At 68.8% G+C, this 57,335-nt stretch carries 54 protein-coding genes and 2 pseudogenes (1 of these 56 running past the window's edge); 16 read left to right on the top strand and 40 right to left on the bottom strand.

All coding sequences use genetic code 11. The features are described 5' to 3' along the window. Positions 1-1,071, top strand: the 3' portion of a protein-coding gene (locus JWP83_RS23390) for a cytochrome P450 (RefSeq protein ID WP_297735513.1). It extends 318 nt beyond the left edge of the window; the window shows 1,071 of its 1,389 coding nt (coding positions 319-1,389); its start codon lies off the left edge, out of view; its stop codon occupies positions 1,069-1,071. A gap of 2 nt (positions 1,072-1,073) precedes the next feature. Then, positions 1,074-2,576 (top strand): NAD(P)/FAD-dependent oxidoreductase, encoded by a 1,503-nt coding sequence (locus JWP83_RS23385; RefSeq protein ID WP_297735542.1) that lies wholly within the window; start codon positions 1,074-1,076, stop codon positions 2,574-2,576. Between the two features lies 1 nt (position 2,577). Here JWP83_RS23385 and JWP83_RS23380 read toward each other — a convergent pair whose 3' ends face one another. After that, complete coding sequence (locus tag JWP83_RS23380) at positions 2,578-4,197, bottom strand: GMC oxidoreductase (RefSeq protein ID WP_297735510.1); 1,620 nt, start codon at positions 4,195-4,197, stop codon at positions 2,578-2,580. Positions 4,198-4,490: 293 nt separating this feature from the next. Between JWP83_RS23380 and JWP83_RS23375 the strand changes: the two genes are divergently transcribed. Next, positions 4,491-5,684 (top strand): alkane 1-monooxygenase, encoded by a 1,194-nt coding sequence (locus JWP83_RS23375; RefSeq protein WP_297735508.1) that lies wholly within the window; start codon positions 4,491-4,493, stop codon positions 5,682-5,684. Positions 5,685-5,714: 30 nt separating this feature from the next. Further along, positions 5,715-6,290 carry a pyridoxamine 5'-phosphate oxidase family protein gene (locus JWP83_RS23370; RefSeq protein WP_297735505.1) on the top strand — a complete coding sequence of 192 codons (576 nt, stop codon included), beginning with the start codon at positions 5,715-5,717 and terminating at the stop codon, positions 6,288-6,290. A 6-nt stretch (positions 6,291-6,296) separates the two neighbouring features. On the opposite strand, the gene metK is transcribed toward JWP83_RS23370, so the two are convergent. The 5 genes from metK to mihF form a co-directional block, all read right to left on the bottom strand. After that, positions 6,297-7,508: a methionine adenosyltransferase gene (gene metK / locus JWP83_RS23365; protein WP_297735502.1), complete on the bottom strand. Its 1,212-nt coding sequence runs from the start codon at positions 7,506-7,508 to the stop codon at positions 6,297-6,299. 90 nt (positions 7,509-7,598) lie between these two features. Then, the gene (gene coaBC, locus JWP83_RS23360) at positions 7,599-8,846 is read right to left on the bottom strand and encodes a bifunctional phosphopantothenoylcysteine decarboxylase/phosphopantothenate--cysteine ligase CoaBC (RefSeq protein WP_297735499.1); all 1,248 of its coding nucleotides are present in this window, start codon (positions 8,844-8,846) and stop codon (positions 7,599-7,601) included. Between the two features lie 20 nt (positions 8,847-8,866). Beyond that, positions 8,867-9,190, bottom strand: a complete 324-nt coding sequence (gene rpoZ, locus JWP83_RS23355) for a DNA-directed RNA polymerase subunit omega (RefSeq protein ID WP_297735496.1) — start codon at positions 9,188-9,190, stop codon at positions 8,867-8,869. A gap of 81 nt (positions 9,191-9,271) precedes the next feature. Further along, on the bottom strand, positions 9,272-9,832 hold the full coding sequence (gene gmk, locus JWP83_RS23350; protein WP_297735493.1) for a guanylate kinase: 561 nt from the start codon (positions 9,830-9,832) through the stop codon (positions 9,272-9,274). A gap of 122 nt (positions 9,833-9,954) precedes the next feature. Continuing rightward, entirely contained in the window at positions 9,955-10,269 is a 315-nt protein-coding gene (gene mihF, locus JWP83_RS23345; protein ID WP_036355303.1) for an integration host factor, actinobacterial type, read from the bottom strand. Positions 10,270-10,725: 456 nt separating this feature from the next. Here mihF and JWP83_RS23340 point away from each other — a divergent pair, with 456 nt between their 5' ends. Next, a complete protein-coding gene (locus JWP83_RS23340; protein WP_297735483.1) occupies positions 10,726-11,148 on the top strand; it encodes a TOBE domain-containing protein in 423 nt (140 codons plus the stop codon). Positions 11,149-11,250: 102 nt separating this feature from the next. Here the strand turns inward: JWP83_RS23340 and pyrF are convergent, their stop codons facing one another. The 7 genes from pyrF to pyrR form a co-directional block, all read right to left on the bottom strand. Then, positions 11,251-12,078: an orotidine-5'-phosphate decarboxylase gene (gene pyrF / locus JWP83_RS23335; protein ID WP_297735480.1), complete on the bottom strand. Its 828-nt coding sequence runs from the start codon at positions 12,076-12,078 to the stop codon at positions 11,251-11,253. Then, the gene (carB, locus tag JWP83_RS23330) at positions 12,075-15,446 is read right to left on the bottom strand and encodes a carbamoyl-phosphate synthase large subunit (RefSeq protein WP_297735539.1); all 3,372 of its coding nucleotides are present in this window, start codon (positions 15,444-15,446) and stop codon (positions 12,075-12,077) included. The genes pyrF and carB overlap by 4 nt, the downstream gene beginning before the upstream one ends. A 118-nt stretch (positions 15,447-15,564) precedes the next feature. Next, the gene (carA, locus tag JWP83_RS23325) at positions 15,565-16,683 is read right to left on the bottom strand and encodes a glutamine-hydrolyzing carbamoyl-phosphate synthase small subunit (RefSeq protein ID WP_297735476.1); all 1,119 of its coding nucleotides are present in this window, start codon (positions 16,681-16,683) and stop codon (positions 15,565-15,567) included. Beyond that, positions 16,680-17,189 (bottom strand): transporter, encoded by a 510-nt coding sequence (locus JWP83_RS23320; RefSeq protein WP_297735473.1) that lies wholly within the window; start codon positions 17,187-17,189, stop codon positions 16,680-16,682. Before JWP83_RS23320 ends, carA begins: the two co-directional genes overlap by 4 nt. Then, the gene (locus JWP83_RS23315; protein ID WP_297735470.1) at positions 17,186-18,490 is read right to left on the bottom strand and encodes a dihydroorotase; all 1,305 of its coding nucleotides are present in this window, start codon (positions 18,488-18,490) and stop codon (positions 17,186-17,188) included. Before JWP83_RS23315 ends, JWP83_RS23320 begins: the two co-directional genes overlap by 4 nt. Next, positions 18,487-19,431: an aspartate carbamoyltransferase catalytic subunit gene (locus JWP83_RS23310; protein WP_297735467.1), complete on the bottom strand. Its 945-nt coding sequence runs from the start codon at positions 19,429-19,431 to the stop codon at positions 18,487-18,489. Before JWP83_RS23310 ends, JWP83_RS23315 begins: the two co-directional genes overlap by 4 nt. Continuing rightward, entirely contained in the window at positions 19,428-20,000 is a 573-nt protein-coding gene (gene pyrR, locus JWP83_RS23305; RefSeq protein WP_297735464.1) for a bifunctional pyr operon transcriptional regulator/uracil phosphoribosyltransferase PyrR, read from the bottom strand. The genes JWP83_RS23310 and pyrR overlap by 4 nt, the downstream gene beginning before the upstream one ends. Positions 20,001-20,135: 135 nt before the next feature. Here pyrR and JWP83_RS23300 point away from each other — a divergent pair. The 4 genes and pseudogenes from JWP83_RS23300 to JWP83_RS23285 all read left to right on the top strand — a co-directional run bounded on the left by JWP83_RS23300 (position 20,136) and on the right by JWP83_RS23285 (position 23,796). Next, positions 20,136-21,390, top strand: a pseudogene (locus JWP83_RS23300) (DUF222 domain-containing protein). Between the two features lie 10 nt (positions 21,391-21,400). Further along, complete coding sequence (locus JWP83_RS23295) at positions 21,401-22,033, top strand: class I SAM-dependent methyltransferase (protein ID WP_297735461.1); 633 nt, start codon at positions 21,401-21,403, stop codon at positions 22,031-22,033. Between the two features lie 13 nt (positions 22,034-22,046). After that, the gene (locus JWP83_RS23290) at positions 22,047-23,252 is read left to right on the top strand and encodes a serine hydrolase (RefSeq protein ID WP_297735458.1); all 1,206 of its coding nucleotides are present in this window, start codon (positions 22,047-22,049) and stop codon (positions 23,250-23,252) included. A gap of 4 nt (positions 23,253-23,256) precedes the next feature. Next, positions 23,257-23,796 carry a GNAT family N-acetyltransferase gene (locus JWP83_RS23285; RefSeq protein ID WP_297735456.1) on the top strand — a complete coding sequence of 180 codons (540 nt, stop codon included), beginning with the start codon at positions 23,257-23,259 and terminating at the stop codon, positions 23,794-23,796. Between the two features lie 126 nt (positions 23,797-23,922). Here the strand turns inward: JWP83_RS23285 and JWP83_RS23280 are convergent, their stop codons facing one another. From JWP83_RS23280 to JWP83_RS23250, 7 genes and pseudogenes are all read right to left on the bottom strand, one after another. Beyond that, on the bottom strand, positions 23,923-26,604 hold the full coding sequence (locus JWP83_RS23280; protein ID WP_297735452.1) for a fumarate reductase/succinate dehydrogenase flavoprotein subunit: 2,682 nt from the start codon (positions 26,602-26,604) through the stop codon (positions 23,923-23,925). Beyond that, a complete protein-coding gene (locus JWP83_RS23275; RefSeq protein WP_297735536.1) occupies positions 26,604-27,332 on the bottom strand; it encodes an ABC transporter ATP-binding protein in 729 nt (242 codons plus the stop codon). Before JWP83_RS23275 ends, JWP83_RS23280 begins: the two co-directional genes overlap by 1 nt. 8 nt (positions 27,333-27,340) lie before the next feature. Beyond that, entirely contained in the window at positions 27,341-28,204 is an 864-nt protein-coding gene (locus tag JWP83_RS23270) for an ABC transporter permease (protein ID WP_297735449.1), read from the bottom strand. Beyond that, positions 28,201-29,607, bottom strand: a complete 1,407-nt coding sequence (locus tag JWP83_RS23265; RefSeq protein WP_297735447.1) for an ABC transporter substrate-binding protein — start codon at positions 29,605-29,607, stop codon at positions 28,201-28,203. The genes JWP83_RS23270 and JWP83_RS23265 overlap by 4 nt, the downstream gene beginning before the upstream one ends. 16 nt (positions 29,608-29,623) lie before the next feature. Continuing rightward, complete coding sequence (locus tag JWP83_RS23260; RefSeq protein WP_066972033.1) at positions 29,624-29,851, bottom strand: ferredoxin family protein; 228 nt, start codon at positions 29,849-29,851, stop codon at positions 29,624-29,626. Next, a complete protein-coding gene (locus JWP83_RS23255) occupies positions 29,848-30,612 on the bottom strand; it encodes a GntR family transcriptional regulator (protein WP_297735440.1) in 765 nt (254 codons plus the stop codon). Before JWP83_RS23255 ends, JWP83_RS23260 begins: the two co-directional genes overlap by 4 nt. Before the next feature lie 226 nt (positions 30,613-30,838). After that, positions 30,839-32,033, bottom strand: a pseudogene (locus JWP83_RS23250) (MFS transporter); the annotation flags it as partial. 324 nt (positions 32,034-32,357) lie between these two features. On the opposite strand from JWP83_RS23250, the gene JWP83_RS23245 reads away from it, so the two are divergent. The 3 genes from JWP83_RS23245 (at position 32,358) to JWP83_RS23235 (ending at position 35,196) form a co-directional block, all read left to right on the top strand. Next, positions 32,358-33,200 carry a hypothetical protein gene (locus tag JWP83_RS23245; RefSeq protein WP_297735436.1) on the top strand — a complete coding sequence of 281 codons (843 nt, stop codon included), beginning with the start codon at positions 32,358-32,360 and terminating at the stop codon, positions 33,198-33,200. Continuing rightward, positions 33,175-33,843, top strand: coding sequence for a response regulator transcription factor (locus tag JWP83_RS23240; protein WP_297735433.1), 669 nt, complete (start codon positions 33,175-33,177; stop codon positions 33,841-33,843). The genes JWP83_RS23245 and JWP83_RS23240 overlap by 26 nt, the downstream gene beginning before the upstream one ends. A gap of 99 nt (positions 33,844-33,942) precedes the next feature. Continuing rightward, a complete protein-coding gene (locus JWP83_RS23235) occupies positions 33,943-35,196 on the top strand; it encodes a hypothetical protein (protein ID WP_297735431.1) in 1,254 nt (417 codons plus the stop codon). Between the two features lie 21 nt (positions 35,197-35,217). Here the strand turns inward: JWP83_RS23235 and JWP83_RS23230 are convergent, their stop codons facing one another. Continuing rightward, entirely contained in the window at positions 35,218-36,588 is a 1,371-nt protein-coding gene (locus JWP83_RS23230; RefSeq protein WP_297735533.1) for an ATP-binding protein, read from the bottom strand. Between the two features lie 109 nt (positions 36,589-36,697). Between JWP83_RS23230 and JWP83_RS23225 the strand changes: the two genes are divergently transcribed. Further along, complete coding sequence (locus JWP83_RS23225; RefSeq protein ID WP_297735428.1) at positions 36,698-36,991, top strand: hypothetical protein; 294 nt, start codon at positions 36,698-36,700, stop codon at positions 36,989-36,991. A gap of 84 nt (positions 36,992-37,075) precedes the next feature. Here JWP83_RS23225 and JWP83_RS23220 read toward each other — a convergent pair whose 3' ends face one another. The 7 genes from JWP83_RS23220 to JWP83_RS23190 form a co-directional block, all read right to left on the bottom strand. Beyond that, positions 37,076-39,928 (bottom strand): aminotransferase class I/II-fold pyridoxal phosphate-dependent enzyme, encoded by a 2,853-nt coding sequence (locus tag JWP83_RS23220; RefSeq protein ID WP_297735426.1) that lies wholly within the window; start codon positions 39,926-39,928, stop codon positions 37,076-37,078. 18 nt (positions 39,929-39,946) lie between these two features. Further along, positions 39,947-40,387, bottom strand: coding sequence for a DUF6636 domain-containing protein (locus JWP83_RS23215; RefSeq protein WP_297735423.1), 441 nt, complete (start codon positions 40,385-40,387; stop codon positions 39,947-39,949). A gap of 75 nt (positions 40,388-40,462) precedes the next feature. Beyond that, complete coding sequence (locus tag JWP83_RS23210; RefSeq protein WP_297735420.1) at positions 40,463-40,864, bottom strand: antitermination protein NusB; 402 nt, start codon at positions 40,862-40,864, stop codon at positions 40,463-40,465. Further along, positions 40,861-41,352, bottom strand: a complete 492-nt coding sequence (gene nusB / locus JWP83_RS23205) for a transcription antitermination factor NusB (RefSeq protein WP_297735417.1) — start codon at positions 41,350-41,352, stop codon at positions 40,861-40,863. The genes JWP83_RS23210 and nusB overlap by 4 nt, the downstream gene beginning before the upstream one ends. A 9-nt stretch (positions 41,353-41,361) precedes the next feature. Continuing rightward, positions 41,362-41,925, bottom strand: coding sequence for an elongation factor P (efp, locus tag JWP83_RS23200; protein ID WP_297735414.1), 564 nt, complete (start codon positions 41,923-41,925; stop codon positions 41,362-41,364). A 150-nt stretch (positions 41,926-42,075) separates the two neighbouring features. Then, the gene (locus JWP83_RS23195) at positions 42,076-42,600 is read right to left on the bottom strand and encodes a PE family protein (RefSeq protein ID WP_297735411.1); all 525 of its coding nucleotides are present in this window, start codon (positions 42,598-42,600) and stop codon (positions 42,076-42,078) included. Between the two features lie 153 nt (positions 42,601-42,753). Then, positions 42,754-43,881 carry a Xaa-Pro peptidase family protein gene (locus JWP83_RS23190; RefSeq protein ID WP_297735408.1) on the bottom strand — a complete coding sequence of 376 codons (1,128 nt, stop codon included), beginning with the start codon at positions 43,879-43,881 and terminating at the stop codon, positions 42,754-42,756. A gap of 33 nt (positions 43,882-43,914) precedes the next feature. Between JWP83_RS23190 and JWP83_RS23185 the strand changes: the two genes are divergently transcribed. Then, on the top strand, positions 43,915-44,658 hold the full coding sequence (locus tag JWP83_RS23185; protein WP_297735405.1) for a B-4DMT family transporter: 744 nt from the start codon (positions 43,915-43,917) through the stop codon (positions 44,656-44,658). A gap of 3 nt (positions 44,659-44,661) precedes the next feature. Here the strand turns inward: JWP83_RS23185 and aroQ are convergent, their stop codons facing one another. The 10 genes from aroQ to JWP83_RS23135 form a co-directional block, all read right to left on the bottom strand. Then, entirely contained in the window at positions 44,662-45,102 is a 441-nt protein-coding gene (gene aroQ, locus JWP83_RS23180; protein ID WP_297735402.1) for a type II 3-dehydroquinate dehydratase, read from the bottom strand. Then, positions 45,099-46,196, bottom strand: a complete 1,098-nt coding sequence (aroB, locus tag JWP83_RS23175) for a 3-dehydroquinate synthase (protein ID WP_297735399.1) — start codon at positions 46,194-46,196, stop codon at positions 45,099-45,101. Before aroB ends, aroQ begins: the two co-directional genes overlap by 4 nt. Continuing rightward, the gene (locus JWP83_RS23170; protein WP_297735396.1) at positions 46,193-46,723 is read right to left on the bottom strand and encodes a shikimate kinase; all 531 of its coding nucleotides are present in this window, start codon (positions 46,721-46,723) and stop codon (positions 46,193-46,195) included. Before JWP83_RS23170 ends, aroB begins: the two co-directional genes overlap by 4 nt. Positions 46,724-46,728: 5 nt before the next feature. Beyond that, positions 46,729-47,934, bottom strand: coding sequence for a chorismate synthase (gene aroC / locus JWP83_RS23165; protein ID WP_297735530.1), 1,206 nt, complete (start codon positions 47,932-47,934; stop codon positions 46,729-46,731). Between the two features lie 119 nt (positions 47,935-48,053). Then, positions 48,054-48,461, bottom strand: a complete 408-nt coding sequence (locus JWP83_RS23160) for an A24 family peptidase (RefSeq protein ID WP_297735393.1) — start codon at positions 48,459-48,461, stop codon at positions 48,054-48,056. 10 nt (positions 48,462-48,471) lie between these two features. Continuing rightward, on the bottom strand, positions 48,472-49,293 hold the full coding sequence (locus JWP83_RS23155; protein ID WP_297735390.1) for a shikimate dehydrogenase: 822 nt from the start codon (positions 49,291-49,293) through the stop codon (positions 48,472-48,474). Next, complete coding sequence (mltG, locus tag JWP83_RS23150; protein WP_297735387.1) at positions 49,271-50,524, bottom strand: endolytic transglycosylase MltG; 1,254 nt, start codon at positions 50,522-50,524, stop codon at positions 49,271-49,273. Before mltG ends, JWP83_RS23155 begins: the two co-directional genes overlap by 23 nt. Next, positions 50,517-51,035: a Holliday junction resolvase RuvX gene (gene ruvX, locus JWP83_RS23145; RefSeq protein ID WP_297735384.1), complete on the bottom strand. Its 519-nt coding sequence runs from the start codon at positions 51,033-51,035 to the stop codon at positions 50,517-50,519. The genes mltG and ruvX overlap by 8 nt, the downstream gene beginning before the upstream one ends. Further along, complete coding sequence (gene alaS, locus JWP83_RS23140; RefSeq protein ID WP_297735381.1) at positions 51,036-53,744, bottom strand: alanine--tRNA ligase; 2,709 nt, start codon at positions 53,742-53,744, stop codon at positions 51,036-51,038. Positions 53,745-53,830: 86 nt separating this feature from the next. Then, positions 53,831-54,220, bottom strand: a complete 390-nt coding sequence (locus JWP83_RS23135; RefSeq protein ID WP_297735528.1) for a secondary thiamine-phosphate synthase enzyme YjbQ — start codon at positions 54,218-54,220, stop codon at positions 53,831-53,833. Positions 54,221-54,390: 170 nt separating this feature from the next. On the opposite strand from JWP83_RS23135, the gene JWP83_RS23130 reads away from it, so the two are divergent. Together JWP83_RS23130 and JWP83_RS23125 are read left to right on the top strand one after the other, a co-directional pair. Next, positions 54,391-55,011: an antibiotic biosynthesis monooxygenase gene (locus JWP83_RS23130; protein WP_297735377.1), complete on the top strand. Its 621-nt coding sequence runs from the start codon at positions 54,391-54,393 to the stop codon at positions 55,009-55,011. A gap of 97 nt (positions 55,012-55,108) precedes the next feature. Then, complete coding sequence (locus JWP83_RS23125; protein WP_297735373.1) at positions 55,109-55,732, top strand: hypothetical protein; 624 nt, start codon at positions 55,109-55,111, stop codon at positions 55,730-55,732. 16 nt (positions 55,733-55,748) lie between these two features. On the opposite strand, the gene JWP83_RS23120 is transcribed toward JWP83_RS23125, so the two are convergent. Together JWP83_RS23120 and JWP83_RS23115 are read right to left on the bottom strand one after the other, a co-directional pair. After that, positions 55,749-56,084 carry a hypothetical protein gene (locus tag JWP83_RS23120; RefSeq protein ID WP_297735370.1) on the bottom strand — a complete coding sequence of 112 codons (336 nt, stop codon included), beginning with the start codon at positions 56,082-56,084 and terminating at the stop codon, positions 55,749-55,751. Then, the coding region (locus tag JWP83_RS23115; protein ID WP_297735367.1) for a replication-associated recombination protein A at positions 56,081-57,335 on the bottom strand (1,255 nt) is incomplete at its 5' end. The genes JWP83_RS23120 and JWP83_RS23115, both read right to left, overlap by 4 nt.

The following is a 57,335-nucleotide window of genomic DNA, read 5'->3' as shown; positions in this document are numbered from 1 at the left end:
ACGCTGAACCCGACCTTCGCCAGGCGCCACCTGAACGGGAGCGTCGACCTGATGATCGACCCGATCACGGCCGTCACCGACGCGCTGCCAACAGGTGCGCGATTCGACATCCACCAGACGATGGTCGAGGCGACGCTGCGCGTGGTCGCCAATTCGCTGTTCAGCCAGGACTTCGGGCCGTTGGTCGAAAGCATGAACGACCTGGCGACACGCGGGCTGCGGCATGCCGAGCGGCTGCAGCGACTCGGTCTGTGGGGCCTCATGCCGCCTCCGGTCTACGACGCGCTGCACTGGCTGGCGTTCTCCGGCGTCCGACTGCCGCCGCCCTTGCGCGACATGCAGGACATCACGCTGACCCTCGACCGTGCGGTCAACGCGGTGATCGATCACCGGATGCTGCAGCCGACCGACTCCGCCGACCTGCTCAACGTGTTGCTTCGCGCCGACGGCGGACGATGGCCCCGCCAGCGGGTACGCGACGAGGCCCTGACGTTCATGCTCGCCGGTCACGAAACCACCGCGAATGCCATGTCCTGGTTCTGGTACCTGATGGCACAGCACACCGACGCCCGCGACCGGATGCTCGCCGAGATCGACGACGTGCTGGACGGGCGCCGCCCCACCGCCGACGATCTGGGCAGGCTGGGCTGGACCACCGCCTGCCTGCAGGAGTCGCAGCGTTACTTCTCTGCGGTGTGGACCATCGCGCGGCGGGCCATCGACGACGACGTCATCGGCGGACACCACATCCGCCGCGGCACCACGGTCCTCATCCCGATCCACCACATTCACCACGACCCGCGCTGGTGGCCCGACCCGGAAGCCTTCGACCCCAACCGGTTCCGCCCACCGGACAAAGGCCGGCCGCGCTCGGCATACCTGCCATTCGGCGGCGGTCGCCGCATCTGCATCGGGCAGAGCTTTGCCTTAATGGAGATGGTGCTGATGGCGGCAATCATGAGTCAGCGCTTCACCTTTGACCTCGCGCCCGGCGACGCGATAGAACTCGAGGCAACGCTGACCCTGCGGCCCAAGCGCGGGGTGCACGTGATCGGAAGCAGGCGCGCATGAGCATCACCCCCGAGTACGAGACCCTGATCGTCGGCGCCGGATTCTCCGGCATCGGCGCCGCGATCAATCTGGACAGGGCGGGCCTGTCCAACTACCTCGTGATCGAGGCCGGCGACGGGGTTGGGGGCACCTGGCACTGGAACACCTATCCCGGTATCGCCGTGGACATTCCGTCGTTTTCCTATCAGTACTCGTTCGAGCAGAGCCCGCGCTGGTCGCGCACCTACGCGCCGGGCCGCGAGCTCAAGGCGTATGCCGAACACTGCGTCGACAAATACGGCATCCGGTCGCGGATCCGGTTCAACACCAAGGTGCTGGCCGCCGAGTTCGACGACGAAAACCACCTGTGGCGGGTGCAGACCGATCCCGGTGGGGTGGGGGCACCTCCCGCTTGCGGGGGACTGACGGCCCGGTTCCTGGTCAGCGCCAGCGGCGTGCTGACCGTGCCGAAGCTGCCCGACATCGACGGCGTGGACTCCTTCGCCGGCACCACCATGCACACCGCGCGCTGGGATCACCGGCAGGACCTCACCGGCAAGCGCGTCGCAATCATCGGCACCGGCGCCTCGGCGGTGCAGGTCATCCCCGAGATCGCGCCGATCGTCTCCCACCTCACCGTGTTTCAGCGCACCCCGATCTGGTGCTTCCCCAAGCTCGACGTCCCGCTGCCGGCGCCTGCCCGCTGGGCGATGCGGATCCCCGGCGGCAAGCTCGTCCAGCGCCTGATCAGCCAGGCCTTCGTCGAGCTGACCTTCCCGGTCGCGGCGCAGTACTTCACGGTGTTCCCGCTCGCCAAGAGGATGGAGTCGGCCGGACTCGCCTATCTGCGGCAACAGGTCGAGGACCCGAGAGTGCGCGAGCAACTCACGCCGCGGTATGCGGTCGGTTGCAAACGACCCGGCTTCCACAACGGCTACCTGGCCACGTACAACCGCGACAACGTGCGGCTGGTCACCGAGCCGATCGACAAGATCACGCCCTCGGCGGTCGCAACCACCGACGGCGAGAGCCACGAGATTGATGTGCTGCTGCTGGCAACGGGATTCAAGGTGATGGACACCGACAGCTTGCCGACCTTTGCGATCACCGGCAGCGGCGGCACGATGCTCAGCAAGTTCTGGGACGAGCACCGGCTACAGGCCTACGAGGGCGTCAGCGTTCCCGGCTTCCCGAACATGTTCAGCGTGATGGGCCCCTACGGCTACGTCGGCTCTTCGTATTTCGCGCTCATCGAGACCCAAACCCACCACATCGTTCGCTGCCTGAAACGGGCCCGGCGCGACGGCGCAACCCGCGTGGAGGTGACCGAGGAGGCCAACACGAGGTACTTCGCCGAGATGATGCGCAAGCGGCACCGGCAGGTCTTCTGGCAGGACAGTTGCCGGCTGGCCAACAGCTACTATTTTGACAAGAACGGCGACGTGCCGCTTCGCCCGACCACCACGCTGGAGGCCTACTGGCGCAGTCGGCGGTTCCATCTCGACGACTACCGATTCAGCGGGTAAGTCACCTGCGTCCCTGCAGGATTCCTTCGATGTTGCGTTCCGCGAGCGCGGTGATGGACATGAAGGGGTTGCAGCCCAGGTAACCGGGGAGCAGTGACGCGTCGTTGACGTAAAGCTTGTCGTACCCTTTCACCCTGCCGTAGCCGTCGGTGGCCCTGCCCCTCACGACGCCGCCCATCGGATGAACGGTGTGGGGCGCGAAGGCATTTCCTTCGAAGAGGTCGTCGCGATAGTCGACGCCGTTGGCGTGGGTCACCTTGTCCAACACCAGCTTCGCCTTCTCGCGCAAGTGGTCGGTATGACCGCCCGGCCAGTCGATGATGATCGAGTCCTTGGCGCGGTTGTAGGTGATGTCGGCACGGTCCCCGGTGCGCACCATCACGTAGTAGCCCAACGCGAACGTCTCCACCGGAAGGGGAAGCGAGAACATGCTGGCGTATACGGGGTTGTCCGGATCGTCCCGGCCGTCGAGGTTGATCATTCCCATCAGGGATTGCTGCGTGCCCGCGGGATCGCCGGCCCCCAGCATGTGAGCGACCATGATGTCTCCGTTGTTTCCGTATCCGCGGCCGATCTCGTCGCTCAGGTTCGGCAACGTCCCCGTATCGCGGGCGCGCAGCAGGAGTTCGTTGGTACCGAGCACCCCGGCGGTCAGATGCAGCTCGTCACAGCCGACTTCGGCGCGGGTGACCTCCCTGCCGAACCGGTCGATCTCGCGGATCGAGACCACGAATTCGCCGGAACGCTCGCGCCGGATACCGGTAACCTCGGTCAGCGGCTTGAGGGTGACCTTGCCCGTGGCCAGCGCGGCCGCGATGTATGTCTGGTCAATGCTGCCGACCCTGCCGTAGTTGTTCCCGTACTGCTGCTCGAAATTCAGCGCCGAACGTGGAACCTGTTCGGCCTCTTCCTGTTTCATGTAGTCGAACGAATAGGCGCTGCCGTTGTAGTCGACGCGGTAGCCGGCCGCGTCCGCGTACTGCCGGCCCACCCTGGCGTATTGGAACCAGGGGGTGCGCTCGAACCAGTCCATGTCGCGGTAGCTGATCCGCAGCATGGTCTTGGCACGTTCGATGTACGTGCCCAGGAATGCCGCGGGGTCGATGTCCGGGAAGGCGGCGCGAACCTGAGCCGGGGTGGGAATCGCCGCGATCGCGGCGTTGACCATCGATCCTCCCCCGACGGCCGTTCCACGAAACACCGCATGCGCGCCATGGACGACCTTCTCGCAGATCCCGGCCTGGACCGGCTGCGGCGACGGCGCATGCTTGGCCGCCTCTGCCATCGACACGCCTCGATACGACGGCACCAGGCTCGGCGGGACGGACGTGAACCAGCCGGCGCGGTTGTCGGCGGGCAGCATGCGGGAGAAGCGTTTGCCGTCGCTGTCGGGGGCATCCCACCGCCTGCCCTTCTCCAGAATCAGGGTCTGAATGCCTGCTTGGCCCAGCCGCAGCGCCGTCACCCCGCCGCCATACCCGCTACCGATCACGATGGCCCGGTAGTGCGGTCGTAGGTCAGCTTGATCGCGGCGACTGTCCAGTTCGATGATGCCGGCACCTAGGGCGCCTGCGGCAACCCCGGCGACGCCACCCAGAAAACTCCTCCGCGAGAAGGCCATAAACGCCTCACTTGGTGACTTGGGTTCAGTCGCACGGCGACGGACACGCCGCCCGTTTGATGACCTTCCACGGCATCTTATGTTGCACCGCTACTCGAACTGGGCGCACTCACTACTCGATATATGGTCAAATCTCTCGATCTCCGCTTGAGGGCCCATACCCTTTCCCACACATGACATGCAGTAGGGAGGGGAGCTGCCATGGAAAATTCTGACTCATCTAACTTAGGCATAACCATACTAGAAGTATGTGATACCTGCTAATTTTATCTATGCGGGACGCGCAGCTGAAAATGAGACTTTCAGAATGGCTGTGGGTTCCTTTGCCATCGTTGCCGCCCGCGCGCGTCACGACCTGTCCGGCGCAGGCCCCGGCGGTCGGCTGGAAGGAACCCAGGAGGTATCTCTGGCTACTGGCAGCAGGCGTCCCGGCTTTCGTCTTCGCGGCGTGGCTCGGCGTACAGGCCACCGGGTTCGGCGCGCTCTGGTGGGCCGGTCCGCTCCTGGCGTTCGGCGTCATCCCCGTTGTCGACCACATGCTCGGTCCCGACGCTGAGAATCCGTCCGACAGCGTGCTGGCGTGGCTGGAGAGCGACCCGTTCTACCGCAGGGCCACCTACCTGTACCTGCCCAATCAGTACCTCTCGCTGCTGTTCGCCTGCTGGCTGTGGAGTGGCGGTGGCTGGCTCACAATGACTCGCGCCGACAAAGTCGGGCTGATGGCGACGGTCGGCCTCATCGGCGGCCTCGCCATCAACGCCGCGCACGAATTGGGACACTCCCGAGAACGCACCGAGCGATGCCTGAGCAAGGTGGCGCTGGCCCAAACCTGCTACGGGCATTTCTTCGTCGAGCACAACCGGGGACACCACGTGCGGGTGGCCACCGCAGAGGACCCGGCGACCGCGCGGCTGGGCGAGAGCCTCTACGCCTTCATTCCGCGTTCGGTGATCGGCGGCGTGCGCTCGGCCTGGAATCTGGAAGCCAGCCGGTTGGCGAAGACGGGCAAATCTCGCTGGTCGCTAGATAACGACGTGCTCAACGCGTGGCTGCTGAGCGTCGCGTTGTTCACCGTGCTTTCGGTATGGTTTGGCGCGGTCGTACTGCCGTGGCTGGCCGGGCAGGCGATCATCGGCTTCTGCCTGCTCGAAACGGTCAATTACATGGAGCATTACGGGCTCCGGCGGCAGCGGCTGCCCAGCGGCCGCTACGAACGGGTGCGGCCGGCGCACAGCTGGAACAGCAGCACGCTACTCACCAATATCCTTCTTTTTCACCTGCAACGGCATTCCGACCACCACGCCAACCCGCTTCGGCCCTACCAGGTGCTGCGCCACGTCGACGGGGCTCCCCAACTCCCGTGCGGCTACAGCGCCATGCTGCTGCTGGCGTTGGTCCCGCCGTTGTGGCGCCGGACCATGGACCCGCGGGTAGCCGACTTCTATAGGCACGACAACCGGTTGGCCGCACTCAAGCCGCAACGGTAACCGTCCCTCGGCGAGGCTACGCTTTCAGACGTGGCAAAAGAGTTTTCGAGTATCGACCAGTCGCTCCGAGACTTCATCGGAGATCAGGCCATGTTCTTCGTTGCCACCGCCCCCTCCGGAGGGGGCCGAATCAACCTCTCCCCCAAGGGTTATCGTGACACCTTCGCGGTGCTGGACGATCACACCGTCGCCTATCTCGACCTGTTCGGCAGCGGTGTCGAAACGATCGCCCACCTGCGTGACAACGGCCGGATCACCATCATGTTCTGCTCGTTCACGCGCAACTCGCGGATTTTGCGGCTGTTTGGCACCGGGCGGGTCGTTTGCCCGGACGACGCCGAATTCACCGGGCTGCTAACGCATTTCGGGGCTCAGCGTGCGGGCATCCGTGCCGTCATCGTGATCGGCCTCGAGCGGATCGCCGACGCGTGCGGGTTCGCGGTGCCGTACTACGAGCTGGTCGGCGAACGGCCGGTGCTCGAAGCGCATCACGACAAGGCGTCCGAAGACCGATTCACTCGCCTCGTCGCTCGCAACCGGCACAGCATCGACGGCCTGCCCGCGCTCAACGACGATCACCCGCTGCCATCGAGCATCCAAAGCTGACGGGCGTTAGATCGCGCGCTTGAGCTCGTCGACCATGTTGAGCTGCTCCCACGGCAGCTCGATGTCGGTGCGGCCGAAGTGGCCGTAGGCGGCGGTCTGCGCGTAGATCGGGCGCAGCAGGTCCAGGTCGCGGATGATCGCACCGGGCCGCAGGTCGAAAACCTCGGGCACGATCTTCTCGATCTTGACCGGGTCGACGGTCGCGGTGCCGAACGTCTCGATGAACAGCCCGACCGGGGCGGCCTTGCCGATGGCGTAAGCCACCTGCACCTCGACCCGCTCCGCCAGCCCGGCGGCGACGATGTTCTTTGCCACCCAGCGCATCGCGTAGGCCGCCGACCGGTCCACCTTGGACGGATCCTTGCCGGAGAAGGCGCCGCCGCCGTGCCGGGCCCAGCCGCCGTAGGTGTCGACGATGATCTTGCGGCCGGTCAGGCCCGCGTCGCCCATGGGGCCGCCGAGCACGAACTTGCCGGTCGGGTTGACCAGCACCCGGGTCGACGACGAGTCCAGAGTTTCGTGGGCCAGCTCGTCGAGCACGGTCTTCAGCACGTGCGTGCGGATGTCGGGGTCCAGCGTGTTCTCCAGGTCGATCCCGTCGGCGTGCTGGGTGGAGATGACCACGGTGTCCAGCCGGACCGGGACGTCGTCCTCGTAGGCGATGGTGACCTGGGTCTTGCCGTCGGGACGCAGGTAGGGCAGCACGCCCTTCTTGCGAACCTCGGTCAGCCGCCGCGACAGGCGGTGCGCCAGCGCGATGGGAAGCGGCATCAGTTCCGGGGTGTCGTTGATCGCGTAACCGAACATCAGGCCCTGGTCACCCGCGCCCTGCGCGTCCAGCGGGTCCGCCGCGCCCTCCACGCGCGCCTCGTGGGCGGTGTCGACGCCCATGGCGATGTCAGGCGACTGCGCGCCGATGCCGATGTTCACGCCGCACGACGCCCCGTCGAAGCCCTTGTCCGACGAGTCGTAGCCGATGTCGAGGATGCGGGCGCGGACCGTGTTGGTGATGTCGGCGAACGCCTCCTTGGCCAACGTCGTCACCTCGCCCACCACATGCACCTGCCCGGTGGTCACGAGCGTCTCGACCGCCACACGTGAGCGGGGGTCCTCCGCGAGGAGCGCGTCGAGGACCGAGTCGCTGATCGCGTCACAGATCTTGTCGGGGTGCCCCTCGGTCACCGACTCACTGGTAAACAGACGACCCTTTTCGCTCACAGTCCCGATCCTTCCAATAGTTAGTTAGTCGAATTATATCTTCTGGCATCATCCGGCGCCCGCGCGGGCGCCGTAGCGAAACAAACCCTTCTACCCGCTGTGGCCGTGCAGGAACGCGACTATCGCATCCACGATACGACTGGCCATAAGCGTCTTGGAGCCGTGCGGAAGCGCCGACTCGGTGCCGTCGGAAGCCAGCAGCCAGCCGTCGTTGCTGTCCACCTCGAATGCCCTGTTGTCGCCGACGGCGTTGACGACCAAGAGGTCACAGCCCTTGCGCCGCAGCTTTTCTCGCGCGTGGAACAACACATCGCCGTTGGCGTCGCCGGTCTCGGCGGCAAAACCCACGATGGCCCGCATGTTGGGCAGCTGCCCGTGCGCGCGGGCCCGCACCGCGCCGGCCAGCACGTCGTCGTTGCGGACCAGCCCGATCGTCGGCTCTTCCTGGATGTCGGGGCCCTTTTTGATCTTCGCGGTGGCAACCTGCGCGGGCCGAAAGTCGGCGACGGCCGCCGCCATGACCAGCACGTCCGACTCGGGAGCGTGCTTGGATACCGCCTCGCCGAGTTGCTGCGCCGAGCTGACCTGCACCACGTTGACGCCGGCGGGGTCGATCAGCCCGGCGGTGTGCCCGGCGATCAGGGTGACCTCGGCGCCGCGCTGGGCGGCGACCCGCGCCACCGCATAGCCCTGCTTGCCGGAGCTGCGGTTGCCGATGAAGCGCACCGGGTCGATCGGTTCGCGGGTGCCGCCGGCGGTGACCAGCACCCGGCGGCCGGCAAGGTCGTAGGGCAGCGCGTCGTGGCGCTCCAGTAGCAGCTGGGCCAGGGTGGTGATCTCTTCGGCCTCGGGCAGCCTTCCGGCACCGCTGTCGGTGCCCGTGAGCCGTCCGTAGGCGGGTTCGAGCACCACGGCCCCGCGGCGCCGCAGCGTGGCCACGTTGTCGACGGTGGCCGGGTGCAACCACATCTCGGTGTGCATCGCCGGGGCGAACAGCACGGGACATCGGGCGGTCAGCAGCGTTGCGGTCAGCAGGTCGTCGGCCCGGCCGGAGACTGCCCTGGCCAGCAGGTCGGCGGTGGCCGGCGCCACGAGGACCAGGTCGGCCTGCTTGCCGAGCTGGACGTGCGGCACCTCGGGCACGTCGTCGAAGACGCCGGTGCGCACCGGCTGGCCCGACAGCGCCTCGAAGGTTGCGGCCCCCACGAACCGCAGCGCGGATTCGGTGGGGATGACGCGGACCTGGTGGCCGGCTTCGGCGAGCTGACGGACGACGGTGCATGCCTTGTAGGCGGCGATGCCCCCCGAGACGCCGACGACGATCCGCTTGCTGTCCACAGCGCGCCCGGCCCTGCCTGTTACTCGCCCTCGGTGTGTTCGAGCAGGTCGGCGTGGATCTCGCGCAACGCGATGGACAACGGCTTTTCCTGCAGCCCGGGCTCGACGAGCGGGCCCACGTACTCGAGGATGCCCTCGCCGAGCTGGTTGTAGTAGTCGTTGATCTGACGGGCCCGCTTGGCCGCGTAGATGACCAGGGCGTACTTGCTGGAGACGCGGTCCAGCAGCTCGTCGATGGGCGGGTTGGTGATGCCCAGAGGGGTGTCGTAACCGCCCTGCCCGCCCGCCGAGGGATCGAACTGGTCCACGGCGGTCAGTGACGGGTCGGACTGGGGAATGCTCACGTAGGTCTGTCTCCTGACGCATTAGAGCCGTGCTGAACGGCTAAAGAACTTCGATGCTTGAATCTGGTCTGGTCAGGCGGTTCATGCCGAGCCCGGCGCAGTTCCCACCAGCAAGGATACCAATTCGGCGCACGCAGACTCCAATCGACTGTTGACCACCACTTCGTCGAAGTCGTCCTGGGCCGCCATTTCGGTGCGGGCGGTGTCGAGGCGGCGCCGTATCGCCTCCGGTGTCTCGGTGCCGCGCCCGATCAGCCTGGCCTCCAGATCCTCCCAGCTGGGGGGCGCCAGGAACACGGTGAGCGCCTCGGGCATCGCCTTCTTGACCGCCCTGGCACCGGCCAGGTCGACCTCGATGAGCACGGGAAGCCCGGACACCGTGGCGGCCCGCACCGGCTCGGCCAGAGTGCCCGACCGGTGCAGCCCGCCGTGGATCTCGGCCCACTCCAGCAGGGCGCCCTCATCGATCAGTTGCTGGAAGCGGGCGGGGGTGACGAAGTGGTAGTCGACGCCGTCCACTTCGCCGGGCCGCGGCGCCCGCGTCGTGGCCGAGACGCTGAACTGCAGGTTGGGGATCCGCTCGCGCAGACACCGGACCACCGTCGACTTGCCGACCGCGGAGGGACCGGACAGCACGACCACACGCCCCCTGCCCGTTGGCTCAGGGCGTGCCCCCCGTGCAACGTCCGGCCCCCCGCCGGTCACTGGCGCTCCCGGGTCGGTGCCCCCACAGGCCATTCGGCCTGCATGGTCGCGGTTTCGGTTTAGGAGCCGAACTTTTCCAGCAGGGCCTTGCGCTGCCGGTCCCCGAGGCCGCGCAGGCGGCGGGTGGGAGCGATTTCCAGCTCGGTCATGATCTCCTGCGCCTTGACCTTGCCCACCTTCGGCAAGGCCTCGAGCAGCGCAGACACCTTCATCTTGCCGAGGACTTCATCGCTTTCGGCGTCCTTGAGCACCTGGGTGAGGTTGGTGCCACCGCGCTTGAGCCGATCTTTGAGCTCTGCTCGCGCTCGACGTGCGGCAGCCGCCTTCTCCAACGCGGCCGCGCGCTGCTCGTCGGTCAACTGGGGAAGGGCCACGATTCCTCCGTATCTGATCAATCGATAATCGATCTCGTTTTGTCTCTGCCGGGTACTTCAGCCAGCGGAGATGACCGTACTCAGGCTTCCTGACGAAATCTAATCCGACCCCCTCGTTAATTGTGCAAATGTGCAGCGTGGGCCCCCGGGCTAACCCGCCGGGGCATCGCCGGGACGGCCCGTACGCAGCCCCGTTTCGACGGTGGCGCCGCCTTCCCGCGGCCCCGAATAGGGGGTTCTACCAGTGGTTTTGGGCTCTCGTGTCAGCGCGGGGCGGGGCGGCCGCGGACGCGGCGGACGCCCACGGCGAACGGCCCCACGCCCGGGTGCCGGGGATCACGAGATTTTTCATCGTGCGTCGCGCGTGTCGCGCCCGCGGTCAAGTGCCAGGTCGGCGGCGTTTACGCAGCGATGTTTCAGCTAATGCCCAGCCAAATATCAGTTACGATCGAAACCGTGCCGAACCTGCGCATTCGTCAGGCGGCTGAACTGCTGGGAGTCAGCGACGACACGGTCCGCCGCTGGATCAACCAAGGCACTTTGTCGGTCGGTCACGACGCGGCGGGGCGCAAGGTCATCGCGAGCGAGGATCTGGCCGAGTTCTCCCGGACCAACGCACCCGCCCCGCCACCGGATCCGCTGAGCATCGGCAGCTCGGCCCGCAACCGGTTCGTCGGCCTGGTCACGAGGGTGATCAGCGACACGGTGATGACCCAGGTCGAGATGCAGTGCGGTCCCCACACCGTGATCTCGCTGATGAGCACCGCGGCCGCCGACGAGCTGAAACTTCGGCCCGGCAGCGTCGCCGTGGCCGTCGTCAAGGCCACCAGCGTCATCGTGGAGACCGCACGGCCAACTGCGGCCGTAGCTTCGGACTGAGTGTGCGCCGACGGCTTTACGTGTGTGCTGGGGGCGGGAAAAACGGCCTTAGCCGCGCGGTGGACGCACAGTGAAAGCCCAGGTTTCACACCGAAACGCGATCTACAGGGCAGCGAGGTACGCGACCGCGTCCAGCATCCGTTCGCCGGCCGCGCGCAGGTCCGACACGCTCGGTCCGGCCCGGAGCACCTCACGCGCCACCGCGGGCAGCAGCTGGCCCGGCGCGGCCCCGCCCAGGCCGCCGAGCGCCTCGGGCCGTCCGCCCTGCACCCCGACGCCGGGCACCAGCACCGGTCCGCCCAGCTCGCTGACGTCGGGCGCCTCGAACACCGTCGCCCCGAGGACCACACCGACGTATCCGGGCTCGGATCCGGTGGCGGACCGGTTGACGACCGCCGCCTGGTCGACGATCAGCTGTGACACCGTCCGGCCGTCGAACTCGGCACGCTGCACGGTGGCGCCCTCCGGGTTGGAGGTCGCTGCCAGCACGAACACCCCCCGGTCGTTGGCCGCCGCGGCCTCCAGCAGCGGCCGCAACGAACCGAATCCCAGATAGGGCGAGGCGGTGACCGCGTCGGCCGCCAGCGGCGAATCGCCCGCCCAGGCCGCGGCGTAGGCCGCCATCGTCGACCCGATGTCGCCCCGCTTGGCGTCGGCCAGCACCAGCACCCCGGCCGTACTCAGCGCGGCGATGGTGCGTTCCAGGACCGCGTATCCGGCGGCGCCGTAGGCCTCGAAGAACGCCACCTGCGGTTTGACGACGGCGAATCCGGAGAAGGCCTCGATGCAGACGTCGCAGAACGCCGCCAGCCCGTCGGCCGTGGTGGGCAGGTCCCAGGCCCGCAGTAGCTCCGGGTGCGGGTCGATGCCCAGGCACAGCGGCCCGCGGCTCAGCTTCGCCTCGGCCAGCCGGGCGCCGAACCCGGTCATCGGGCGCCCTGACCAATGGGCCCGGCGCCTTGCGCACCAATGGCGCTGTGCAACTCCTGCAGCGACCGCACGCCGATGTCGCCGCGGATGCCCGCCTCGATGCCCTGCACGGCCGCGGAGGCGCCCTGCACCGTGGTGACACAGGGGATGTTGACCGACACGGCGGCCGAGCGGATTTCGTAGCCGTCGATGCGCGGGCCGGAGTTGCCATAGGGGGTGTTGATCACCATGTCGACCTCGCCGGCCTTGATCAGGTCGACCGCCGACGCCACGGGCCGGCCCTGCTGCGGCGGCTCGAAGTGCTTGCGAACCTCGTCACACGGGATCCCGTTGCGGCGCAACATCTCCGCGGTGCCCTCGGTGGCCAGGACGCGAAATCCCAAGTCGGCCAGGCGCTTGACCGGAAACACCATTGACCGCTTGTCGCGGTTGGCCACCGACACGAATATCGTCCCCCCGGCCGGAAGCGACCCGTAGGCGGCGGTCTGGCTCTTGGCGAAGGCGCTGCCGAAGTCGCGGTCGATGCCCATCACCTCGCCCGTCGATTTCATCTCCGGGCCGAGCAGCGAATCGATGGCCGCGCCGTCGGCGCGGCGGAAGCGGTTAAAAGGCAGCACGGCCTCCTTGACCGCGATCGGGGCCTGTGGCGGCGCGTGGGCGCCGTCCCCGGTCGCGGCCAGCAGACCCTCGTCACGAAGCTGAGAGATAGTGGCGCCCAACATGATCCGGGCGCACGCCTTGGCGAGCGGGATCGCGGTCGCCTTGGAGACGAATGGCACCGTGCGGCTCGCCCGCGGGTTGGCCTCCAGGACGTAGAGCACGTCGTCCTTGAGAGCGTACTGGACGTTGAGCAGCCCGACCACGCCGATTCCGTGGGCGATGGCCTCGGTGGAGCTGCGCACCTTCTCGATGTCGCTGCGGCCCAGCGTGACCGGGGGCAGCGCGCAGGCCGAGTCGCCGGAGTGAATGCCGGCCTCCTCGATGTGTTCCATGATGCCGCCGATGTAGACCTCGGCCCCGTCGCACAGCGCGTCCACGTCGATCTCCACGGCGTCCTCGAGGAAGCGGTCGACGAGCACCGGGTGTTCGGGCGAGAGCGCGGTGGCGCGGGTGATGTAGCCCTTCAGCGTCTCCTCGTCGTAGACGATCTCCATGCCGCGACCGCCCAGCACGTAGGACGGCCGCACCAGCACCGGGTACCCGATCTCCTCGGCGATCCGGCGGGCCTGGGCGAAAGTCGTTGCGGTGCCGTACTTTGGCGCGGGCAGTCCGGCGGCGGCCAGCACGTCGCCGAAGGCGCCGCGGTCCTCGGCCAGGTCGATGGCCTCCGGCGGGGTTCCCACGATCGGGACCCCCGCGTCGAAGAGCCGTTGGGCGAGCCCCAGCGGGGTCTGGCCGCCGAGCTGCACGATGACACCGACGACGCCGGGACCATCGCCACCCGACTGCGTCTCGGCGTGGAACACCTCCAGGACGTCCTCGAAAGTCAGCGGCTCGAAGTAGAGCCGGTCGGCCGTGTCGTAGTCGGTGGACACCGTCTCGGGGTTGCAGTTGACCATCACGGTCTCGAAACCGGCCTGGCTCAACGTCGTTGCCGCGTGCACGCAGCTGTAGTCGAATTCGATGCCCTGACCGATCCGGTTGGGGCCCGATCCCAGGATCAGCACCTTGGGCTTCTCGGTCTGCGGGGCCACCTCCGTTTCGGCGGCGGGGTCCAGCTCGTAGCTGCTGTAGTGGTAGGGCGTCTTGGCCTCGAACTCCGCCGCGCAGGTGTCCACCGTCTTGTACACCGGGTGGATGCCGAGGCGCTCCCGCAATGACCGCACCCCGTCCTCGCCGGCCAATTCCGGGCGCAGCGCGGCGATCTGGCCGTCCGAGAGGCCGCTGTGTTTGGCCTGCCGCAGCAGGTCGGCGTCCAGCACCGGGGCGCCGACCACCTCCGCGCGCAACTCGACCAGCTCACCGATCTGCGCGACGAACCACGGGTCCACGCCGGAGACCCGCGCCACCTCTTCCACGGATGCGCCCAGCCGCAGCGCCAGTTCGATGTCGTAGAGGCGGCCTTCGGTCGGGGTCTGCAGCCGGGTCAGTACGTCATCGATGTCCCCCTGGTCGTCGGAGGACGTCCAGAACCCGGCGCGCTCGGTCTCCAGGGATCGCATCACCTTGCCCAGCGCCTCGATGAAGTTGCGGCCCAACGACATTGCCTCGCCGACGGATTTCATCGTGGTGGTCAGGGTTGGGTCGGCGCCGGGGAACTTCTCGAACGCGAACCGCGGCGCCTTGACCACGACGTAGTCCAGCGTCGGCTCGAAGCAGGCCGGCGTCTCCTTGGTGATGTCGTTGAGGATCTCGTCGAGGGTGTAGCCGATGGCCAGCTTGGCGGCGATCTTGGCGATCGGGAAGCCGGTGGCCTTGGACGCCAGCGCACTTGACCGCGACACCCGCGGGTTCATCTCGACGACGATCAGCCGGCCGTCGCGCGGGTCGACCGCGAACTGGATGTTGCAGCCGCCGGTGTCCACGCCGACCTCACGCAGGATCGCGATGCCCAGGTCGCGCATCCGCTGGTATTCCCGGTCGGTCAGCGTCATGGCCGGGGCGACGGTGACCGAGTCTCCGGTGTGCACGCCCATCGGGTCGACGTTCTCGATGGAGCACACCACGACCACGTTGTCGTGGCCGTCGCGCATCAGCTCGAGCTCGAATTCCTTCCAGCCGTAGATCGATTCCTCGATCAGCACGTTGGCGCTGGGCGAGGCGGCCAGCCCGGCGCCGGCCATCCGGTCGACCTCTTCGGCGGAGTGCGCCATGCCCGAGCCCAGCCCGCCCATGGTGAAGCTGGGCCGCACGACCACCGGCAGGCCGACCTCTTCGACGGTCTCGCGGACCTCCTCCATGGTGAAACACACGCGGCTGCGGGCGGATTCACCGCCGACCTTGGCGACGATGTCCTTGAACCGCTGCCGGTCCTCGCCGCGCTGGATGGCGTCGAAATCGGCGCCGATGAGCTCGACGCCGTAGCGCTCCAGCACCCCGTTCTCGTACAGCGCGACCGCGGTGTTCAGCGCCGTCTGCCCGCCCAGCGTGGCCAGCAGCGCGTCGATCTTGTTGCCCCGCTCGGCCTGCTGGGCGATCACCCGCTCGACGAACGCCGGCGTGATGGGTTCCACATAGGTGTTATCGGCGAACTCGGGGTCGGTCATGATGGTGGCCGGGTTGGAGTTGACCAGGCTCACCTGCAGGCCCTCGGCGCGCAGCACCCGGCAGGCCTGGGTGCCGGAGTAGTCGAACTCGCAGGCCTGCCCGATCACGATCGGCCCCGAGCCGATCACCAGCACGTGGCGCAAGTCGGTGCGACGCGGCACTAGCATCCCCCCGCGGTCTTGGCGCGAGCGTGCGCAGTTGTACACCGTTGAGGGCGTGTCGTTGTACAGACACGCTCCCCCGCACGCGGGAGGTGCCCCCAGCTCGCGGGGTAGGACATCAGCGTCCCCCTGCCATCAGGTCGATGAATTGGTCGAACAGGTACTCGGCGTCGTGCGGACCGGCGGCGGCCTCGGGGTGGTACTGCACCGAAAACGCCTTGCCATCGGCGAGTTTGACGCCTTCCACCACCCCATCGTTGGCGCAGGTGTGGCTGACGACCGCCGGGCCGAACGGGGTGTCGAAGGACTGGCCCGCCTCGCCTTCCAGCGCAAAGCCGTGATTCTGTGCGGTCACCGCGACCCGCCGGGTGGCGTGGTCGATGACCGGGACGTTGATGCCGCGGTGGCCGAACACCATCTTGTACGTGGACAGGCCCAGCGCCCGGCCGAGGATCTGATTGCCGAAACAGATGCCGAACAACGGGATTCCGGCGTCCAGCACCTCGCGGGTGAGCGCGACGACGTGGTCGGCGGTGGCGGGGTCACCCGGGCCGTTGGACAGGAATACGCCGTTGGCCTTGATGTCGGCGATCTGCTCGAAGGTCGCCGACGCCGGTAGCACGTGGCTGCGGATGCCGCGCCGGGAGAAGTTGCGGGGCGTGTTGGTCTTGATCCCCAGGTCCAGGGCGGCCACCGTGAACCGGTGCGGTCCTTCGGGTTCCACGACGTAGGCGCCTTCGGTGCTGACCTCGCCGGCCAGATCGGCGCCCAGCATCGACTGCTGGCCGCGCACCCGATCCACCAACTCGGCCGGCTCGGCCAGCGCGTCACCGGAGAAGACCCCCGCCTTCATCGAGCCGCGGCTGCGCAGGTGCCGCACCACCGCACGGGTGTCGATCCCGGCGATGCCGACGATGCCCTGGCGGGCCAGCTCGTCCTCCAGCGTGCCGGTGGCGCGCCAGTTGGAGGCGCGCGGCGACGGGTCGCGCACCGCGTAACCGGCGACCCAGATCCTGTCGCCGCGGCTTTCGGCGTCCTCATCGTTCCAGCCGGTGTTGCCGATCTGCGGCGCGGTGGCGACGACGATCTGGCGGTGGTAACTGGGATCGGTCAGCGTCTCCTGATAGCCGGACATGCCGGTGGAGAAAACGGCCTCCCCGAGCGTCTGACCGACCTTGCCGAACGGCGTTCCGGTGAAGACGCGGCCGTCCTCGAGAACCAGCAGGGCTTTACTCACGCCACATCCTCCTGCCGGCCTTCCAGCCAGGCGTCGTATTCGCCGCGATGGTTCGCGCGAAACCCGGTGTCGATCTCGACGCCGGACGGCAGCCGCCACCGAATCGCCAGAATCCCGATGCGGGCCACCACCTTGCCCGCCATCCCGCGTTCCAAGCGGACGGCCGCGATCGACTCCTGCGGAATCCAAATAGGAAGGGCGCGAATGCGTTCCAGCAGAATCCCCTCGGGATAGCGCGTCAGCACCGCTTTGCTGCGGTACCCCAGATCGCCGGCCGTGATCCGCTCGTTCCAGGCCGGAGCCGTCGTGCAGCCGCAATAGAGGCCGCGGGTGGTCAGCATGGCCCCGCCCACCTGGTCGGGCACGTCGGGCAGGTCGCCGATCAGCTCCGTTTGCCGCTGGGAGCGGCGCTGCCAGCCGCGCATCATCAACTGGATCACCACCGCGATCACCACCACCAGCACGGCCGCGAAGATCAGCGAACCCACCAACGTGCCCGAGTTCATGCCGGGCTCTTCCCGTCCCGGGCGGTGACCTTTCCGCGCAGCAGGGTCGCGGTCACGGTGGCGGGCAACGTCATCGACTCGTACGGCGTGTTGGCCGACCGGCTGGCCAGGTCCGACCCGGCGACCGTCCACGCGGCGTCCGGGTCCACGACGGTGAGGTTGGCCGGCTCCCCCACCTCCAGCGGGCGGCCGTGGTCGGGCAACCCGACGATGCGCGCCGGGTTTTCGCTCATCACCCGCGCGACATCGCGCCACGACAACAGTCCGGGCGCCACCATCGTCTGCACCACCACCGACAGCGCGGTTTGCAGCCCCAGCATGCCGGGGCGCGCCGCCGCGAACTCGACGCACTTCTCGTGCTCGGCGTGCGGGGCATGGTCGGTGGCCACGCAGTCGATTACCCCGTCGGCCAGCGCTTGACGCAGCGCGACCGCGTCGGCGGCCTCGCGCAGCGGCGGGTTGACCCGGTTCACCCCCTCGTAGCCGGCCAGCCGGCCGTCGTCGAGCAGCAGGTGGTGCGGGGTGACCTCGGCGGTAATCGAAATTCCTTGTTCCTTGGCCCATTTCACGATCTCGACGGTGCCCGCCGTGGAGGCATGGCAGATGTGCACCCGGGCACCGGCGTCGCGGGCCAGCAGCGCGTCGCGGGCCACGATCGATTCCTCCGCGGCCCGAGGCCATCCCGCGAGTCCGAGCCGCGCGGCCGTGGGCCCCTCGTGGGCGACGGCGCCGACGGTCAGCCTCGGCTCCTCGGCGTGCTGGGCGATCAGCACTCCCAGGCCGGTGGCGTACTCCAGGGCGCGGCGCATGATCAGCGGGTCGTGCACGCAGATGCCGTCGTCGGAGAACATCCGGACCTGCGCGGCGCCGGCGGTCATCATGCCCATCTCGGTGAGCTCGGCGCCGGCCAGCCCGACGGTGACGGCGCCGACGGGATGCACGTCGACCAGGCCGACCTGCTGGCCGCGATGCCAGACGTGGTCGGTAACCACCGGGCTGTCGGCGACAGGATGGGTGTTGGCCATCGCGAACACCGCCGTGTAGCCGCCCAAAGCCGCGGCCGCCGAACCGGTTTCGATGTCCTCGGCGTATTCGCGGCCCGGCTCGCGCAGGTGGGTGTGCAGGTCGACGAACCCCGGGAGCAGCACCTGACCCGTCGCATCAATCACGTCTAGATCCTTTTGGAGCGCTCCGGGCTGCTCAAGGTCCGGGCCGATTTCGGCGATCTGGCCGTCATCGACCAGCACGTCGACCCGGTCACCTTCACCGTAGAGACGCACGCCGCGGATCAACACGCTCATGCCGCGATCTCCTGCGCCCCGACCAAGACATGGAACAGCACCGCCATCCGGACGTGTACTCCGTTCGAAACCTGTTGCAGCACAGCCGATTGCGATGAATCCGCCACCGAAGACGAGATCTCCATGCCGCGCACCATCGGCCCCGGGTGCAGCACCACCGCGTGGCCCGGCAACATCGCCTGGCGCCGCTCGGAAAGCCCGTAACGAACGGAGTATTCGCGCACCGACGGGAAGAAGCCGCCGTTCATCCGCTCGGCCTGCACCCGCAGCATCAGCACCGCGTCGGCGGCGGGCAGCTCGGCGTCGAAGTCATAGGAGACGGTGGCCGGCCAGCCGTCGACCCCGACCGGCAACAGCGTCGGCGGCGCGACCAGCACTACCTCGGCGCCCAGGGTGTCCAGCAGCATGACGTTGGAGCGGGCGACCCGGCTGTGCAGGATGTCGCCGACGATCACGACGCGCCGGCCCTCGATGCCGCCGAGCCGCTGGCGGACGGTCAGCGCGTCCAGCAGCGCCTGCGTCGGGTGCTCGTGGGTGCCGTCGCCGGCGTTGATCACCGACGGGCCGTCACCGTTGCTGCATGTCCAGTCGGCGAGCAGGTGCGCGGCGCCCGACGCGGGGTGGCGGATGATCAGCGCGTCGGCGCCGGCCGCCCGCAGCGTCAGCGCCGTGTCACGCAGCGATTCGCCCTTGCCCACCGACGATCCGGTCGCGCTGACGTTGATGACGTCGGCGCTCATCCACTTGCCGGCCACCTCGAAGGACACCCGGGTGCGCGTCGAGTTCTCGTAGAACATCGTGACGACGGTGCGGCCGCGCAGCGTCGGCAGCTTCTTGATCTCGCGGCCTACGAGGGCCTGCGCGAACCGGTCCGCGTCGTCGAGGATGGCGGTGGCGTCGTCGCGGCTCAGGTCGCCGGCTGCCAGCAGGTGTCGCGTCATCGCGAGATCACCACCCCGTCGCGTCCGTCGTGCTCGCTCAACAGCACGTGCACGCTTTCGCTGCGTGAGGTGGGGACGTTCTTGCCGACGTAGTCGGCGCGCAGCGGCAGCTCGCGGTGGCCGCGGTCGACCAGCACCGCCAGTTGCACCGCCCGCGGCCGGCCCACGTCGCGCAGCGCGTCCAGGGCGGAACGCACCGAGCGGCCGGAATAGAGCACGTCGTCGACGAGGATCACCAGCGCGTCGTCGATGCCGCCGGCCGGAATGGAGGTGGCCTCCAGCGGCCGCGGCGGCTTTTGCATCAGGTCGTCCCGGTAGAGCGTGATGTCGAGGGCACCGTGTGCGACGTCAGCCCCGCTGTACTCGGCGATGTTGGCGGCGAGGCGCTTGGCGAGGAGGACGCCGCGGGTCGGGATGCCCAGCAACACCACCCGCGGCGCGTCGGGACCATCCAGCGCGGTCTTTTCGATGATCTGATGCGCGATACGGGAAATGGTGCGGCCCACGTCGGCCGCCGACATCAACTCCCGGGATTCGCTGCCTAAGGCGGCATCCCCCGCTGCACCCATGCGAGAACTTGACCTCCTTCTCCGCCTCTCCGGACGGATCGTTAAAGGATGTCGACTGCCCGGCAGCCTAGCACTTCGATGCGAGTGGGCCGCGGCGCGGTCGACGTGTCGGCGGCCAGGCCTACTATCGAAAGCATGTTCGAAGATGAGGGGGCGCTGATAGCGCGGATCGCCGAGTTGGAGGTGGCCAAGTCGGCGGCCGCCGCAGCTCAGGCGCGATCGGCCGTGGAATTAGATGCGCTGCGTCGCTCGCGTGAGGCCGACGCGGGAGTGCCGGGCGCCCAGCGCGGGCGCGGGGTCGCCAGCGAGATCGCTCTCGCGCGACGGGATTCGCCGGCCCGGGGAGGGCGGCATCTCGGATTCGCCAAGGCGCTGGTGCACGAGATGCCGCACACGCTCGCCGCGCTGGAGACAGGGCGGTTGTCGGAGTGGCGGGCCACCCTGATCGTGCGGGAATCGGCCTGTCTGGAGGTTGACCGCCGTCGCGCACTGGACGCCGAGCTGTGCGCCGACGCGTCGAAGCTGGACGGGATGGGTGACGCGCGGGTGGCCGCGGCGGCCCGGGCGATCGCGTATCGGCTCAATGCGCAGGGTGGTCGACCGGGCGGCCAAGGCTGAGGAAGAACGCACGGTGACGATTCGTCCCGCGCCCGACACGATGACCTATGTGACCGCGCTGCTGCCTGTGTCCCAGGGAGTTTCGGTTTACGCGGCGCTCAAGCGGGCCGCCGACACCACGTTCGATGACCGCACCCGCGGCCAGGCGATGGCCGACACGTTGGTCGAGCGCGTCACCGGACGACCCGCCGAGGTGGCCCAACCGATCGCGGTCAACCTGGTAATTTCCGACGAGACGCTGCTGGGGCACGACCACACGGCGGCACTGGTCGACGGGTATGGCCCCATCCCGGCGGCGGTGGCACGCCATTTGGTGCGCGGCGCGGTCGTCGATGACCGGTCGCGCGCTACGCTGCGGCGGCTGTACCGGCATCCCGGTTCCGGGGCTCTGGTGGCCATGGAGTCGCGGGCGCGTTGCTTCCCGAAGGGGCTCGCCACGTTCATCGGCCTGCGTGATCAGCGCGGTCGCACTCCCTACTGTGACGCCCCGATCCGCCACCACGACCACGCCACCCCGCATCGCCGCGGCGGTGCGACCAGCGCGGCCAACGGGCTGGGAATGTGTGAGCGCTGCAATTACGCCAAGGAGGCGCCTGGCTGGCGCGTCAGCACGACCGTAGACGAAACCGGTTGTCATGGGGCGGAATTCATCACGCCCACCGGGATGCACTATCACTCGACCGCCCCGCCGCAGCCCGGACCTCTCGAGATTTTCGTCAGTGAGGTGGAAGACCGGATCACCATCGCACTCGCCGAGCTCCACGCCGCCTAAGCTGGCGAGTATGACAGGTCTAGATTTCGATGCGCTTTACCGCGGTGAGAGCCCCGGCGAAGGCATGCCCCCGATGGCAACGCCACCATGGGATACGAAGGCGCCCAAGGAGAATGTCATCGCGTGGCACACCGGCGGCTGGGTACACGGTGACGTCCTCGACATCGGCTGCGGGCTGGGTGACAACGCGATCTATTTGGCCAGGAATGGCTACCAGGTGACGGGGCTGGACATCTCCCCGACCGCGTTGATCACCGCCGAGCGGCGCGCCAGCGACGCAGGGGTCGACGTGAGGTTCGCGGTGAGCGACTCCACCAAGCTCGAGGGCTACACCGACGCGTTCGACACCATCGTCGACAGCGGCATGTTCCACTGCCTCGACGACGACGGCAAGCGCAGCTACGCCGCCGCGGCACACCGGGCGACCAGGCCGGGCGCCACGTTGCTCATCAGTTGCTTCTCGGACGCCAACCCGGCCGATGCCGAATGGCCGCGGCCGGCGGTCTCCGAGCAGACGCTGCGCGACGTCCTCGGCGCCGCGGGCTGGGACATCGAAGCGCTGGAGCCCGCCACCATACGCCGGGAAATGGACGGGAATGAGATCGAAATGGCGTTCTGGTACGTCCGCGCCCGGCGGCGCTAGCTACCCTGATCCGGTGAATCTCCACCTCAATCAGGCCTCCATCCGCGAGGTGTGCGACGCCGGCGTGCTGGCCGGAGCGGTGACGATGGTGTGGCAGCGCGGAGAACTGCTGCAGGTCAACGAGATCGGCTACCGCGACATCGACGCGCGCCTGCCGATGCAACGGGACACGCTGTTTCGCATCGCGTCGATGACCAAGCCGGTCACGGTCGCGGCGGTGATGAGCCTGGTCGACGAGGGCAAGCTGGCGCTGACAGACCCGATCGTGCGCTGGGCGCCGGAGCTGGCCGACGTGCGGGTGCTCGACGACCCGCACGGTCCGCTGGACCGGACGCACCCGGTCCAGCGCGCCATCCTGATCGAGGACCTGCTCACCCACACCAGCGGCCTGGCCTACGCGTTCTCGGTGTCCGGGCCGATCTCGAAGGCCTACATGCGGCTGCCGTTCAACCAGGGCCCCGACGCCTGGCTGAGCGAGCTGGCCGAGCTGCCGCTGGTGCATCAGCCCGGCGACCGGGTCACCTACAGCCACGCCATCGACCTCTTGGGCGTCATCGCTTCCCGCGTCGACGGCAAGCCGTTCCACCAGGTTCTCGACGAACGGGTCCTGGGCCCGGCGGGCATGCCCGACACCGGGTTCTTCGTGTCCCCCGAGGCGCGCCGGCGCGCCGCCACCATGTACCGGCTCACCGACGAACACCAGCTGCAGCACGGCGTCATGGGGCCGCCGCACATCACGCCGCCCTCGTTCTGCAACGCCGGCGGCGGGTTGTGGTCGACCGCCGACGACTACCTGCGGTTCGTGCGGATGCTGCTGGGCGACGGGACGGTCGACGGCGTGCGGGTGCTCTCGCCGGAGTCGACCCGCCTCATGCGGACCGACCGGCTCACCGACGAACAGAAGCGGCACAACTTCCTCGGCGCGCCGTACTGGGTGGGCCGCGGGTTCGGATTGAACCTCTCGGTGGTGACCGATCCGGCGAAGTCCGCCCCGCTGTTCGGGCCCGGCGGGCCGGGGACGTTCAGCTGGCCGGGCGCCTACGGGACGTGGTGGCAGGCCGACCCGTCGGCGGACCTGATCGTGCTGTACCTGATCCAGAACCTGCCCGACCTGACCGTGGACGCGGCCACGGCCGTCGCCGGCAACACGTCGCTGGCGAAACTGCGCACCGCGCAACCGAAATTCGTCCGCCGCACCTATCAGGCGCTCGGGCTCTAACGCGATGGTCGACTACCCGCCTGTCCGCATCACCGGGCAACGGCTGGTGCTGCGCCGACCGGTGCTCGACGACGCGGGTGCGCTGTTCCAGCGGGTCGCCCGCGATCCCGAGGTCACCAAGTATCTGCTGTGGGCACCGCATCCCGACGTGGCGGCCACGCGGCGGGTCATCACCGAAAAGCTCAACGTCAGCGACGACGAGCGAACCTGGGCGATCGAGCTGAAGCACAGCGGCGACCCCATCGGCCTGACCAGCTGTCGGCGCCCCGTGCCGCACTCGGTCGAGATCGGTTACTGCCTCGGGCGGCGGTGGTGGGGCAAGGGTTACATGGCCGAGGTGCTCGACCTGCTGCTGACCGCGCTGCAGGCCGATCGCGGGGTGTATCGCGTCTGGGCGACGTGCAGTCCCGACAACGAGCGCTCCGCGCGACTGCTTGGAAGCGCGGGTTTCGCGCTGGAGGGACGGCTGGCCCGGCACGCCGTCTTTCCCACCATGGGGCCCGAACCGCAGGACACCCTGATGTTCGCCAAGATCCTGCGCTGACACCGGCTTTCGCTGTGCGCCCAGGGCTTTGAGTGTGTGTCCCGGGCGGGAAATCGCCAGAATTTGCGCCCTGAGTGCACTTTGGAAGCCGTCAGCGCACACTCAAAGCCGTGCAGTCACACTCGACTAGCGGTCTTGTTCCAGGGCCCGGCGCGCGTAGGCTCGTACGTCGGCGTCGCTGTCCTTGAGCGCGACCCCGAGCGCATCATGCGCGGCGGGCTCACCGGCCCACCGGGTCAGGCTGAGCACCGCCGCCTTGCGCACGTCGAGGTGCGTGTCGGACAGCGCCTCGGACAGCCGGGGCACCGCGGCCTCGGCCGTCGCGCCCCGCAGCGCGCGCGCCGCGCCCTCGCGCACCTGCCAGGCCGGCGCCTTCAGGGCGCGCTCAACGGCATCCAGATCGGCCTCACCGCAGCCCAATTCGCCCAGCGCGGCGAGCGCGGCCGCGCGCACCAGCGGATCGGGATCGCCGACGAGCGTGCTGACGGCGTCACCGCCCCCGCCCAGCGTCGCGAGACCGGCGGCCGCCGCGATGCGGACCTCCCGGCTCTCGTCCCCGGTGGCCGCGACGACGCCGGCCACGTCGTCGACCGACACCAGCGCCCGCACCGCCTCGATGCGCACCCGATGGTCTAGATCGTCGAGGGCGCGGCGGTATTGCCCGGCGCCGCCGGCCCGGCGCGCGGCCAGCAGGTAGACGGCGGCCGCGCGCACCACCGTATCCCCGGACAGCAGATACGGCTCGGCGCCGGCCGGGTCGGGCAGCACCTCGACCAGCTCGCGGATTCCCCCGGCGGCGGTGCGGCGCACCGCGGCGTCGGCGTCATCCAGCGCCGCGAACAGGGCGGGCGCATACCCGTCGGGGATGTGCTCGGTGAGCGTGGCCACGGCGGTTCGGCGCACCCCGGGATCGGCGTCGGCCAGGTACGGCCCCAGGCCGGCGATAGTCGGCTCCTCGAGGGCGAGGACCTCGGCGATGCGGGGCGAGGGCCGGTCGAACGCGATTGCGGGCGAGGCGATTCGGGACCCCGCCGTGGCGGGGGCCTGGCCGCCGATCAGCGGCGGCTGCTCCACCTCCCGCACGGTCTGATCCGCGGGCGGCAGGCCGTCGAGTTCCGGGACGGGCACGAAATACGGTGCGACGGGCCGCTTCAGGAAAACCATGTCGCCATGACGACTTTTGACCAGGTTCAGGTGATACCCCCACTGGCTGTCGTCGCGGCCGGGCAAGTCGGCGCGGTCGTGGTAGAGGCCCCACCGCGATTCGGTCCGGGTGAGCGAGGACCGGGCGGCCATCTCGGCGCAGTCCCGGATGAACGACACCTCCACCGCCCGCATCAGCTCGTGCGGATTGCGGGCGCCGATCTCGGCGATCTCGTCGCGCATCCGGTCGAAGGTGCGCACCGCGATGGACAGCTTGGCCGCCGTCTTGGGCGGCGCCACATAGTCGTTCACGAAGCGCCGCAGCTTGTATTCGACCTGCGATTGCGGCGGCCCGTCCGGATGCCGCAGCGGCCGGTAGATCAGCTCGTGCGCCTCGTGCAGCTGGTCGTCCGGGAACCCTTGTGGCGCTGAGACTTCGCCCAAAGTCGATGCGGCATGCGCGCCGGCGAGGTCACCGAAGACGAACGCCCCGATCATGTAGTTGTGCGGGACGCAGGCCAGGTCCCCCGCGGCGTACAGCCCCGGCACCGTGGTGCGGGCGTGCTCGTCGACCCACACCCCGGACGCGGAATGGCCGCCGCACAAGCCGATCTCGGAGATGTGCATCTCCACGTCGTGGGTGCGGTAGTCGTGGCCGCGGTTGGCGTGGAAGGTGCCCCGGGTGGGACGTTCGGTGGTGTGCAGAATGTTCTCCAGCGACCTCAGCGTCTCGTCCGACAGGTGCGACACCTTGAGGTAGATGGGTCCGCGGGCGGAGTCGATCTCGCTTTTGACCTCGGCCATCATCTGCCCCGACCAGTAGTCGGAGTCGACGAACCGCTCGCCTTGCGCGTTGACCTGGTAGCCGCCGAAAGGGTTGGCGACGTAGGCGCAGGCCGGCCCGTTGTAATCCTTGATCAGCGGATTGACCTGGAAGCACTCGATTCCCGACAGCTCCGCGCCCGCGTGGTAGGCCATCGCGTACCCGTCGCCGGCGTTGGTCGGGTTCTCGTAGGTACCGTACAGGTAGCCCGACGCCGGCAGACCCAGCCGCCCGCACGCCCCGGTGGCCAGGATGACGGCCTTGGCGCCGACGGCGACGAACTCGCCGGTGCGCGTGTGCAGCGCCGCCGCACCGACGGCCCGGCCGCCGTCGACCAGGACCCGGACCGGCATCAGGCGGTTCTCGATGCGGATCCTCTCCCGCATCGAGCGCTGCCGCAGCACCCGATACAGCGCCTTCTTGACGTCCTTGCCCTCCGGCATGGGCAGTACGTAGGAGCCCGAGCGGTGCACCCGGCGCACGGCGTACTCGCCGTGCTCGTCCTTCTCGAACTTCACCCCGTAGCGCTCCAGCCGCTGCACCATCGCGAAACCACGGCTGGCGGTCTGATAAATGGTGCGCTGGTTGACGATTCCGTCGTTGGCGCGGGTGATCTCGGCGACGTAGTCCTCGGGCTCGGCCTTCCCGGGAATGACGGCGTTGTTGACCCCGTCCATGCCCATCGCCAGCGCGCCGGAATGCCGGACGTGGGCCTTCTCGAGCAACAGCACCTGCGCGCCGCTCTCGGCGGCGGACAGGGCCGCCATGGTGCCCGCGGTCCCACCGCCGATGACCAGCACGTCACAGTCCAGGCGGAGCGGGGCCAGACCGGGAACCGGCATCACGCCGCCACCGAATGATCCAGCGCAGCAATAATTTCCGCCCTCAACTCGTCGGCTGGCCGGCCGCTCCGCGGATCGGGCACGTCGATCGAGGCGCGCACCGGCTCGCCGGCCCGGCCCAGCACGACGATCCGGTCCCCCAGCGCCAGCGCCTCGTCCACGTCGTGCGTGACGAAGACGATCGTGGTCGGGTGGGTGCGCCAGGTGTCGACGAGCAGCCGCTGCATGGCGGCACGGGTTTGGGTGTCCAGCGCCCCGAACGGCTCGTCCATCATCACCGCGCGCGGCGCCCCGGCCAGCCCGCGGGCCAGCTGGACGCGCTGCCGCATCCCACCGGACAGGCTCTTGGGCAGGTAGGCGCCGAATCCGGTGAGCCCCAGCTCGTCGATCCAGCGCTCGGCCGCCGCGCGCCGGGTGGCGCGGGGTTCGCCGCGCAGCCGCAGCGCCAGTTCGATGTTGGATCGCACGGTGCGCCACGGCAGCAGCGCGTTGTCCTGGAAGACCATGCCGCGGTCGCCCGAGGTGGTGGTGACTTCGGCGCCGTCGGCGAGCACCCGGCCGTGGTCGGGTGAGAGCAGGCCGGCCAGGGCGCGCAGCAGCGTGGACTTGCCGCAGCCCGACGGTCCGGTGAGCACCAGGATCTCGCCCGGCCGCACCACCAGGCTGAGCCCGTCGATAACCGGGGCACCGGTGTAGGACAACCGAACCCGGTCCAGCTCGAGGCGCATTCCTGCGGTCACTTGGAACCCTCCTGGGCGCGCGGCAGCCACCGCGTCGCGCGGCGGCCCACCAACTCGACGGCCGCCGCCGTCGCGAAGCCGAGCACGCCGATCGTGATGATGCCGACGAACACCTGCGGGTAGGCCAGCACGGTGTAGTCCTGCCAGGTGCGGTATCCGACCCCGAGCCGGCCCGAGATCATCTCCGCGGAGATCACGCAGATCCACGCCACCCCCATGCCGACCGACAGCCCGCCGAACACGCCCGGCAGGATGCCGGGCAGCACCACCTGGCTCAGCACCTGCCAGCGGCCGCCGCCCAGGGTGCGCACCGAGTCCTCCCACAGCGTGGGCAGCGCCCGCACCGCGTGCCGGGTGCTGACCATGATCGGGAAGTAGGCCGCGAGGAACGTGATGAATACGATCCCGGCCTCGTCGGTCGGGAACAGCAGGATCGCCACCGGCACCAGCGCGATGGCGGGGATGGGCCTGGCCAGCTCCGTCAGCGGCCCGAACGCGTCGGCGAACAGGCGGGAGCGGCCCAGCAGCACCCCGGTCGCGACACCGACCACGGCCGCCAGCCCGAAACCGGTGAGGATCCGGATCACCGACTGCGCCAGGTCGAGCCAGTACTCGTAGGCGCCCAACCGACGATGCAGCGCGGTGACGATCTGGGTGACGGTGGGCAGCGTGTCGAATCGCAGCAACAGCCGGACCTTGCCGGCGGTGAGTGCCTGCCACAGGCCGACGGCGGCGGCCACCGACGCCAGTCGGACCAGCCACGACCGCCACGGCCTCGATGTCCAAGCGGACGGTCGCGGAGCGGCCACGGCGGGCAGGGGGACGGCCCCGACAACCCGTTCGCTCAACTCGGCGGTCATACCGAACCTCCCAGTGCTTGTTGATAATTCACGGCGACGCTGCCGGCGTGCGCTGCGGTATAGCGACGGGCCCCGGCCACGGTGCCGAAGGGCAAATAGTTCCCGCCGTCCCGCACCCAGACCGCCTTGTCCGCGAACCACCGGGTTCCCAGCTCGGCGTCGGGGACGTAGGCCGCCCGGACCTTGGCGCCGCGGGCGGCGGCGTCCCTGACCGCCTGCAGCAGGCGGGTGGGATCGGCAATGGTTTGGGTCGCATCGGAGCCGTCCAGCCACAGCTCGCTCGCGAGCGCGGGGTCGCCACCCGGCACCGACGGGTTCGCGGCGCGCGCCCGCGCCGTGTCATAGTCGAGCCCGCGGGCCGCGAACACCGCACGCAGCGGATCGTCCACCACGAACTTCCCGATATTGAGGTCGGCGAAGTCTCCGATCGACTTCAGGTACGGCACATCGCTTTTCAGCGCGTCGATCAGCGACGGTTTCAGCGTGGCATCGAACGAGGTACCGCCGGGGCCGTTGTAGAGGTACACCACCTCCTGCGGCAGCCCGCTTCCCTGGGCGACGATGCGCGCGGCCTGAAGCGGCTTGGAGTTGAGGAAATCGGTCGCGTCCAGTTGCGCCTGCAGAAAGGCCGCCAGCACCTCCGGGTGGGCGGACGCATACGAGCGCCGCACCACCACACCGTGCAGGGTGGGCAGGTTCAGCTCGGCGCCGTCGTAGAGCAACTTGGCCTTGCCCTGGTAGACCAGCAGCCCGGGCCAGGCGACGAATTGCGAAAGCGCTTGCACTTGGCCTGATTCCAGGGCGGACGCGCCGATCTGCGGCTGCTGGTTGAGCACCTCAACACCCCTGACGCCGTTAACACCGGCCTTGGCCAGCGCTCGCACCAGCGTTCCGTGGCCCGCCGAACCCACGCTGGCCGAGACCCTGGCGCCGGCCAGGTCGGTCAGCGCGGTCGCCGACGAATCCGGTGCCACCACAACCATGTTCAGCGCACCCCTGGGGTTGTAACCGGTGACCGACACCATCTCCGTGCGGGCCAGCGGGTTGGCCTGCGTCTTGGAGCCGTTGATCAGCATCGGGTAATCGCCCATCGAGCCGATGTCGATCTTCTCGGCGAGCATCTGCGCGGTGATCGGGGCGCCGGTGTCGTAGTCCTGCCAGCGCACCGCGTATCTGGTCCCGGTGCGGGTGGTGATGTCGGCGAGCCGGCGCTCCAGGTAGCCCTGCGCGCGCAGCAGCGTGCCCGCGGTGACGGTGTTGATGGTCTTGGACTGGTATCCCACCACGACGTTGACCACGCCGGAGGACTGCGAGAGGGATTCCAGCGAGCAGCCGGAGGCCGCCACCAGGACGCCAATGACCGTGGCCAGCACCGACAGCAGCCGGAGGGGGTGCTTTTTCATTGCAGGCCTTGGGGTTTCAGCGGAGCAGATACGGCATGTTGACGGTGACGGCGCCAGTTGGGCAGCGGGCCGCGCAGGGGCCGCAGTACCAGCATTCGTCGACATGCATGAAGGCCTTGCCGGTGTCCGGGTTGATGGCCAGCGCATCGAGCGGGCAGACCTCGACGCACAGCGTGCAGCCGTCGATGCACAGCGACTCGTCGATCGTGACCGGCACATCGGCACGGTTGTTGACCAGCGTCATGGTTCGCTCCTTATCGGCTCGGCTCTGATCAGACTGCCGCGCATGGTGATTCGATCGCCACGCATCCGGATGTACTCCAGGTCAACGGGTCTGCCGTCGTCGAGACTGGTGAGCCGCTCCAGCATGAGCAGCGCCGACCCGTCGGGCACCTGCAGCGTGGCCGCCGAGTGCGCGTCGGCGGGGATGGCCTCCAGCGCCAGCGCCGCCGAACCCAGCCGCTGCCCGCTCACCTGCTCGATGAGCGCGAACAGGTCTTGCTTTTCTAAGGAGTTCTCCAGCGGATACTCCAGAATCCGGGCTCCGATGTCCGGGGCCAGATAGGTCAGGTCGAGGCTGAGCGGCAGGTCGCCGAGGTAACGCAACCGCTCGACGAACACCGCCTGCTCGCCCGGCTCCAGCCCCAGCCGGCGGGCCACCGACGGAGGGGCGGTCACCGGCACGGCGGCGCGCACCTCGTTGCGCACCTCGCCGAGGTGTTTAAACGTTTCCTTGAGTCCCAGCAGCGCGTCGAGCCCGTGCTCATACTTGCGCTGGGCGACGTGCGTGCCCACCCTGGGCCCGCGGTCGATCAGTCCCTCGTTTTTCAGGACCGTTAGCGCCTCGCGAACGGTGTTGCGCGACACCGCGAATTCGGCCGCGAGCTCGTGCTCGGCCGGCAGCGCGTCCGGGTAGGCGTCGGCGTGGATCTGCTGGCGCAGCACGTCCGCGACCCGGCGGGCGCGGTCGGCCCGCGGACCGCGAATCGGTACTGGTTGCGCCACGCCGTCACGCTAACGCGGCTCGGCGGGCCATCCGGGGCGGTGAACCAGGGCCCGCGGCGGCGGCTCGGGGCATTGCGCCGGGCGCGATTCGGCGACGACCAGCCGAAACCGGCACCCACCGCCCTAATGCGCCACCTGGCGAAAGCGGACGTCTTTGCGATCCCGGTGAGCAAAAAACGACACTACGTTCGCGAAGCACCGACCATTTCTCGATTGCTCTCCGGTGCTGCCGGTTCGCTTTCCAGGCCGGGCGGCAACAACCGGGTGGGCACCAGCGGCACCGCCGCCAGCGGGAACAACCCGCAGAGCACCCAGGCCGCCGGGTATTCGGCCGCCATGATCAGTGCCCCGAAGAGCGGCGGCCCGGCGGCGGCCATCAGCCGCTGCGTGGTGTTCTGCACGCCCAGCGCGCGTCCACTCCAGAACGGCCCGGCGAACTCCGTGATTGCGGTGGCCTCCAACCCGTTGTCGAGGACCGCGAGCACCGAGGCGGCAACCATGAGCAACACGTCGTATCCCGAACCGGTGCTGACGGTGATGGCGAGCAGGAACAGGGTCAGGGCGGCGGCGATGGCGATCGCACGGACCGGTCGCATTCGCGAGCCGACGCGATCCGACCAGCGGCCGACCGCGATTCGGCCCACGGCACCCAGTACCTGGGAGAGGGTGACTAGAGCGCCGGCGGCCTCCACCGACCAACCATGGCGAGCCATCAGCCACACGAACATGAACGTCACGGTCACCGTCTGAGGGATCATCAGCAGCCCGGCCACCGCGTGGATCCGCCACAGCACGAACGAGCCGCGATAGGGGCTGGCCAGTTCCTCCTCGGCCGCCGCCGTGCGGGATTTCCTTGGCGGATCGATGATTCCGATCGCGCTGGCCACCGCCGCCACCGTGCACATCACCGCGAGGAACATCAGCCCCCGGTGCGGGCCGCTTTCGGACAGTTCGGGCATGACGAGCGCGCCCAAAGCGATTCCCAATGGCTGCGCGGTTTGGCGGATGCCCATTGCCAGACCGCGTTGCCGCGGTGGGAACCAGGCGGAAACCAGCCGGCCGCCGGCGGTGTTGCAGCTGGCCGCGGCCATCCCGCCGATGAACAGGAAGGCACCGATCATCAGCACCGAATGGGCCGACGCGGCGGCATAGGCCGCGGCCGCGGTGAGTGCCGACCCCACAGTGAGCACAGTCCGCTCGCCGACCCGGTCCAGCACGCAGCCCCAGAAAACCAGCGTGACCACCATGCCCCAACTGGGCATCGACGCCAGCAGGCCGGCCTGCGTCAGCGACAGGCCGCGGCGCGCCTCGAACGAGGGAATCAGAAACGCCACCCCGTTGATGAAAAGGAACGAAGTTGCCGTTACCCCCAACGAGACGACCATGATTGACCACCGCGCCCCCGCCCCGGCCGGTGACATGCTGTCCGTTTCCTTCAGCATTTATTCATGTTGGCACAGCGTTCGGCGGCCACCGGCCGTCGCGGCGGCCCAAACTTCTTGAACCCTAAGATTATTCCTAAGTTACAGCTAGCATTGACGCATGGATGCGCTTTCGCAAACATATTGAGAAATGTTGAACAACTTATGATTTGGGATCGCGACGAAAGTTTCGCGTCAAGTTCTGTCCGCGCCGGCGCCCACGGCAAAATTCATAGGGTACGCACAGCCATTTTGGTCGATCTCAGCGATTTCTCAGCGTGAGTACCGTAGACAAGCACGACAACCAGACCGGAAGATCACTACGTGACGAACGACGCTGCAAAAGATGCTTTGACCAAGGTACCGGCCGTCACCCTGGGCTTTTGGGTGATCAAGATCCTGGCGACGACGCTGGGCGAGACCGGCGGCGACGCCGTCACGATGACCCTCTTCCACGCTGATACGCTCAAGAATTGGGGGTATCTGTTTGGCGTCACGATTTTCGGCGGCGCGCTGGTCGCACTGGTCGCTGCGCAGATCTTCGCCAAGCAGTTCCATGCGAGTCTGTACTGGGCGACCATCGTGGCCTCGACGACGTTCGGCACGACGTTGGCCGATTTCGCTGACCGATCGTTGGGGATCGGCTACACGGGCGGATCGCTTCTGCTTCTTGGTTGTGTCTTGACTACATTGGGGCTTTGGCGTTGGTCGCAAGGAACGGTATCCGTGAGCACGGTTTCGACGCCGAAAGTAGAGGCGTTCTACTGGGCGACCATCACGTTTTCGCAGACGCTGGGCACCGCGCTCGGCGATTGGCTCGCCGACACTCGCGGATTCGGCTACGAGCGCGGCGCGTTGGTATTCACTGCGGGTCTTGCCGCGGTTGCGGCCCTGTATTACTGGACCGGCGTGTCGCGCGTCACCCTGTTCTGGGTCGCCTTCATCCTGACGCGGCCCCTGGGCGCAACCGTGGGGGACTTCCTTGATAAGCCGGTCGCCGCCGGCGGCCTGGCCCTGAGCCGCCCACTGGCCTCGGCGGTCATCGCAGCGATCGTCGTTGCGTTGGTCATCGTTTTGCCGCAGCGCCCCGGACGCCACCCGAGCCAGCCGAAAGGTGGAGCGGCAGAAGTAGCGAAACGGCATGAGGGTCCTACTCGTCGAGGATGAGCCACGCCTGTCGGCGACGCTGTCGATGGGCCTGAGGGCCGAGGGCTTCGTCGTGCTGGCCGTCGGCACCGGCGTCGAGGGACTGCAAGAGGCGATCACGAACAGCTTCGACGTCGTGGTTCTCGACATCATGCTCCCCGGCCACAGCGGATATGAGGTGCTGCGTCAAATGCGCGCGCAGCACGTCTGGACGCCGGTGCTCATGCTGACCGCCAAGGACGGCGAGTACGACGAGACCGATGCGTTCGATTTGGGAGCGGATGACTATCTGACCAAACCGTTTTCGTTTCGGGTGCTCCTGGCGCGCCTGCGCGCGTTGGTGCGTCGCGGCGCGCCCGAGCGGCCGGTGGTGTTGACCGCGGGGTCGCTGGCACTCGATCCGGCCCGGCACACGGTCCACCGCGGTTCGACCCCGATCGCGCTGACCCCCCGCGAGTATGGGGTGCTGGAGTTCCTCATGCGCAACAAGGGCATGGTGGTGACGAAGGCCGAGATCCTGCGCAACGTGTGGGACGCGCACCACGAGGGACCGGACAACGTCGTCGAAGTCTACGTGGGATATCTGCGTCGCAAGATCGACGTTCCCTTCGGTACCAACACCATTGAGACGATCCGGGGTGTCGGGTACCGACTACTGTGCTGAGGCTGACCCCCGGGTCCGTTCCGCCGCCACTGCGGTTGCAGCTGCCCGCCTCAAGGCTTCTCAGTGCCGTCTCAGCGAGGGCCTTGTACCGTCTGCGGCGTGACTGAGACAACCAGACCTGCGGCCGGTCAAACCCGCCGGACGCTGAGCAAAGTGCCCGCGGTAACGGTGTGGTTCTGGATCATCAAAATCCTGTGTACCACCGTAGGTGAGAGCTTTGCGGACTGGATCAACATTACGATGGGCGTGGGCCTGCACAGGACCGCGCTGATCTTCACGGTGGTGCTTGCGGCGGTCATGGCGTGGCAGCTGCGACTGAACCGCTATGTGCCGTTTGTGTACTGGCTGACTGTCGTCGTCTTCAGCGTCACCGGCACCCTTTACACCGACGTCCTCACCGATGATCTGGGCGTTCCCCTCGCCGTGAGCACGAGCGCGTTCGCGGTCGCCTTAGCGGTCGTCTTCGGTGTGTGGTTCGCGCGGGAACGCACCCTGTCGATCCACAGCATCGTGACACTGCCCAGGGAGTTGTTCTATTGGCTTGCCGTGCTGGTCACTTTCGCGCTGGGCACCGCCGCCGGCGATTGGACGCTGCGGGTAACCGGCTGGGGGCCAGGGGTCTCGGTGCTGCTGCCGGCCGGCATGATCGTGGCCGTCATGATCGGGTGGCGGATGGGCGCCAACGCCGTGCTGTCCTTCTGGCTTGCTTACATTTTGACCCGACCGCTGGGCGCGAATCTCGGTGACTGGCTCGCGTCCTCGCACGCCAGTCGTGGCCTCGGCTTGGGAACCGCCGCCACCAGCGCGATCTTCCTGATCGCGATCCTGGCTACGGTCGCCTACCTCACCGTCACCCGCGCCGACGTCATGGAAAGGCATGAGCGGGACCGCACGCGGGTCGTCCGGACGAATCCAGCGCGCGAACGGATCATGCTCGGCTACTACGTCGTAGTGGCCGCGGCCGCGGCTGCGCTTCTTGTCTGGTCGGCTGCACGGCCGCATTCGGCCGTGGCAGGCGAGGAGGAAGCCGGCGCGCCGCCAGCAGCCGTGGCGGTCGCCCCAGGCCAGCTGACCGCACACTTCCCACCGGCCGAGATCGCGAAATTCCGCGCCATTGTCCAGGCCACGCTTGCCAAGGTGCAGGCCGGCGATCAAAACGGCGCCAAGGCCCGCATCACCGACCTCGAACACGCCTGGGACGACGACGAGTCCACGCTGCGGCCGATGGACGGCAACGCATGGAAGGTGATCGACGGTCAAATCGACTCCGCCCTGAAGGCCGTGCGGGCGCGTCATCCTGACCCGGCGGCCGAGACCGAGTCGCTGAACGCACTGCTCGCCGCCATTCGCTGAGATGGCGGCCCGAGGCGTCGGTTATCGGTTCGCCTGCTGAGGCAGGGCCACGATCATTTTCGTTCCGCCGCCGGGCCGGTCGTCGATGGTGACCGTGCCGCCGTGAGCGGCGACGACCTCGGCGACGATCGCCAGGCCCAGGCCGGCTCCCCCACCACTGCGGGAGCGGTCCGAATCCACCCGCACGAAGCGTTCGAATACCCGCACCCGTTCCGCCGGTGGGATGCCGGGGCCGTCGTCGCTGACGGTGAGTATCGCCGTGCCGTTTCCGCCGCCAACTGCGATCGCGATGCGCGAGTTAGCATGGCGGACAGCGTTATCCACCAGGTTGCGGATCATCCGGGAGATGGCCGCCGGGTCGCCGGTCAGGCGCGCCGAGCCGATGTCGGTGTCAACCGCGCATGTCGCCTCCCGCCGCACCCGGGCCGCCTCGGCCCCGGCCAGCTCGTCGAGGGCCATCCCTTCTTTGCGCAACACCAGGCTTTGCTCGTCGGCGCGGGCCAGCAATAGCAGGTCTTCGATCAGCGCGTGCATGCGGTGCGCCTCGGGAAGCAGGGTGTTGATCGCAAGCTCGGCGTCGAGCAGCTCGGGATGCGCCTCGGCGACTTCCAACCCGGAGATGATGGTGGCCAGCGGGCTGCGCAGCTCGTGGGAGGCGTCACCGAGAAATCGTTGTTGCGCGCGGTGACCGGCTTCGATGCGCGACAGCATGTCGTTCATGGTGAGCGCCAGGGCCGCGATCTCGTCGCGGCGGTCGGGCACCGGCACCCGTTCCGCCAAATCCGACGTGGAGATCTCGGCCACCCTGGTGCGGATCGCGTCCACCGACTGCAGCGACCGGCGCACGAGCCAGTAGCTCGCGCCCGCCGCCACCGCGATGATGATCGGGGCGCCGCCGGCCAACAGCAGCGCGACGGTCCGTGCGGTCGCCTCCACCGCCTCGCTGCCCCCTCCCACGAGCACCGTGTAGTCCCCGGATGGGGTCGCGACCCGCTGACCGCTGACACGCATGTCGTCGCCCGGCGCGGCATCGTCGGGCATGCCGCGGCGCAGGTTGAAGCCAAACTGGCTCCAGGGGATCAACGGCGTCTTAGGCGCGGAACCGGATCGTCTCACCACCACGCCATCGGAGGCGACGAGCTGGATCGCGACCACGCGCTGGTCGGTGGTCAACAGGGCGCTGTCGAGGCCGGTGAGCGATTTGGACTGCAGGGCCTGCGAGATGTCGCGAACCCTGGCGACGGCGGCATCGTCGACGCCCCCCAACAGCGACCGGTACAGAGTCACGTCCAGTCCCGCGCCGGCAAAGGTGAGGGCGGACAATACGACGACCGCCGATACGGCGGCCGAGCGAGCGGAGATGCCCAAGTTGAAGCGCGACAACGACCGCATCGACACCCGCACGCCCTCGATTCTGCGGCGCCGCGGATGGGTCGGGAACACCGCAGCTCGCCGGGCTCCTCAGCGGCTTCTCAGCGACCTGCTCGTAGGTTGGCGACCGATGAACGTCGAGCAATTGCGCCGGGCGCTCGCCGACCTTCCGGGTGAAACGCCCATCGCCGTCGAGGATTCCAGCATGGGCTGGATGGAGAACCCCGCGCTCTATCTCGCACCCGCGCACGTCGACCGGCGCGTCTCCGGCAATTTCCTCTACGCGTGCCATCTGGACGGCGCCGACAATTGTCACGCGCTGTTGATCAGTAGCCTCTATCAATCCGACGAGGCTCTCGTCGACATCTCTCCCCAGCCCGCCGAACCGCTGGTGATCGACGCGGAAGCCGACCCGCCGCTATGACCCCCGAAATCCTGCTCGGCCTCGCCATCGCTGCCGGCTCCGGCATCGTGGGGCAGGGCCAATCCGCCTGGGCCGTAAGCCCGTTCACGCGTCCTCGGTAACCGTCCGGACCGCGATGTCGCCGTTGCGCGCCAAGGCGGCCGAGGCGGCGGAGGCATCCGAGGGTAGCTCGAAGACGGGGTACGCCGAACCCACCGCGGCCGTCGCCGCGCTGCGTTGGGCCTCCATTCGCGCCAGCGCGGCGTCGGTGAACACCGACAGGCCCAGCTCGGGGTTGTAGCCGTGGATCTCCTTGACGTCGATCTGGGCGAGGAAATAGACGATCTCCTTGGACACCGCCTGGCCCGGGACCAGCACCGGGAAGCCGGGCGGGTAGGGCACGACGAACGTGGTGGACACCAGGGTCTTGCCCTCGGCCAGCCGCCGCCCGGCCATGCCGATCAGCACGTGCTCGCGGTCCGTTTCTTCGTATCCGGCGTAGAACGCGGACCGCATGTCGCCGAACCTACAGGCGTCGACGGGGCGGAAGGCGACGTCGAATTCGCTGAAATCGGGCAGGTGCGGCAGGTCCTCGGTGATCTCCTCGACGCGGCGCTGCTGCAGGGCGCGGTCCTCCTTGCTGCCGGCGCTCTCGCTGCGCTCGAAGTCGGTCGCGATCCGCCGCAGCACGTCGAGCAGGTAATGCACGCTCGACCAGGTGACCCCGATGGTGAAGATCAGCAGCACGCTGTTGATCGAGGTCTTGTTGATCTGGATGCCGAACCGGTCCATCAGGATCTTCTCGCGGAAGTCGTACCCGTTCATTCCGGTCTTGCCGACGAAGAGGGTGACTCGCGTCGCGTCGAGCACGAACTGGTCGGAGCGCCACGCCTCGTTCCACTCGGCCAGGGCACCCTGCCGGACCTGACGGTAGGAACTGACCGACGACGCCCGGAACTCGTCGGGCACCAGGTCTGACTCGTCGAGGATGCGGAACCACTTGCCGATCAGCCGGTCCTTGCGGACCCGGTGCCTGAAGACCAGCGCCATGTTGTAGACGTTGCGGACCAACTCGAAGCCCTCGATGTCGACCTGCCGGCGCGCCAGGTCCAGCGACGCCAGCAGCTGCTGGTTCGGCGACGTCGACGTGTGGGTCAGAAACGCCTCAACGAACGCGTCGCGGGTGAGCGCCTTGAAATCCTGGTCGCGGACGTGGACCATCGACGCCTGCCGGAACGCCGACAGCGACTTGTGCGTGGAGTGCGTCGCGTACACCCGGACCCGCGCACGGGCGGGGTCGGGAAGCAGCCGGCGATCAACCCACTCGGAACGATCGGCCTCGCGCATCGACGCGGCCCAAACCCGGTATTCCGCAGCGTATTCCGGGGACGCCAGCATCTGCTCGAGGCGTTCGGCGGACACCATCGCGGTCCGCTGCCGCGCCCACGGGACCGCCGTCGCGAACGCGTACCAGGCCTCGTCCCACAGGAAGCAGATGTCCGGCTTGATCGCCAGGACCTCCTCCATCACCCGGCGAGGGTTGTAGACGACCCCGTCGAATGTGCAGTTGGTGAGCAGCAGCATGCGCACCCGGTGCAGCTGGCCGGCCGCCTCGAGGTCCAGCAGCGCCCTCTTGATCGTCTGCAGCGACACGGCGCCGTAGATCGCGTACTCGGGCAGCGGGTAGGCGTCCAGGTACAGCGGATAGGCCCCGGCGAGCACCAGGCCGTAGTGGTGCGACTTGTGGCAGTTGCGGTCGATCAGGACGATGTCGCCGGGGCGGGTCAGCGCCTGCACGACGATCTTGTTGGCGGTCGACGTGCCGTTGGTGACGAAGTAGGTGTGATCGGCGTTCCACGTCACGGCCGCCTTGTCCATCGCCGCCTTGATGTTGCCGTGCGGGTCCAGCAGCGAGTCCAATCCCCCGGACGTGGTCGACGTCTCGGCCATGAAGATGTTGCGGCCGTAGAACTCGCCCATGTCCTGCAGCGACTTGGAGTTGAAGATGCTGGCGCCCCGGGCGATCGGAAGCGCGTGGAACTGGCCGACCGGGGCCTCCGCGTAGGCGCACAGGGCATCGAAGAACGGGGTGGCGAAACGGTTTCGCAGTCCGGCCAGCACGGTGCTGTTCAGGTCGGTGACGTCGTTGAGCCGGTAGAACGTTCGGTCGTAGACGTCGGGTTCGTCCTCGGTCTCCGCGGCGATCGACTCGTCGGTGACCAGGTAGCGGTCGATGTGTGGCCGCAACTCCCTGATCCATTCGGCGCATTCGATCCAATCCTGGTGATCGCTTGCCACCACGTCCTCGGTGACCGCCCCCAGCAGCGTGTTCATCAACGGCACCCGGTCGCGGGACCGCAGCGGCAGGTCGTGGCGGATGATCGCCGCCTGGATCTCGCCGTTCAGCGCGACCGCGGTGACGGCGTCCTCGATGCTTCCCACCACGAGCAGCTCGTACTGCACGTCGTCGGACGGTTTGCGCAACGCCCGCAGGCACTCGGCCAGGCTGTCGGGAGCCGTCGTGGGGGCATCGTCGGCGAGCAGCACCGTGTAGAACTGCTGCCGTTTGGCCTGCGCGACCAGCTCCTGCTCGGCCAGCGGCGCCGAGGTATCGAACAGCCCGGCGCGGTCGCCGTATTCACTCAGCAGGCGCACGGCCAGGGAAACCTCCTCGGCGAGCCGCACCGTCGACAGTGAGTCGAGGTGGGCACGGAAGGTCGCCAAATTCGCCGCACCCGGGTAGAGCCAGTACCGCTCGTAGGCCCCGAGCCGATCCATCAGCCGCTGCACCCGGCACACGTCGTGCGTCTTGTCCAGGCCGGCGCGGTCGACCTCGGCGAGGTGACGGCACGCGTCGTCGAGCAGGTTCCACGTGTCCAGGCGCGTGTACGACGGGTTGGCGACGGCCGCCAGCGCGGACACTCGAAGTCGTCGCGGCCGGGCACTGTCTCGATTCATGTCGTCACCTTCTTCGCATCAGTGCAGCTCGTAATTATCGCGCGCGAAGCGGAAATAGTGACCGCTGCCGCGGTCCGTGCATGTCATGCCCGAGATTTCGCTGTCGCACGTGAGTTCGTTGAGCGACCGGGTCTGCCCGTACTCCAGCACCGGGGACGCCGGGTCTTTGAGCGTGTCTGTGTGGCAAGACATTTGGGGCGCGCCGCCCTGTCGCATGCTGATCCGATCGCCACAGCCGCCCATGCACGGCGTCGGGCGGGGCGGCGCGGCCCAGGTGTGGTCGCGGATCTCGCACACTGCGAAGGTGGTGGCGTCCGACTGGCCCAGGCCGCAGTAGACGTTTGCCGACGGCGACTGAAACGCGTAGTACGGCTCGGCGCGCGCAACCGCCGCGAATGGCGAGGACACCATCGCGGCGAGCGTCAGCGAGACCGCCACGGTCGCCGTCCGTTCCGTCATGACCGGCAGCTTTCCATCGGTAGCCGCCATTGTGCCCGCCCGCGGCCGCCGCGGGATCATTTCACCGGGTGTCGGTCAGCGATCCGCCGCCTCATCGCCCTCCACGTCGCCGTCCACCACGCGCCGATTTGCCTGGGTGCCCTCCATCCACCGCAGCACCGGGAGGTCCCAATGGCGCGCGGGCAACTCGGTGACGTCGCTCAGCGACCGCACCACGGCCTGCGTCAGGCCCATGATGGCGGCCATCACCGGCAGCAGCGGCTGCAGCGGCCTGGCCGCCGAGCGGACGGTGCTGATGCGGCGGGCCACGATCAGGCGCTCGATCGAGTGATAGAGCCAGGCGCCGACGCCCAGCGCGTAGATCGAGAGCACCGACGCGACGATGGTCCACCCGTAGGCGGCGCAGACGACGGCGCCCAGCACCACCGTCGCGGCCAGGAAGGCGGCGACGACGACGCGCAGCTCCAACCGGGTCATGACGGCGGTTCGTGCTCGTCCGGGGTGTTGGCGGCGGCGGAACGGACCGCTTTGGCGGCCGCGCGGATCTGCGGCGTCACCACCATGACCTGGCCCAGGACGCCGTTGACGAAGCCGGGCGACTCGTCGGTGGACAGCTCCTTGGCCAGCTGCACGGCCTCGTCGACGGCGACGGGCTCCGGCACGTCGTCGGCGTAGAGCAGCTCCCACACCGCGACCCGCAGAATGGCCCGGTCCACCGCGGGCAGCCGGTCCAGCGTCCAGCCCTGCAGGTGCGAGCTGATCAGGTCGTCGATGTGGGCGATGTGCTCGCTGACCCCCCGCGCCGCCGCGGCCGTGTAGGGGTACAGCGCCGACACGTCCGGATTCGCGCCGGCCAGCGCGGTCCGAACGTCGACGACCTCCGCCGGGGTCAGCCCGCGGGCCTCGGCCTCGAACAACAGGTCGACTGCGCGCTTGCGCGCCTGATGGCGTCCCCTAGCAGCCATGCGGCCCGCTCACGCGTTGACACGGCCCAGGTAGCTACCGTCGCGCGAATCCACCTTGAGCTTGTCCCCGGTGTTGATGAACAGCGGCACCTGGATCTGCGCGCCGGTCTCCAACGTGGCCGGTTTGGTGCCCGCGCTGGACCGGTCGCCCTGCAGGCCGGGGTCGGTGTGGGTGACCTCCAGTTCGACCGACACCGGCAGCTCGATGTACAGCGGCGCCCCGTTGTGGAAAGCCACCTGCACGGGCAGGCCCTCCAGCAGGAACCGGGCGGCGTCGCCGACCAGGGACTCCGGCAGGGGATGCTGCTCGTAGTCCTGGCTGTCCATGAACACGAAGTCCGAGCCGTCGCGGTACAGGAAGGTGGTGTCGCGCCGGTCCACGGTGGCGGTGTCCACCTTCACGCCGGCGTTGTACGTCTTGTCGACCACCTTGCCGGACAGCACGTTCTTCAGCTTGGTGCGCACGAAGGCCGGCCCTTTGCCGGGTTTGACGTGCTGGAACTCGACGATCTGCCACAACTGGCCGTCGATCGCCAGCACCAGTCCGTTCTTGAAGTCGGCAGTCGATGCCACGTCGGTGTATCTCCTAAGGGATGGCCAGTTCCCGGGGGAACTTCGCTGTCAGTGCGCCCCATGCAGATTACCCGCGCCGCGGTGCCGGCCTGCACCGTGCGCCCGCTCCCGGCGGCTCGGGCGGCGCCGGGATCGCGCGGACCCTGCCCCTTACAGGGCGACCAAGATATTCAGCGCAATGTCTATCGTTGGCAGAACGAACACGAAGAAGAATGCCACCGAAAAGGCGATGGCTTGGCGGATCAGCGGAAGCAGAAATCCCGCTAATTGATTGAGTATCTGCTCCAATGTGGTGACAGCGCCGTTTAAGAAATTCTGTACATCGCCCCATATGGTGGATATTGCGCTGGTGATCGAGCCCGCACTCGCAGCCGCGGGCTGCAGCAACGCGGCGTTGGCGGCCTCAGCGGCCGTATAGGAGCCCGCGCCCGCGGCCAAACGCTGCACGAACTGCTCCTGAGACGCGGCCGCCTGCCCGGCCTGCGTCTGGTAGTGCTGAGCGTGCCGAGAGAAGAAGTTGGCGATGCTTACCGACACCTCATCGGCGGCCGCGGGCAGCACCGCGAGGGTCGGGGCGGCCGCCGCGACGTGGGCCGCGCCGAGGTTCGAGCCGATGCCTGCCAAATCCGTTGCCGCGGATGCGATTACCTCCGGCCTCGCGGTCACATATGACATGTCGGTTCTCGCATCCGGTCAGCCTAGCCTGCGGGTATTCGCGCGGAAACCTAACAAAGAACCAACTTTGGGCATCATGTCCAACAGCGCCGCGTGTGACCAAGTCCGCCAACGCGGACTGTTGTTCGGCGCCCACGGCACCACCGGCACCAGCTAGGTCAGGACCGCCAGTTCCTTCGGGAACCGGGTCAGCAGCTCCGGGGTTTCCCCGGCGGTGTGCGACGTCCCATCGGCAACCACCAACGTGTCCTCGATGCGCACGCCGCCGCGGCCGGGCAGGTAGACGCCGGGCTCCACGGTGACCACCGAGCCCGCGAGCAGCGTGCCGGTCGACGTGGCCCCGATTCCCGGCGCTTCGTGGATCTGCAGGCCCACGCCGTGCCCCAAACCGTGGCCGAACTGCTCGCCGTACCCGGCGTCGGCGATCAGCTGCCGCGCGGCGGTATCCACGTCGCGCAGGCCCGCGCCCGGCTTCAGCGCCTCCCGGCCCGCCCGCTGCGCGTCGGCGACCAGCTGGTAGATCTCCAGCTGCCAGGCCGCGGCTTTACCGGCCTTGCCCAGCACGAACGTGCGGGTCATGTCGGAGTGGTAGCCGGCCACAAGGGCGCCGAAGTCGATCTTGACGAAGTCGCCGTCGGCGAGCACCGCGTCGGTCGGGCGGTGGTGCGGGATGGCCGAATTCGGCCCGGCGGCCACGATGGTGTCGAACGAGATCGCGTCCGCGCCGTGGTCGAGCATCAGCGACTCCAGCTCGCGGCTCACCTCGCGTTCGGTCCTGCCGGGCCGCAGGCCGCCGCGCGCCACCAGATCGGTCAGCGCGGCGTCGGCCGCCTCGCAGGCCAGCCGCAGCAGCGCGACCTCGCCGGCGTCCTTGACCTCCCGCAGCGCCTCGACGGTCCCGGCGGCCCGCACCAGCTCGGTGCCCGCCTTGCGCTCCTCCAGCTCGCCCGTCAGCGCGTCGAAGCCGTCGACGGTGACCACGTTGCTCTCGAAGCCCAGTTTCCCGACACGGGCCTCGGCGGCCCGGCGCACGAGGTAGCGCCCGACGGCCCGCTCGATGGCGACCTCGAGGTCGGGCGCCTGCTCGGCGGCCTGGGTGCGGTACCGGCCGTCGGTGGCCAGCACAGGGCCGCGATCGTCGGCGAAAACGAGCAACGCGCCGTTCGAACCGGTGAAGCCCGACAGGTAGCGCACGTTGATCAGGTCCGTGACCAGCATCGCTTCCAGCCCGCTGGCACCGATCTGCGCTTTCAGATTGTCTCGACGCTGGGAATGTGTCACGACCCTTGACGGTACTCGCTAGGATTTTCCCCTATGAGGAACTGGATCCTGCGCGGATTGGTGTTCGCCGGCGCGATGGTCGTCGTCCGTTTGATTCAAGGTGCACTGATCAACGCGTGGCAAACACAGGCCGGGCTGATCAGCGTCGTGCTGCTGCTCTTGTTCGTGATCGGCGTCACCGCGTGGGGTGTGTTGGACGGCCGCGCCGACGCCAGGGCCAACCCGGATCCGGACCGTCGCCAGGACCTGGCGATGACCTGGCTGCTGGCCGGCCTCTTCGCCGGCATCGTCAGCGGCGCGGTGGCCTGGCTCATCGCGCTGGTGTACACGGGGCTGTACACCGGGGGCCTGATCAACGAGCTGACGACGTTCGCGGCCTTCACCGCCCTCCTCGTCTTCCTGCCCGGAATCATCGGTGTGGCCGTGGGCCGCTGGCGGGTGGACCGGCAGTTTGAGAAGACGCCGGAGAAACACCACGGCCTCGGCGTTAAGCCGGAGCGGGAGGGCGACACCGACGTCTTCTCCGCCGTTCGCGGCGATGAGACGCCGACCGGCGAGATACCCGCACAGACGGCCCCCGGGGCCCGCGCCGAGGAACGCACCGCGGGGGTCGCGACCGCCGAGCGCGACGCACCCACGGAAACCATCCCGACCGCGCGTCGCGAAGCGCCCACCGAATCGATCCCCACATCCACCGACGACGCCAAGACCGAGGTCATCCGCACCGACACCGACCCCAAGCACGCCAGGCCGAGTTCGGAGCCGGAGCAGGGCTAACCCCTAGTCGTCAAGCGCGTCGGCCAGGTAACGCAGGGCGAGCAGGTAACCCTGGATGCCGAGCCCGACGATCACCCCGGTCGCGATCGGGCTGATGTAGGAGTGCCGCCGAAACTCTTCGCGGGCATGCACGTTGGAGATGTGCACCTCGATCAGGGGCGCGCCCAACTCGGCGCACGCATCCCGCAGCGCCACCGAGGTATGGGTGAGGCCGCCGGCGTTGAGGATCACCGGTTCGCCCGCGTCGGCCGCCAGGTGAATCCAGTCCAGCAGCCGCGCTTCGTTATCGCTTTGCCGCACAACGGCTTTGAGCCCCAACGCGGCGGCTTCGCGCTCGATCAGCGCGGCCAGCTGGTCGTGCGTCGTGTCCCCGTACACGTCGGGCTCGCGCCGGCCCAGCCGGCCCAGGTTCGGGCCGTTGATGACATTCACCGTCGTGGTCATGGAGCTTCCGGCCCCGCTAGCCCGTCGTAGGCCGCCGCCAGCAACGCCGGGTCCGGTCCCGTTAGCCGGCCCGGCTTCCCGAGCCCGTCGAGGACCACGAACCGAAGCACGCCGGCGCGGGTCTTCTTGTCCCCGGCCATGTATTCGAGCAACTGCGGCAACGCGTCGGCGTCGTAGCTGACCGGCAGGCCGAGCGAGGTCAGGATGCTGCGGTGGCGCGCCGCGGTGTCGTCGTCCAGCCGGCCGGCGAGCCGGGCCAGCTCCGCGGCGAACACCAGGCCCACCGACACCGCGGCACCATGCCGCCACCGGTAGCGCTCCCGGCGCTCGATCGCGTGCCCCAAAGTGTGGCCGTAGTTCAGGATTTCGCGCAGCTCCGACTCCTTCTCGTCGGCGGCGACGACCTCCGCCTTGACGGCGACCGCGCGCCGGATCAGCTCCGGCAGCACGTCTCCCGTCGGGTCCAGCGCGGCCTGCGGGTCGGCCTCGATGAGGTCCAGGATCACCGGGTCGGCGATGAACCCCGCCTTCACCACCTCGGCCATCCCCGCGGCGAGTTCGTTGCGCGGCAACGTTTTCAGCGTCAACAGGTCGACGAGGACGGCCAGCGGCTGATGGAACGCGCCGACCAGGTTCTTGCCCGCCTCGGTGTTGATGCCGGTCTTGCCGCCGACGGCCGCGTCGACCATGCCCAGCAACGTGGTGGGCACATGGATGATGTCGACGCCGCGCAGCCAGGTCGCCGCCGCGAAACCGGCGACGTCGGTGGCCGCGCCGCCGCCGAGGCTGACCAGGGCGTCCTTGCGGCCGATTCCGATGCGGCCCAACACCTCCCAGATAAATCCCACGACGGGCAGGTCCTTGCCCGCCTCGGCGTCCGGGATCTCGATGCGGTGCGCATCAATCCCCTTGTCGGCCAACCGGCTTCGGATCTCCTCGGCGGTCTCCGCGAGCACCGGCTGATGAAGGACGGCGACCCGGTGCCGGCCGGACAGCAGGTCCGCGAGCTCGCCCAGCAGCCCGGTGCCGATCACCACCGGATACGGTTCGTCGACGGCCACGTACACGGTGACCGGCCCCCCGCTGTCGGTCATTTCGCGGCCCCGCTGGGCGTCTGCAAGCGAGAAAGGATGTTGCGGACCACCGCCCCGGGATTGCGCCGGTTGGTGTCGACCCGGATGGTCGCGACGCGCCGATACAGCGGAATCCGTGTGGTCATCAGGGCTTTGAATTTCGAGTATTTCTCGGCATCGTCTCCGGACAGCAGCGGCCGCACGGTGGTGCCGCCGGTGCGCCGCACCCCTTCCCGGGCGCCGATCTCGAGGTAAATGACCGTGTGCCCGGCAAGCGCGTCGCATACCCCCGGGCTGGTGATCGCGCCGCCGCCGAGCGAGACGATGCCGTCGTGGTCGGCCAGCGCCGCGCGGACCACCTGTTCCTCGATGCGGCGGAACTCCTGTTCCCCGTCGGTGGCGAAGATCTCGGCGATGCTGCGGCCGGTCTGCTCCTCGATCGCCACGTCGGTGTCGAGCAGGCCGACCCCGAGCGCCTTGGCCAGCCGCCGCCCGATGGTGGACTTGCCCGAGCCCGGCAGGCCCACAAGTACCGCTTTGGGTGCCATCACGCCTACCCGGACATTCGCGCGGCGGGCGATTCGCGGTCGGCGACTGCGCGCTGGTAGGACTCGACGTTGCGGCGGGTCTCGGTCAGCGAATCGCCGCCGAACTTCTCCAGCGCCGCGCGGGCCAGCACCAGCGCCACCATGGTCTCGACCACGACCCCGGCGGCGGGCACCGCGCACACGTCCGAGCGCTGGTGGATCGCGACGGCCTCGTCGCCGGTCGCCATGTCGACGGTGGCCAGGGCCCGGGGCACGGTGGAAATGGGCTTCATCGCCGCCCGCACCCGCAGCGGCTGGCCGTTGGTCATGCCGCCTTCCAGCCCGCCGGCGCGGTTGGTCGAGCGGACGACGCCGTCGGGCCCGGGGTACATCTCGTCGTGCGCGCGGCTGCCGCGGCGCCGCGCGGTCTCGAAACCGTCGCCGATCTCGACGCCCTTGATCGCCTGGATGCCCATGACGGCGGCGGCCAGCTGGCTGTCCAGCCGGTTGTCTCCGCTGGTGAACGATCCCAGACCCACCGGCAGGCCCAGCGCCACGACCTCCACCACGCCGCCGAGGGTGTCGCCGTCCTTCTTGGCCGCCTCGATCTCGGCGATCATCGCTTCCTCGGCCGCCTTGTCGAACGCGCGGACCGGGCTGTCGTCGATCGCGGGCAGGTCCCCCGGGCGCGGCGGCGGACCGTCGTAGGGCGCCGACAGGCCGATCGCGATGACGTGCGAGAGCACCTCGACGCCCAGCGCCTGACGCAGGAACGACCGCGCGACGGTCCCGGCCGCGACGCGGGCGGCGGTCTCGCGGGCGCTGGCCCGCTCCAGCACCGGCCTGGCGTCGTCGAACCCGTACTTGAGCATGCCCGCGTAGTCGGCGTGACCGGGACGGGGCCGGGTGAGCGGGGCGTTGCGCGCCGACTCTTCCAATTCCGCGGGGTCGACGGGGTCGGGGGCCATCACGGTTTCCCACTTCGGCCATTCGGTGTTGCCGATCTCGATGGCGATCGGCCCGCCGAGGGTGACGCCGTGGCGTATCCCGGACAGGATGGTCACCGCGTCGCGCTCGAACTTCATCCGCGCACCGCGACCGTAGCCGAGGCGGCGCCGGGCCAGCTCGTCGGCGATTTCGGTCGAGGTGACCTCCACGCCGGCGACCATGCCTTCGACCACGGCCACCAGCGCGCGGCCATGGGATTCTCCGGCGGTGATCCAGCGCAACACCCGTTCATCTTCCCACGGTTGCCGCCGCGGATTTAAATCCTCGCCGTGCGTCGAAATCGACGCCAGCGCGTGGGTCTCTCGCACTTTTCCGCGCTGCCGTGGATTTCGACGCGGGAAGGTCAGAGAACGGCCAGGCCGACGGCGGCCGCGGTGGCCAGGCACATCGCGGGGCCGTGCGCAACCGTGCGCGCGCCGCGCAGTAACCCCCACAGCGCCGTGAGCAGCGGCGCGGTCAGCGCCGCCAGGAACCACACGCCGGGGCCGAAACAGCCGGCCAGGCCGCCCAGCCCGATCGCCAGCTTGACGTCGCCGGCCCCCATCGCCGCCGGCGCCGCCAGGTGGACCATCAGGTACGTCCCGGTCAGCGCCGCCGCGCCGGCCAGCGCGGGCAGCCCCCGGCCGGCCAGGGTGGCGGCCAGCAGAATGACGGCCGCGCCGGGCAGCGTCAGCAGGTTGGGCAGCCGGCGTCGCCGGATGTCGCAGCAGCTCAACGCGCCCATCCAGAGCAACACGACCCCAGCCGTCATGCGCGGCAGGCTAGCCCAACGCCGCCTCCATCGCCGCTCGCGGCGCGGGCAGCCCGGTGAACTGTTCCACCTGGGAAAACGCCTGATGCAGCAGCATCCGCAAGCCGTTGATCACCCGGCCGCCCGCCGCGCCTACCGCGGCGGCCAGCGGCGTGGGCCACGGGTCGTAGACGGCATCCAGCAGCACCGGGATCGCGGCGAACGCGCCGGCATACCGCGCGGCCACCTCGGCGGGGATGGTGCTGACCAGCACCTCCGCGGCCGCCACCTCGTCGGCCAGCCCGCCGCCGCCCAGCCGGCAGAACCGCGTCGGCACGCCGATCCGGGCGCCGAGATCCACCAGCCGGGCCGCCTTCTGCGGATCCCGCGCCACGACCGTGATGCCGCTGACGCCGAGTTCGGCCAGGCCCACAACTACCGCCGGCGCGGTGCCGCCCGATCCACACACCAGCGCCCGTCCAGAGGCCGACCCGATCGCTCCGGTGACCCCGTCGATGTCGGTGTTGTCGGCCCGCCACCCCGCCGGCGTACGCACCAGGGTGTTGGCCGAGCCAACCCGGGCCGCGCGTTCGGTGTGCTCGTCGGCGAATCGCAGGGCGGCGAACTTGCCCGGCATGGTCACCGACACGCCGACCCATTCCGGCCCGAAGCCGCCGACCACGCCCGACAGCTCCTCGGCGCCGCATTCGATGCGCTCGTAGGTCCAGTCGTGCAGGCCCAGCGCCCGGTAGGCGGCCAGATGCAGTTGCGGGGAGCGCGAATGCGCGATCGGCGAGCCGAGAACGGCCGCTCTTCGAGGAGGCGCCGAGCTAGCGCGCGCTGTCGAGGACACCGTTGCGCTTAGCCAGCTCGATGTTGGCCAAATGCTGCTGATAATCCTTCGTGAACAGCGTCGTGCCCTGGGCATCGATGGTGACGAAGTACAGCCAGTCGCCCGGCTCCGGATGCTCGGCCGAGCGCAGCGCGTCGACGCCGGGCGAACAGATCGCCGTGGCGGGCAGCCCCTGGGACACGTAGGTGTTCCACGGGGTCCGCTGGCCGCGGTCGGCGTCGGTGGTGGCGACCTCGCGGCGGTCCAGCGGGTAGTTCACGGTCGAGTCGAATTCCAGCGTGTGGCGGGCGTGCAGGCGGTTGTAGATCACCTGCGCCACCTTCGGGAAGTCCTGGGAATTGGATTCCTGCTGTACCAGCGAGGCGACCACCAGGATGTCGTAGGGCGACAGGCCCATCGCCTGTGCGGAGTCCAGCAGGCCGGACTTCATGTACTCCACGGCGCCCGCGCTGATCAGGCTCGTCAGGATGCTTTCGGCCGACGACGAGGGATCGATGTTGAAGGTCCCCGGCGCGATGAGGCCCTCGATCCGGCGATGGTCCTTGGCCAGCTCGGTGACCGGCTCGACGGCCCACGGCGGCACCGCCAACACCGTGGGCGGGCTGTCGGAGGCCGCCGCGCGCAGGTCGTCCACCGAGACGCAGCGCTTGTTGCCGTCGAGATCCACGCAGGTGGCGCGGGAAATCAACGAGAAGATTCCGGGATTCACCGCGTTGGTCTTCATGTCGGTGGTGTCGTCGAGCTGACGGCCCTCCGGGATGACCAGTCGCCCCACCCGGCTGTTCGGGTCGGCCAGCCGTGCGACGGCGTTGGCCGCCGGGATTTCCGTGCGCATCCGGTAGTAGCCGGGCTGGATTGAGTTGATCGCGGCGTTGCCGTGCGCGGCGTTGACGAACGCGCGCACCGTGGCGACCACTCCCTGGCTGTGCAGCGTCTCCCCGACCATGGTGGTCGAGTCACCGTCCTGCACGTGAATGACGATGTCGCGCTTGCCGTTTCCGTTGTAATCGTCACCGGACCCGACCACCGTGTTCCAGAGCCTGGTGCCGACGAAGACGACGGTCACCATGACCACGACGGACAGCACGAGCGTGACCCTGCCGGCGAAGCGTCGGCGTCGCTGGCTCTCTTGTTCACGCCGGCGCGCTGCGCGGTCGACGCGGCTCATCCGCCGCCGGGGCGGCCCGACGGCCTCGGGCTCGGCGCGCTGGCCGCGGGCGCTGTCAACCATCGGTGACCCCCTTGGTCACCGCGCGACGCTGGTCGAGCCAGCTCTGCAGGATCGCCACCGCCGCGGCCTGGTCGATCACCGCCCGCTGCTCCCTGGCCCGCACACCCGCGGCTCGCAGCGACCGCTGGGCGCTCACGGTGGTGAGCCGCTCATCGGCGAGCCGCACCGGGATGGGGGCGATCCGCCGGGCCAGCGTGTCGGCCAGTTCGATCGCGTCCTGGGCCGACGGCCCGGTGCGGTCGGCCAGGGTGCGCGGCAACCCGACGACCACCTCGACGGCCTCCAGCTCGGCGGCGAGCTCGGCCAGCCGGCGCAGGTGCTTGCCGGAACGGTCGCGGCGCACCGTCTCCACCGGGGTGGCCAGGATGCCGTCGGGATCGCTGGCGGCCACGCCGATACGCACACTGCCGACGTCGACGCCGAGGCTTCTCCCGCGTCGGGGCCCGCGCCCCGGACTGTCCTGATCAGGATCGCCGGGCCGGTCGGGGAGGCGGTGCTGTGCGGGGACCACTCAACCGACCCGCTTTATCTCTGCGCGCACCGCGTCGAGTGCGGCGTCGATGCCGGTCGGGTCCTTTCCCGAGCCCTGCGCCAGGTCGGCCTTGCCACCGCCGCGGCCGTCGACGGCCCCGGCGAGCTGCTTGATCAGGTCGTTGGCGCGGATGCCGAGATCTTGGGCGGCCGCGTTGGCCGCGACCACGTAGGGCACGGATTTGTCACCCGCTGAATTGTCCGCGATCAGTGCGACCACCGCGGGATCGCCGCCCAGCCTGCCCCGGACGTCTCCGACCAGGGAACGCAGGTCGGCCGCCGTCATCCCACTCGACATCCGCTGCGCCACCACACGCACGTTACCGATTCGCTCGGCGCCGGCCGCGGCGTTGATGGCGGCGGCCCGGGCGCCCGCGAGCCGGGCGCGCTCGAGTTCCTTCTCGGCGGCCTTGAGCCGCTCCACCAGGTTGGCGACCCGGGCCGGCACCTCCTCGGACGGCACCTTCAGCGACGACGCCAGCCCCGCCATCAGCGCGCGCTCCTTGGCCAGGTGGCGGAACGACTCCAGCCCGACGTAGGCCTCCACCCGGCGGATCCCGGAGCCGATCGACGACTCGCCCAGGATCGTCACCGGACCGATCTGCGCCGAGTTGTGCACGTGCGTGCCGCCGCACAGCTCCAGGGAGAACGGCCCGCCGATCTCCACCACGCGCACCTCGTCGGGATAGGCCTCGCCGAAGAGCGCCATCGCCCCCATCGCCTTGGCCTTCTCGAGCCGCTCGGTGAAGGTGTGCACCTCGAAGTCGGCCTGCACGGCCTGGTTGGTGACCTCTTCAATCTGGGTGCGCTGGTCCTCGGTCAGCGCACCCTGCCAGTTGAAGTCGAAGCGCAGGTAGCCCGGCCGGTTCAGCGATCCCGCCTGAACGGCGTTGGGCCCCAGCACTTGCCGCAGCGCGGCGTGCACCATGTGGGTGCCCGAGTGGCCCTGCGTGGCGCCGCGGCGCCAGCCCGCGTCGACGGCCGCGACGACGGTGTCGCCTTCCACGAATTCCCCGGACTCCACGTTTACCCGATGCACCCAAAGGGTTTTGGCGATCTTCTGCACGTCGGTGACGGCGGCCCGGGCGCTCTCGTTGGCGCCGGTTCCGCTGATGCTGCCCTCGTCGGCGATCTGCCCGCCCGACTCGGCGTAGAGCGGGGTGCGGTCCAGCACCAGTTCGACACGGTCCGCCCCCTCCGTGCCGTGCGCGACGACCGGCACCCGCCTGCCGTCGACGAAGATGCCCAAAATCCTTGCCTCGGAGGTCAACTCGTCGAACCCGGTGAACTCGGTGGGCCCCGCGTCGACCAGTTCACGGTAGGCGCTCAGGTCGGCGTGCGCGTGCTTGCGCGCGGCGGCGTCGGCCTTGGCGCGGCGGCGCTGCTCGGCCATCAATTCCCGGAAGCCGATCTCGTCGACCTGCAGGCCGGCCTCGGACGCCATCTCCAGCGTGAGGTCGATCGGGAAGCCGTAGGTGTCGTGCAGGGTGAAGGCGTCCGTACCGGACACCACCGCGGCGGCCGCCGCCTTGGTGGCGCCGGCGACCTCCTCGAACAGCCTCGAACCCGAGGCGAGCGTGCGATTGAACGCGGTCTCCTCGGCGACGGCGATGCGCCTGATGCGGTCGAAATCGGTGACCAGTTCGGGGTACGAGGGGCCCATCGAGTCCCGCACGGTCGCCATCAGGTCGCCGACGATCGGATCCTCGATGCCCAGCAGCTTGGCCGAGCGGATCACCCGGCGCAGCAGCCGGCGCAGGACATAGCCGCGCCCGTCGTTGCCGGGGCTGACGCCGTCACCGATCAGGATCGCCGCGGTGCGGCTGTGGTCGGCAATGACGCGGTAACGCACGTCATCCTCGTGGTTGCCCGCGTCGTAGGGACGCGCGGCGACGGTCGCCACCTTGTCGATAACCGGCCTCAGCAGGTCGGTTTCGTAGACGTTGTGCACGCCCTGCAGCACGAAGGCCACGCGCTCGACGCCCATGCCGGTGTCGATGTTCTTGCGCGGCAACGGCCCGAGGATCTCGAAGTCGGTTTTGCCCGTGCCTTCGCCGCGCTCGCTTTGCATGAAGACGAGGTTCCACAGCTCGACGTAGCGGTCCTCGTTGGCTATCGGGCCGCCGCCCACGCCGAACTCTTCTCCGCGGTCGTAATAGATCTCCGAGGACGGGCCGCACGGCCCGGGAATGCCCATCGACCAGTAGTTGTCCTCCATGCCGCGGCGCTGGATCCGCTCCGCCGGCAGGCCGGCGATCTCGCGCCACAGTCCAAATGCCTCGTCGTCATCGAAATAGACTGTAGCCCAGAGTCTTTCGGGGTCCAGGCCGTATCCGCCGTCGGCTTCGTCGTCGATGGGGTTGGTTAGCAGCGACCAGGCCAGCTCGATCGCGCGGCGCTTGAAGTAGTCGCCGAAGGAAAAGTTGCCGGCCATCTGGAAGAAGGTGTTGTGCCGGGTGGTGATGCCCACCTCGTCGATATCGGGCGTGCGGATGCACTTTTGGATGCTGGTGGCCGTCGCATACGGCGGTGTGCGCGCGCCCAGGAAGAACGGCACGAACTGGACCATCCCGGCGTTGACGAACAGCAGGTTGGGGTCGTCGAGGATCACCGAGGCGCTCGGCACCTCGGTGTGGCCAGCCTTCACGAAATGATCGAGGAATCGCTTCCTGATCTCGTGTGTCTGCACTTTTAGTTCGCTTCTTCCTGTTGCTGTGACTGCTATTGCCAGCCTATTTGGTGCCGTCCGCACGGGACCTAAGGGGCTCGGGGGCGCTAACCCTCCAAAAAGCTCAACCGCACCGAGCGCCGCGGGTTGTCCCGGTTGAGGTCAACCAGCACGATGCTTTGCCAAGTGCCCAGCTGCGGATCCCCGCTGGCGACCGGCACCGTCACCGACGGCGCGACGATCGCTGGCAGCACGTGGTCGGCGCCGTGGCCGGGCGATCCATGCGCGTGCCGATAGCGGTCGTCGCGTGGCAACAGCCGTTCCAGCGTGTCGATCAGGTCTTCGTCGGAGCCGGCGCCGGTCTCGATGATCGCGACCCCGGCCGTCGCGTGCGGGACGAACACGTTGCACAGGCCGTCGCCGTAGCTGAAGCAGAACCGGCGCACCGCATCGGTCAGATCGACGATGCAGCAACGGGCGGTATCGACCTCCAGCACATCGGTATGCACCCGGTCAAGCCTACGGCGAGGCCAGCATGACCGGCCAATCGTTTGTGAGGGCGGCCACACCCCCGGGGGGCATTGCCACTGGTAACCGCTAGGAGGAAGGTAACTCCTGGACCGGTGGCGCCACCGGGGCGCCGCCCCGAACAAAGAGGGGGTGGATCGTGTACGCACGCTCTACCACTGTCCAGGCGCAACCGTCGTCCATCGACGCGGGAATTGCGCACGTTCGCGACGAGGTTATGCCCGTGCTCCAGGGCATGGCGGGGTTTGTCGGCGTATCCCTTTTGGTCGACCGGCAGTCCGGCCGGTGCATCGCCACCAGTGCCTGGGAGACCGAGGAGGCCATGCGCGCCAGCGCGGAAGAGCTAAGGCCGATCCGTGATCGGGCCGCGCAAATGTTCGGCGGGACGGCGGACACCGACGAGTGGGAGATCGCGGCGCTGCACCGTGATCACAACGCGCCCAACGGTGCGCGCGTCCGTGCGACCTGGGTCAAGGTGCCGCAGGATCGAATGGACCAAGGCATCGAGCACTACAAGTCGTCCGTCCTGCCCCAGCTCGAGGACCTCGACGGGTTCTGCAGCGCCAGCCTGCTGGTCGACCGCGCATCCGGGCGCGGCGTGGCTTCCGTGACGTTCGACAGCCTCGACGCGATGGAGCGCAACAGGGATCAGGCAACCGCCCTCAAGATCGCGTCGATGCGAGAGGCGGGCGTCGAGGAACTCGACGAGCGCGAGTTCGAGCTGGCGCTAGCGCACTTGCGGGTACCCGAGCTGGCCTGATCCCGGCACCCATTGCCTGGGATCAGCGGTAGGAGGAAGGTATCTATCGGACCGGTGGCGCCACCGGGGCGCTACCCCGACATAGGAGGGGTCGACCGTGTACGCACGCTCCACCACCATTCAGGCGCAACCTCTGTCGGTCGACATTGGCATTGCGCACGTTCGTGATGTCGTCATGCCCGCCCTGCGGGAGATGAACGGGTATGTCGGGTTGTCGCTGTTGGTGGACCGCCAGTCCGGCAGATGCATCGCGACCAGCGCCTGGCAGACGATGGAAGCGATGCGCGCCGGCGCCGAGCGGGTGGCCCCGGTCCGCGACCGCGCCGCGTTGATGTTCGACGGCAGCGCCAAGGTCGAAGAGTGGGACATCGCCATGCTGCACCGCGACCACCGCTCGCTGGACGGCGCGTGCGTGCGGGCCACCTGGCTCAAGGTGGTGCCGGATCAGCTGAATCGATCCCTGAACTTCTACCGGTCCTCGGTGCTTCCGGAACTCGAGAACCTCGACGGGTTCTGCAGCGCCAGTCTGATGGTCGACCACCCCGCGTGCCGGCGGGCGGTGGCTTGCTCGACGTTCGACAGCATGGACGCGATGGCCCGAAACCGCGATCGGGCCACCGAGCTGCGCAGCAGGCGCGTCCGGGATCTGGGCGCCGAGGTGGTCGACGTGGCGGAGTTCGAGCTGGCGATCGCCCACCTGCGGGTGCCCGAGCTGGTCTAAGCGCGCGGTCTAGCCGCTAGGGCAGCGCGTCCCCGGGGAATCCGCGGCACTCGTGCACCTGATAGGTGAACACGCCCGCCGCCACCCCGGGGTCGTCGGCCATGATCGCGGTGGTCTCGTCGACCGTCGCGGCGAACACCCCGATACCGCAGACGTCGGACTCGTCGGCGACCCGCAGCACCACCGCCAGCACGCCGTCGTCGCGCAGGCCGAAGTTGCGCCGGCCGTGCTCCCAGATGACCCCTGGCGACGACTCGCCACCGAACCTGGGGCCGCGCTTGAGGATGACGACACTGTAGGGCCTGGTGGTGGGCAGCAGCCGGCCCATCTCCTCGTCGGTGAAGGTTTTCATGTTCGTCCCCTCCTACGGATGATCGCGCGCAGCCGGTCCAGTCGGCCGGCCATCTCACGTTCGCCGCCGCGGCCGGTCGGCCGATAGTAGTCCACGCCCACCAGCTCGTCGGGCGGATATTGTTGGGCGGCAACACCATCCGGGGCGTCGTGGGAGTATTTGTAGCCCTGGGCGTTGCCCAGCGCCGCGGCACCGGAGTAGTGCCCGTCGCGCAGATGGGGCGGGACCAGGCCGGCCTTGCCGGTCCTGATGTCGTCCATCGCCGCCGTCAGCGCGGTGGTGACGGCGTTGGACTTCGGCGCGGTGGCCAGATGGATGGTGGCGTGCGCCAGCGTCAGCTGGGCCTCGGGCATGCCGATCAGCGCCACGGTCTGGGCGGCGGCGACCGCGGTCTGCAGCGCGGTCGGGTCGGCCATGCCGACGTCCTCGCTGGCCAGGATCATCAGCCGGCGCGCGACGAACCGCGGGTCCTCCCCCGCCACCAGCATGCGGGCCAGGTAGTGCAGCGCGGCGTCGACGTCGGAGCCGCGCACCGACTTGATGAAGGCGCTGACGACGTCGTAGTGCTGGTCGCCGTCGCGGTCGTAGCGCACGGCGGCCTTGTCCAGGGACTGCTCGATGGTCTCGACGCTGACCGCGTCGTTGGCCTCGGCGGCGACCTCCAGCGCGGTCAGGGCGCGGCGGGCATCACCGGCGGCCAGCTGCACGAGGAGGTCGACGGCCTCGGGCTGCACCGCGACCCGGCCGCCCAGGCCGCGGGGGTCATCGATCGCGCGCTGCACCACGGTGCGGATGTCGTCGGAGGTCAGCGGCCGCAGCTGCAGGATCAGCGACCGGGACAGCAGCGGCGCCACCACCGAGAACGAGGGGTTCTCCGTCGTCGCCGCCACCAAAAGCACCACCCGGTTCTCCACGGCGGCCAGCAACGCGTCCTGCTGGGTCTTGGAAAAGCGGTGCACCTCGTCGATGAACAGCACGGTCTGCTCGCCGTGCGCGGCGGCGCGTCGCGCGGTGTCGATCACGGCGCGGTCTTCCTTGACCCCGGCCGACAGCGCCGAGAGCGCCTCGAACCGGCGGCCCGTCGACTGCGAGATCAGCGACGCCAGCGTGGTCTTGCCGGTGCCGGGCGGGCCGTAGAGGATGACCGACGCCGCGCCCGATCCCTCTACCAGGCGGCGCATCGGCGAGTTCGGCTGCAGCAGGTGATCCTGGCCGAGGACTTCGTCGAGCGAGGCAGGGCGCATCCGCACC

The sequence above is a fragment of the Mycobacterium sp. genome (genome assembly GCF_025965855.1).
GTDB lineage: Bacteria > Actinomycetota > Actinomycetes > Mycobacteriales > Mycobacteriaceae > Mycobacterium.
Note: the sequence above shows the minus strand (reverse complement) of the source record. Positions and strands in the feature narration are given on the sequence as shown.

What these genes read in the sequence shown, in the direction of transcription:
- JWP83_RS23380 (WP_297735510.1), bottom strand. Translation starts at nt 4,197, where the DNA reads ATGGCCTTCTCGCGGAGGAGTTTTCTGGGTGGCGTCGCCGGGGTTGCC.
- JWP83_RS23375 (WP_297735508.1), top strand. Translation starts at nt 4,491, where the DNA reads ATGAGACTTTCAGAATGGCTGTGGGTTCCTTTGCCATCGTTGCCGCCC.
- pyrF (WP_297735480.1), bottom strand. Translation starts at nt 12,078, where the DNA reads ATGACCGGGTTCGGCGCCCGGCTGGCCGAGGCGAAGCTGAGCCGCGGG.
- JWP83_RS23320 (WP_297735473.1), bottom strand. Translation starts at nt 17,189, where the DNA reads ATGAACTCGGGCACGTTGGTGGGTTCGCTGATCTTCGCGGCCGTGCTG.
- JWP83_RS23315 (WP_297735470.1), bottom strand. Translation starts at nt 18,490, where the DNA reads ATGAGCGTGTTGATCCGCGGCGTGCGTCTCTACGGTGAAGGTGACCGG.
- JWP83_RS23310 (WP_297735467.1), bottom strand. Translation starts at nt 19,431, where the DNA reads ATGACGCGACACCTGCTGGCAGCCGGCGACCTGAGCCGCGACGACGCC.
- pyrR (WP_297735464.1), bottom strand. Translation starts at nt 20,000, where the DNA reads ATGGGTGCAGCGGGGGATGCCGCCTTAGGCAGCGAATCCCGGGAGTTG.
- JWP83_RS23295 (WP_297735461.1), top strand. Translation starts at nt 21,401, where the DNA reads ATGACAGGTCTAGATTTCGATGCGCTTTACCGCGGTGAGAGCCCCGGC.
- JWP83_RS23285 (WP_297735456.1), top strand. Translation starts at nt 23,257, where the DNA reads ATGGTCGACTACCCGCCTGTCCGCATCACCGGGCAACGGCTGGTGCTG.
- JWP83_RS23280 (WP_297735452.1), bottom strand. Translation starts at nt 26,604, where the DNA reads ATGCCGGTTCCCGGTCTGGCCCCGCTCCGCCTGGACTGTGACGTGCTG.
- JWP83_RS23275 (WP_297735536.1), bottom strand. Translation starts at nt 27,332, where the DNA reads ATGCGCCTCGAGCTGGACCGGGTTCGGTTGTCCTACACCGGTGCCCCG.
- JWP83_RS23270 (WP_297735449.1), bottom strand. Translation starts at nt 28,204, where the DNA reads ATGACCGCCGAGTTGAGCGAACGGGTTGTCGGGGCCGTCCCCCTGCCC.
- JWP83_RS23265 (WP_297735447.1), bottom strand. Translation starts at nt 29,607, where the DNA reads ATGAAAAAGCACCCCCTCCGGCTGCTGTCGGTGCTGGCCACGGTCATT.
- JWP83_RS23260 (WP_066972033.1), bottom strand. Translation starts at nt 29,851, where the DNA reads ATGACGCTGGTCAACAACCGTGCCGATGTGCCGGTCACGATCGACGAG.
- JWP83_RS23240 (WP_297735433.1), top strand. Translation starts at nt 33,175, where the DNA reads ATGAGGGTCCTACTCGTCGAGGATGAGCCACGCCTGTCGGCGACGCTG.
- JWP83_RS23230 (WP_297735533.1), bottom strand. Translation starts at nt 36,588, where the DNA reads ATGCGGTCGTTGTCGCGCTTCAACTTGGGCATCTCCGCTCGCTCGGCC.
- JWP83_RS23225 (WP_297735428.1), top strand. Translation starts at nt 36,698, where the DNA reads ATGAACGTCGAGCAATTGCGCCGGGCGCTCGCCGACCTTCCGGGTGAA.
- JWP83_RS23220 (WP_297735426.1), bottom strand. Translation starts at nt 39,928, where the DNA reads ATGAATCGAGACAGTGCCCGGCCGCGACGACTTCGAGTGTCCGCGCTG.
- JWP83_RS23215 (WP_297735423.1), bottom strand. Translation starts at nt 40,387, where the DNA reads ATGACGGAACGGACGGCGACCGTGGCGGTCTCGCTGACGCTCGCCGCG.
- JWP83_RS23210 (WP_297735420.1), bottom strand. Translation starts at nt 40,864, where the DNA reads ATGACCCGGTTGGAGCTGCGCGTCGTCGTCGCCGCCTTCCTGGCCGCG.
- nusB (WP_297735417.1), bottom strand. Translation starts at nt 41,352, where the DNA reads ATGGCTGCTAGGGGACGCCATCAGGCGCGCAAGCGCGCAGTCGACCTG.
- JWP83_RS23195 (WP_297735411.1), bottom strand. Translation starts at nt 42,600, where the DNA reads ATGTCATATGTGACCGCGAGGCCGGAGGTAATCGCATCCGCGGCAACG.
- JWP83_RS23185 (WP_297735405.1), top strand. Translation starts at nt 43,915, where the DNA reads ATGAGGAACTGGATCCTGCGCGGATTGGTGTTCGCCGGCGCGATGGTC.
- aroQ (WP_297735402.1), bottom strand. Translation starts at nt 45,102, where the DNA reads ATGACCACGACGGTGAATGTCATCAACGGCCCGAACCTGGGCCGGCTG.
- aroB (WP_297735399.1), bottom strand. Translation starts at nt 46,196, where the DNA reads ATGACCGACAGCGGGGGGCCGGTCACCGTGTACGTGGCCGTCGACGAA.
- JWP83_RS23170 (WP_297735396.1), bottom strand. Translation starts at nt 46,723, where the DNA reads ATGGCACCCAAAGCGGTACTTGTGGGCCTGCCGGGCTCGGGCAAGTCC.
- JWP83_RS23160 (WP_297735393.1), bottom strand. Translation starts at nt 48,461, where the DNA reads ATGACGGCTGGGGTCGTGTTGCTCTGGATGGGCGCGTTGAGCTGCTGC.
- mltG (WP_297735387.1), bottom strand. Translation starts at nt 50,524, where the DNA reads ATGGTTGACAGCGCCCGCGGCCAGCGCGCCGAGCCCGAGGCCGTCGGG.
- JWP83_RS23120 (WP_297735370.1), bottom strand. Translation starts at nt 56,084, where the DNA reads ATGAAAACCTTCACCGACGAGGAGATGGGCCGGCTGCTGCCCACCACC.